Origin of the sequence: Bradyrhizobium sp. CCGB12 (assembly GCF_024199845.1) — a bacterium.
Classification (GTDB): domain Bacteria; phylum Pseudomonadota; class Alphaproteobacteria; order Rhizobiales; family Xanthobacteraceae; genus Bradyrhizobium.
The window spans coordinates 8,618,941-8,676,611 of the sequence record NZ_JANADO010000001.1 but is presented as its reverse complement, the minus strand read 5'-3'; the positions used below and the strand labels follow the sequence as shown (position 1 = coordinate 8,676,611).

Genomic DNA, 57,671 nt, shown 5'->3' with positions numbered 1-57,671 from the left:
GCCATCACGACGGCTGCCCCTCCGTCTGGGCAGCGGCGATGGATTGGAACGCTTCATGGATGTCACGAGATCGCCGCGGAAAAAAGGCTCTCATTTCTCCGTCTTCCAGCGGATATTTCTTCAAATTGAAGGTCCCGTAGAGTTCGCGCATTTCATAGAATCGAACGGGACGTCGCCTGCCATCCAACGCTGTGACGATAGCGTACTTTACAGCTTCCTTGCAGCGCATTCCGAAGATGACCTCTTCGAGCTCCAGTGGGGAACGCTGCACCCCGCGCCGCCCAATCAAACGCCATTCTTGCTCGTATCGCCAACTCGCTGCCTTCCGCAACAGAACGGCTTCGTCAACCTGACGACGAGCGTCCTTGTCGCCGTCGAGCATCGCTAGGACCTTGCTGGCATCGACGAGCCGCGTGCCGCCGTACTTAACCTGATGGAGATCGTCGAGCACATCAGACGGCACCGAGTAACCGATGCAGACACCGTGATGCTGATCGCCATAGTGGCTCCACATCAACGGGCAGGTGGCGCGCTGCCCCAAGGATACAATGCCCTTGTCGTATTGCAGCAACAGTTCCTTCTCCAGATCGCTGCCAAGCAGTAACTGAAGAGGGTCGTCTACTTCGTAGCTGGGATCGGTAGCATAGAAGCTGATTTCCGAAATGACTTTATCGGCTCGTTGTCGGCTCAGTCGATCGATGTGACCCAGGGCTTCCGGACCCTGGTACCCGATTGTCTGAGCCGCGGCTTTCATCTCCGCACTCACGCGTCGTTCGAGGAGTTGCCGTAGTGCGCGTTCCAGATCCGAAGCCGGAAGGTCAATGTTGAGCGAGGGTCGAGAGTCGAGCGGATCATTGAACGTGCTCGGATCGGCATAGAAGAGATTATCCGCGATGATCATATCGAGTGTGAGATTGTTGAACGCGCGGTATTTGAACAGCCGCCTCGGAATGTTTCGTTTTTCTGCCATGGCTCCCCCTTGAGCAGCGATTCGTGTTTGCCGGTTTTGGGCTACGAATCGGATGAGTGGCAACACGGTGCACCGCTGCAGGAGGTTTCGGCGTAGAGCAGCGAAAACGGCGGCACATCGTTCTTTGGCAGCCCAAGTCTTTGATCTTTACAGATCTTTGGCTCCTGCCCGCCGCAAGCTGATGGAAAAAGGGACACCAAACTTGACACAGGATGCCAAAAGGGGTGATTTACTTGGCGCGAGTCGGGGACGAGGAAGCCGTACCAATCATGCAAACCAAGACCTTTCAGCAACGCCTGGATACTGCTTTTCCCTACGACAGCTACGCAAACACGCTCCGGGCCCTGCGCGAAGGCATCGCCGCCGGCGACGACGTGATCAAAGGCACCCCGATGTTCTCGTCAAAGGTAGGCGACGACATGCGCGGTCTGATCCGCCGCGCCGGCATTCTGATGCGTTTCGAGGAGATGTGCAAAGCCGGCGACCTCCCATTTAAGTGCACGCTGACGCCGATGCCTCGCGGCACCTGGCACTGGCTCGACATCTACAGCGGCGACTGCCACGGGCACATCGTCCGCACCGAGGACCCGACCAAGTTTCCGGAAGACACGCCAAACCGTCAGGACGCGAGGGCGTCGAATATGCCGAATTTCTTCGAGACCGAGGAGGAGCGGATCATCCGCCTGGCACCGCCGAAGCTCTACACATGGCTGACGTACCGCGCGGCGCCGGACGGCCGGTTGTCGCACGCACTCTGGCAATCGCCGTCAGCGAATGCTGACGAGTGGCTCGCCCGTATCAACCTGATGGCCGTGGTGATTCAGAAGAAGTCGGAGGACACAAAACGGCCCGCGGCGGTCGACCCGAAATCCAAGATGAAGCTTAAGGACAACGTGGTCTCGATAATCGAAAAGAAAAAGAGCGACGACACCAAGCGTTGAAGGCGTGCCCATGTCTGCGAGGATCATTCCCGAGAGGATTCGGGAGGCGCGCGAGTCCGTCGGCATGACCGACGAGCAGTTCGCCGACGCGATCGGCGTGAGCCGCCAGTCCGTTGGCACCTATGAGACTGGCGCCTTCGCACCGCGCGGCGACGTGTTCAGCAAGATCATCGCCATCACCCGGCAGCCACCGGGTTTCTTCATAACGCCGCGCAAACACACCGCCGAGCGCTTCCTGACGCCGACGTGGCGCAGCCTGAAGCGCATGCAGCGGCCCGACCGCCTGCGGATCGGCCGTCGGCTGGAATGGGCGTTCTACATCGCGGAGTCCCTCGCGGAATACGTCGAGCTGCCGCCAGTGCACTTGCCCGCCATCGAGTTCGACTACGAACGCGATGGCAACGAGCGGATCGAGGAGATCGCCGATCAAATGCGCGAGTTCTGGAACGTCGGCTTCGGTCCGATCACCGATCTGGCTCCGCTGCTCGAATACCACGGCGTCATCGTGATCGAGGAGCCGGTGCGCTGCGAGGACATGGATGCCGTCTCCCGCTGGCAGGGTGGAAGACCATACGTGCTCTACGCCGCCGACCAAGAGAGTAACTCGCGCAAACTCTTCAACATGGCACACGAGCTCGGCCACCTCGTCCTGCACAACGCTGTCGAGGTAAACAGTCGCAACCTGGACCGGCTTGAGAACCAGGCCAACCGGTTCGCCGGTGCCTTGCTCCTGCCGCGCCGAACGTTCGCGCGGGAAATCGCGAATACCACCATCGACTACTTCCTATCCCTCAAGGGCCGATGGCGCGTGGCGGTGGCGGCTATGATCTACCGATGCAAGGATCTCGGGATACTGAACCCGGACCAGGTCAAGTACATGTGGAAGCAAATGAACGCCCGCGGCATCCGCAAGCGAGAACCGCTCGACAACGCTTTTGCGCTGTCGAAGCCGACGGTTCTCGGCTCGGCCGCGCGGATGCTGATCGAAAACAATATCAAGCTGCCCACTGAGATCGCAGAAGATGTGCTCCTCAATGCGAGCGATGTAGAGTCGCTCTGCTCGCTACCTGCCGGCAGCCTGCAGAACAAGGTGCTGTCGTTCCCAACGTTGCGGCAGGTTTAGATCCCTACCGACCGCAAATCCGCCGCTGTTGTCGGAAGCTGCCCCTCGGGCAGCTTCGTGCGGGCCACGGCCGTGCGGCCGCATTGCCGGGCGGGCCGCTCACTCATGGTGAGCAGTTGCGGGAGGATCGTTGGCAATATCGCTGCCGCGCCCTACTATGCGACTCACTATGAGTGAGCCGCGCGACCATCATTTTATTCCTGCGTTCTATTTATCCCAGTGGACCGGCGCCAACGGCAAGCTGATTGAGTACAGCCTGAAGAACGGCAAGCTCATCGCGAAGCCTGTCGGGCCGCGGGCAACCGGGTTCGAGACCGATCTCTACGAGTTTGCCGATCTGCCACCGGAGCAGCGCCAGTACCTTGAAACGGTGTTTTTCAACTACTTGGACCGCACGGCGGCCGACGCCCTCGATATTCATATCGGAAACGGCTTGCCGTGGACCAATGAACTCATAAACGCGTGGTCGCGCTTCGTCTTCGGGGTGCACTTCCGGCATCCGCACGCGATGCCTGAGCTGCGCGCCGCAGCTAAAGCAATTTGGGACGGAAGCGGCGCCGCGTTCCAGTCTGAGTGGGAAAAAATCAAGCCGCCAGAAGCGCCGGCAACCTTCGACGAATATCTTGCTACTGTCGACCCGTTCACCGCGGCGAAGATGCGCGTCAATCTCATCATCAAGAACTTCGACAATGAAACGCTCATCACGCATATGAACAAAATGCAGTGGGCAGTCATCGATGCTTCGGGGTCGCCGAGGCGTTTCGTCACGTCCGACCGACCAGTCTGCATTCACAATCTTGGTGGGCCTGACGGGGTGATATTCATTCCGATTGGCCCGACCAAGCTATTTCTTGCCGCAAACCAGCAGAACTCCATTGCGTTGGTAGGTGCCCAGAAGCCACCTGATCTGGTCGATCGCGTAAACGAGTTTGTCACCGGGCGCGCAAGGCGGTTCGTATGGGCCGGCGACCAGTCGCAAGAGGCATTTGTCCGAGCCAAGATGTCGACCGAGATGGAGCCGTTGCCGCTCTTCCCTAACATCGGCAAGTATCCAACCGTGGATTGAATACAGTCGAATCTAGTATTGTCGCGCAATCTTGGGGCCTTCCCCAAGGCGGTACGTGTATCCCCAATTTTACGCCCCCATCATTTCAATTAATCGAGGCGCCCAGGTGGCAGCAGTCAATCTCGACTTCCAGCGCATTCGCTCCTTCGGAGGGTCCCAAAATTACGCCTTCGAGGAATTGTGCTCACAGCTTGCTGCGCTGGAGCCCCGGGTATCCGGTGACGTTTTCTACCGGAAGGGCGTCGGAGCAGACGCAGGTGTCGAGTGTTTCATGCGGCACGGTGACGGCTCGGAGACAGGCTGGCAGACAAAGTATTTCTTTAAATTTGACGCAGGTCAGGTTGCGCAGCTCGACAAGTCCATCAAGCGGGCGCTGGCCAAGCATCCGCGACTTAACCGGTACATTGTCTGCATACCGTTCGATCTGTTTGACCAGCGCACCGGCAAAGCCAAAACCCAGCTTTCGCGCTGGCAGGCCTGGGTCAAGAAATGGACGACTGCCGCAACCAAAGCTAAGTGCAAGCTCGTCATCGAACTGTGGGGACATTCCGAGCTTGTGGAGCGGTTGGGCCGCGACAATCCGCTCTATTCCGGTAGGGCGGCTTTCTGGTTCGATGAGACCTTTCTAACTTCCGCATGGTTCGTGAGCCGCTTTGAGCGGGCACGCGTTAGCCTCGGCCAGCGCTATACTCCCGAAACGAACGTCGAATTGCCGATCCGCCGTACCATCCTCGGCCTATGCCGCGACCCGGCCCTCCTTAGCGAGGTTCAAGCATGGGGTGAGAAACTGGAAGAGGCGCGTCACGTTGTCATCAATCGTCTGAAGCGGCTGAACGCGGACACGGTACTGGCTGCCGAAATCACGGCGGTTGAGGCCACGACGAGCGCGCTCAGCTCGCTATTGTCGGCGACGCCTGATGATCCCGCCTATGTATTTCCCATTGATCGCCTTCAGTCGCTGGGGAGCGATGCCCTTGTTGCGGCTGGCCAAGTCATGCGGGCCGTTCGCAATCTCAATCCGCCGCCTTCGAAACGCGACGATGACGCGGGCTACCTGTATCACGCCATGCGCGGGCTCGAGGAGGCGTTGGACACCATCATCGAAGGGGTGGCCGGTGATAGCTGGCGCCTGGTGAACGGCCGACGGGCGTTGGTGACAGGGCCGGCCGGCGTCGGCAAGTCACATCTGTTCGGAGATGCCGTCGATCATCAGGTCGCGAATGGCCGCCCGTCGCTTCTTATACTCGGCGGCACGCTGATTGATGACGACCCGTGGGCGCAAATCATCAAGCAGCTTGATCTGCAAATCTCTGTAGAGAAATTTCTCGGCGCCCTCGACGCCGCAGCGCAGGCGGCAGGTACCCGGGCCGTCATTTTTGTCGACGCCATCAACGAGCGGCATGGAATCGCCATCTGGTCACACCGGCTGGCCGCATTTCTCAAGACTATCGAGGATTTCCCGCGCGTCGCCCTCGCCTTGTCGTGTCGCTCGACTTATTTGCCGTACATCCTGCCGGCGGGCCCTGGGCCCGATTTGACTCAAGTCGAGCATGTGGGATTTGCCGGCCGTGCGGCGGAGGCCGCCCGCTACTATCTTGATAAGCGCGGCATTGTGCGCATGGCGGCACCGAACCTCATCCCGGAATTTGAGAACCCGCTCTTTCTCAAGACCTGTTGTGACTATCTCGAAAAGGAACAACTTCAGGAATTTCCACGCGGCATGCGCGGGGTAACGGAGATCTTCGGCTTCTACTCGGAAGCCGTTGCAAAATCCGTCGAGCGGCAGCTCGGGCTCGACCATAAGCTTGGCAGGGTCGCCAAAGCGCTGGAGTCGCTTGCGGCCGCTTTCGATGAGGGGGAGCGCGGCTTCCTCGAATACGATAAGGCCGATGCGCTCATGGAGGCCATCGCTCCGGCGCATGGCGTGTTTGAACGAAGTCTGCTCGCCAGGCTGGTGAGCGAAGGAGTCTTGGCGGATGAACCCGTGACGGGAGATGATGGGGCTATCGTCCCCATCGTGCGCTTTTCGTTCGAGCGGTATAGCGACCATCGAATTGCGCGCCAGCTTCTTGACAAGCATCTTGATGTATCGGTGCCGAAGGATTCGTTTTTGCCGGGCACTCCGCTGGAGGCCTACCTCGAAGGCGAAAAGGCCTACGAGCATGCGGGCGTTCTGGAAGCGATGGCGGTCCAGTTGCCGGAGCGCTGCGGGCTCGAACTCCCGGACGCCATGCCCAAGCCGCGGAACAGGCTGCTCCTGCTGCGCGTGTTTGTTGGCAGTGTGCTTTGGCGCGAGCAGCGTGCATTCACGCAGCGAACCCTTGATTTGTTGAAGGACGCTTCGCGCTCCTCGGGCCGTAACGAGGCCATGCGCACGCTGCTTGCCGTCGCGAGCGAGCCGGATAATGCGTTTAATGCTGAATATTTGCACGGAAGACTTGTCAAGCGGGCGATGCCGCAGCGGGACAAGACTTGGTCTATATATGTTGCTCAGGAGGGCGACGAAGAGGACAGCCCCATCGAGACCTTGATTAGCTGGACTCTCCAGAACGGCTTTGAAGCAATCGAAGAGAAACGCGCCGAACTTGCCGCCATCGCGTTGAGCTGGCTGTTTACGACAAGCCACCGTCTTATCCGGGACCGGGCTACGAAGGCGCTGGCGGCGTTGCTTGCGACGCGGCTGACAGTGGCTGCCGGCCTTGTTCGTCGTTTTCAAGACATCGACGATCCCTATATCCTCGATCGTGTCATGGCTGCCGCCTACGGAGCCGCCTTGCAGGGAATGGCGAAGGACGGGTTGGGTGAGCTGGCGGAGGCGGCGTATCGTTGCGTGTTCGACCGCGATGAAGCGCTTGCCCATGTCCTTATCCGTGACCATGCACGTGGAATTATCGAGCTTGCCCATATGAGGGGTGTTTTGCCGGCAGGCGTCGATCTAACACGGGCGCGGCCTCCGTATCTCAGCCCATCGGGCATTGAGGATGTGGCGGATGCCGTCATTGCGACCTATGTGCAGGAATACGCCCCAGGAAAGAGCTTTCGCGATGATATTGTGAACTCCAGCGTGAACGACGGCGATTTCGCACGCTATGTCATTGACGGCCCGGTCGGAAAGTTCAGCGCGTTTCCAATCACCCTCATTGAGCAGAGCCAGGAGCAAATCTATCGCAATTGGATCAGCGATGTGGTTGGCCGGATCCCGAATGCGGAAGCGCGTCTCAGCGAACTCATCGTAGCCTGCGATGCGTGGCGGGCCAATCAGGGGCCCATAGGTCCGTTCAGGTTCAAGTTCCTGACCGTCGATGACTCAGGGCAGGAAAAGGATGAAGTCGAAGACGACGGAGATTTTGAAGAAGAGGATGTGAGCCGGTTCGAGCAAGCCGTCGATGAAGCGGAAGCGCGGTTGCGGGCCACTTTGGGTGAGGCCGAATGGCTGGAGTACAATAACCGGGCTCGCCATATTGTTCGCAACGATTTGCGCGGCGCAAAGCGTTACTACACCTGGCCACCATCCTTTGACCGGATGCGGGCGCGGCGTTGGGTTTGCAAGCGTGCCCACGATTTCGGCTGGACTCCGGAACTGTTCGGAGAATTTGACCGGAATTACGGGAACAGAGACAGGACGAATCATCGGATCGAGCGCATTGGGAAAAAGTATCAATGGATAGCCTTTCACGAGTTTCTGGCTCGTTTAGGCGATAACTTTTGCTTCGTTGGGTCGAGTCGCGACGACGGGCTGCGTATCTTTCAGGGGCCATGGCAAGTGAGCCGACGTGACATCGATCCCTCCCTTTTTGTCACAAAGACCCCTAAGGAAGCCCGGCAGAGCGACCGGACATGGTGGATGCCAGCTCAGGTGAACCTCCGCGCGATGTCGCCACAGTCGCGTCTCGCGTGGCTCGATACGCCGGAAGATATGGTGAATGACGCGTCATTACTGAGCGTGACGGATCCGAAGACGGGTCGGGCATGGCTCGTTGTCGATGAGTTCGAACGCTGGAATTGCTGGGTCATGCGAGAAGGTGAGCGAATGCTCGATCGGCAGACGGCGTTTGAGATTCGCTGTTTTCTGGTGCGCGCCGCGGATCGCAGCAAGGTTGTGCAGGAATTGTCAGGAAAACTGTTTAGAAGGCATTCCGATCTTCCTGAACTGGACAAGTCGTCGGACGGGTATATCGGCGAATACCCCTGGCATCCGCTGTATCATGATGTTTCCGTGTGGATGAGCCCTGAAGATTGGAATGGATTGGTCGTCGAGATTCAGCCTACGGTTACAGACTATCTCGCTGAGCGCAGTGGTCACGACTATTCAATCGAGGAATCCTTCAGCTTCAGCGTGCCTGCACCGGGGCTCATTGCCGGGCTTAAGATGCACCTTTCAAACGGGCGGGACCTCTCATATTCGGATGACGCGGGTAAGATACTCTTTTTCGATCCGTCAACGCATGAAGCGGGACCTGGTGCCGCTCTGGTGGACCGCGATGCGTTTCTGTCGTTCCTCGCACGCGAGGGGCTTGAAGCCGTCTGGATTATCGCCGGGGAGAAGGAAGCGCACGGCGGAAGAAAGCACCGCGAGGGTTGGGGCGGCTCAAAGAGCTATACGTCCATCTATTGGCTGGCTAATAGCAAATTCGATCGCAAGAATTTTGTGGAGCGTGAACAGCCAAGAGGCGAGCAGCTCGAAAGGTTCTATGATGAACCCGGCGTGCCGATGCCACCAGCTCGCGCGAAAAAGCCGTCATCCGCATCGGGCGGGAAGAAGAAGGGCTCGACTAGGAAGAGCGGCGCTTCACGACCAGCACGCGCGGCAACAGCCAAGAAGCCCAAGGCTAAGTCAAAGGCCAAGTCCAAGGTAGAGCCGAAGCGCGCAAAAGGAGCTGCACGGCCAGTGCCAAAGAAGGCAAAGAAAACGAAGAGGAAACCCCGCCGTTAGGCGGGGTACATTGCCGCAGGAAGTCCGCCGCCCGCTGGGCATGTGCTGCCGCGGCATGCGGCCCAGCACCGAATGAGTGCGAATCAGGTCCCGTCAGCTAAGATGGCTGATGTTTCAATTGCCGCTTCATTCTGACCGGAGGTATCCACCGGAGAACCGTTGTATCTACTGCGGTTGCGAAGATGCTCTTACGGACGAGCATATTGTTCCACTGGGGCTTGGCGGCCGCTGGCTATTGCCGAAAGCGAGTTGCCGACCTTGCGCAGCCATCACAGCCACATTTGAGGGGGTTGTGCTTCGCGCCATGCTTGGACCGCTGCGAATGTATTATTCGATGCCCTCGCGCCGAAAGAAGCAAAGGCCCGAGAAGCTGCCCCTGAAAGTTAAACTCACTCCGGATGCTGACTTTTCCTTCATTGAGGTGGCGCAGGAGATCTACCCGTTTCTTATCCTGTTTCCCAATCTAGCTATGCCGGATGAGTTGACCGGGAATGTCACGGAAGGCGAGCGTGGCGCCAAGGTGAAGACGCTTTGGATTAGAGCTGCGTCCTTTCGGGATGGCATCATGCCCCATCTGGAGAAGCTCGCTCGCCACTTAGGCGTCGCCTATATCGAGCCGCAGGCCCACTTCATCGCGCCACCGTTCTTTCGCTTGCTGGCGAGGATCGCCCACGCATTTGCTGTTGCCGAGATGGGCGTTGGAGCTTTTCAACCATTTCTTCTGCCGATCATTTTGAGAGAAGAGACAACAAATAGTGTGCAATTTATCGGAGGGGTCCAGGATACTGAGCCGGCGGGCGAAGGACTTCACGAGCTGGCGCTACTCCCTCATCAAGGTCCGTCGAAGGACGTTGTTGCAGTTCGCATTCGCTTGCTCGCTCTTTTGGAGACGCCAACCTATTTTATCGCCGTAGGACAACGAGCCAGATGAACGAGCCGCGCGATCACCATTACGTTCCGCAATTTTTCCTCCGAAACTTCGCGACAGACGCCGAGAAGCGGAAGATAACGACCGTTGCAAAGAACGGCGATTTTGCGGTTTGGGCGGAGCGGTCAATCGAGAGTCTCGGATTTGAGCGTGACCTCTACGTCTTCATGCAGGGAAAGACACCTGTATCGGTTGAGAGCAGGATCAACAGCCGCATCGAAACGCCGATATCTCGAAGCGATACATGGGCAAAGATTGCAAGCGGGCGAACCGAAGCGCTGGATCGATCCGACAAAGCGATTCTCTACGCGCTCATCCGGCACTTGGAAGCGCGAACTCCCCACTACCATGCAACCAATATGGAGCTCGCGAAACTTGCGGCGTCGCCAGCCAGCGCTATTCCCTTCTCGGACCAAGAACGCATCCAGTATTCGGAGATGCGAACCGCCCCCGAATTGGCGAAAGAGTTCTTCACCAATATGGCGTCGTCACTTGAGTGGACGGAGCAGAACTTTCGTGGATCAGGGATCATGATTATGCGGTCGAAGATTCGGCTTCGCTCATCGAGCACGCCCGTATTAGTGATCCCCGCGCCACCAGACCCGAGGCTTTGGCTGCCGTTGCCCGGAATGACGCCCTTTCAGTACATCTTGACTTTGACGCCGACGACAATGGTTAGCCTTGTCCTCGGTGATTTTGATGATGCTTTCGCGAACTTCGAGAACGAGCCAGACGTATCACGGGGGATAAATCGGTATTTCGTCGGTCAGTTCGGCCACAACAGCTACACCCGCCATTTGATTGCCGACCGGGACGGCCTGTCCGCGGAGATGGCTTGGGCCCACTTCCAAACACTAAAGGACAGTCCACGAAAAATAGTATTCCGCAGAAATAGTACCGCCTGAATGATGTCAGAACGGGGCGGTCCATTACCGCGCGATCTTTCGTGCCTAAGCCGTCCGGCCGGGCGCTTATGCACAAGCGCCGCGAGGGAGAGGTTTGTCCCTTGCAAGGGCGGGCCCGTGTAATTCGAGCCGCCCCGGCCGGTCCTCGGTCTGGCGAAGACTAGTCGTCTCCGTTGAAGCATAGGGTTGTGTCGGTGTCAGTGGTACGCGTGCGTTACACCGGGCCCGTCGAGGCTTGGAGGAGCCAGCACCGCCGCGGGGCGGCAGTGGTGTCTGCCGGGTCGGCGATGCCAGCAGGGCGACGAAGTCCTCCGGCTGGGTCAGGAGGAGTTTGCTTTGGTCGTTGTCACGGTCATGCCGGCGTAACCGCCGTTTTGCTCTCCGTCTTGGGTTTGAGAAGCTGGAGAGAAGAGCGGAGTTTCAGGCGCATCGGCAACCAATCGCTTGCTTGGAAAAAATGCTACGTCGTATCCTTCATACGATTGCACGCCCACCGGCAAGCACCAGACCTGCGAGCGAACAAGAGTTGTGCCGGTCCGTTCTCCATGTTGTCTGACGAGATAGGTGCATTATGAGCTATTATGTACGTGCAAGCGACGCGATGCCGTTGCAGGTTTGGAGAATTGATGATGTGTCGGCGACGTGCCTGGGCGTAACTAATCCCGAAACCGGCGCTGGAACATACTTCAAGGCCGAGCCGGGCGAACCGATATTGGATGCTGTCAAGCGTCAGGCCACGAGTTGGTTTGCGGCAGACGGCCAAAGCCCATTTCACAAGAGCCCCTTGAAGCCGGGAGAGTTCTTCCCTCGGATGGCGCGGCCAACGAATGAATGGTCAAGCGCTCCTATCGGCTTCAATCCCGGTGTTGAGGGCGATTTAGCCTTCATCGCAACCGCGCGCGGGCAAATGAAAGCACTTACCCGGCAGCTTGATCGGATTTGCCAAACCGTTCATCCAAGCGAGGGAACGCTGAAAACATACGGGCACGATATCAGGAATCTTCTGATTCTCGCGTGCACCGAGGTAGAGATGCATTGGCGCGGCGTTCTCTCCGCTAACGGATATCTAAGAGACCGATATGATACGCGCGACTACGTGAATCTGCGATCCGCGATGAAGCTCGACCAATACGAGGTATCATTCTCCAATTTCCCCTGGCTTTCACCTGTTGGTCCATTTGGCGGCTGGGGCTACAACGGGAGGCCCAGTCAGGATCTGGAGTGGTACGACGCGTACAACGCGGTAAAGCATGATCGAGAAAACAGCTTTGAGAGAGCAACGTTGGCGCATTGCTTTGCCGCAGTGAGCGCCTGCTTTGTCATGATGACGGCGCAGTTCGGTTCTGCGGCGGGCTCCGATGGGGGTATTGAAACAGGAGCGTTCTTTGAGATTGTGGCTGTGCCGGCATGGGCACTGTCGGAGATCTACTTGGCTGTCGGTGATGAGCACCACAAAAGCTGGTGTCCGATAAATTTCGATTTCAGCGCAGGGAAAATCACAGGAGGCTGAGCAGGAAGCACGCTTCCGCTCGTCAGCCAGTCTATATCGTCTTCTCCAAATCGGTTGGGCTGTCAGTCCGGGTAGTGTACCCGTGACGTCGGTACCACGCGATGAGGCGCTCCTCCGGGAATCCGGGCTCGAGCGGGCGTGGATAAAGTGTCACGCGCTCGTAACCTTCCGTGCGGGCAATAGCCTCAACCTTATCGAGTAGCTGCGCGCCGAGGCCAGAGCCGCGGAGTCTGCTGGGAACGAATAGTTCGTAAAGGACAAGACAGCCAAGCTCCGCAATATCGTCGAGCGCGACGAAGCCGATCTCGGAACCGTCCCGATAGGCGATATACTGAGTGGTGCGCTTTCCTCGTTTGCTTGTGGCAATGCGCTGGCGAATGTCTGCGTCATTGCAAGAAACGTCGTCACCGATTGCGACGAGCGTAATTGCTAGAATTTCCACTCATCCTCCCAAAGGCCTAATACCATGGGGGCAACAAGCCCGTTCTTGGAAGGCGGGCGCTGCAATTCCTCATGATGCATGCCCAATGAAAGATAAATGAGCGCGGCGCGCGCCAATTTTAGCACCCGAAGAGTCCTCCTGAAAAAGTCCTCCCGTTGCACGGAGAATGCGAGCCTATCGAGAAACAAATCCGATGGACCTGTGGGCGGCAGCAAGATTTCATGGACCTTGAGGTAGCTGTGTTCGAGGCAATTCCGAATAATGTAAAGCTCTTGTGCGTCGGGTTCGGCAGTCGCTTGCAGCTCCGCATCGAAGAGGTCCCTGGAAAGCCAGTAGAGCCCACGCAACGGCCAATTCCGGGAGTTCAGAAACTCCTTGCGGATGCCGCGCTTCCAATCCTGATTGTCGTACCAGATTGTCTTGAAATAGATCTGCCTTGGATTGACGCGGAGTTTTGCATAGTCGTTGAGGAAGAACGCTATTTTGTCGAATAGCGAATAAGCGATGCGGAAGGCCGCCTTCACTTTCTCAACGGCAATGGAGTAGCTCGGATAGTCAAGCGTGTTGGGAAGCGTCACGCCTCGATCCGCGAAATGCGGCGTGTCGGCCTCCATGCCGTCATAGAGCATCCACCGGGCGGATATGTATTCCTGCTTCATTTGATTGAAGAGGCCGATGAGCGTTGGCGGCTCGTCTATCTTTGTTGTGAAGCTTGGAAGGCCGAATATGTCCTCGGCGCTGATTGAATGCCGTCCAAGATCGTTGAGCGGGTTTAGGAATAGTCCGTTGTCCAGCACCCATCGGCGATAGTTCTGCTCCTCAGGGCTGTCGCCCAAAGAATAGCCATCCATGTGCAACGACTTCTGGACGGCTGCGCAATCGATAAGGCGTTCGATTTGCTTTTGTTTTTGTGCACAGACGGCCTTGGCGTCGTCGTCAGAATAGCCGGCATAATCTGCGTCTGGAGAAAGTGCAGCAATGAGGTCTTTATGTGCAAAGAGCAGGAAGACATCCGTATGGCCGTCGTCATAGAGGCGTCTTCCATATTCAGATAGGCCAAGACCGCGATTTCCAAGCGCCATTCCAAATCGGGGATTGACCGAAAGAGCGCGGCTCCACATGGGGACAGCTTCGACAAAGCGCCCCAGCGAGTTCAGGAGATTGGCGAGATTCGTGAAGATCTGGGCCCGGCGCACCGCGTCGAGATTCTCGAAGCCCGGATGGCGGGTAGCCCTGCGCAGGAACCGTATCTGCTCAAGCGCTTCGGGCTGATCCCAACTCCAGGCGATATTGGGGTCCCGATGTTTCGTACGTTGCCGTGCATGCCATGCATTTGCGCGGAAGTAATCGAGGGTTGGAATATCCGTGCCTTTCAGCGGCCGCTGTTCCAGCTCGTCGCACCACGCCAGCGCCTTATCAAGCCCATCACCCCGGCCCAAATCCGAAGACAGATCAATGAGAGAACCGAGCGCCTCCATGGCCCGGGCATCTGCGTAACGGGCGAGATTGTCCAGCTTCATGAGCCGTTGGAAGATTTTCTCGAAGTCCGTCGCCGAGGACATATCTGAAAGTCCTATCCCAACTGGCTAGGTACGAGGTCGGCTGGACCGACATACGACATCTCAATCCTCGTGCGATCTCCATTTACAGAGGCGCGCAGCAGACCCTTCCTTTCCGCATGAAGAGGGCTGGCCAGCGCCCCCAATAGTTCATGGTCTGGGGAGAGTATTTGAAATGTATCGCCGTCCTGGGCATTCACAATGCGAACAGCGCTTCCGGCTGGGGGGCGATTGTTGATATCCACCCAGTTTGCGCTATCCGAATAGGTCCACGATTTCCATTCGGTGCGGTCTTGCGGAACGTAACTCGATAGAAAGCTCATCCAAATGGCATGGCTGGTCTCGGTTGGCCATTCGACATCCGCTGAAAGAGCAGCCACTTCGTCTGACCGAAGCCACTCTCTAAGACCCTCGGACGTATCGAAATCAGCGTCAGTGGCGGAGATGGCCTTTATCGCTGCAAGGCGAGAGGTAAATCCGGCCTGCATCAGAATGGCTGCCGACCTATTCAGCGTGCCTGTCTCAATCGCTGGCACCGCAAGGCTGAGTTCATAGTCATCAAGATCCGTTCCGTCCTCAAACTGGTCGCCGCAAGCGAGGGCACGAACACGAATGGCCTCCATCCCCCACGGCAATCGGTAGATCAAGGCATCTTCGACAAAGCGGAGGACATCCTCGTCATTTTTCGCCAACGCCGCGACAGGCTCGCCCAGGAGCCATGCGCGGAGAATGTCGCGCCAATTAGCCGGCTGCACATTTGGTTTGAATGGCAAAATCTCGAAAAGCAGTTCTGCAAGTGCCGTAATCGCCGTTATGGCCTGCTCATTGTCACCCGTGAGAACCGCCCCGTTCGCTTGCAATAGTAGCTCATTGGCATTTGGAGCAATTTCGTCCAGCTTTTTGCCGGTCTCGTATCCCACGCCCGCTAAGAAATAAGCGCGACGCTGGGTCGATGTGGAGTTTTGCCAAAGGAACTTGGAGCGGCTTAAGAGAGCGCTCTTAAAAATATGCTGAATCTCTTGGGGTCGTCGAGTGAGCCGCCGTTCCCACAACGAAGAGCTTAAGATAGCGTCGAGCTGGGCAGAGACCTCGTCATCGGGCACTTCGTTTTCGCCGATGAGACTCAAGATGGCTGTATCAAGCGTCGTTAGATACTGTTGCCAGTCGCGTAGCGCTGCGTCCCTGCGCTCAGCAGACTCGCCAGTAACGGCGGGAAACTCCCAGACCTGAGCGTTGTTGAGGATGTATTCGAGCAACTGGGCAAGGTCGCCACCTAGACTTGAGTACATGCGTTGTACGAGAGATATGATTAGGCGGAGCAGGCCGCTTTCCATCTCGCGGCCCTGGTCACCCGCCTTTAGCGTTTCCCATTGTGCGGATCGTTGTGCATTCGGCTCGAAAAATGGAAAGAGGACCAGCCCGTCCACATCGACGAAAGCCCTTCCGGCTCGCCCGATGACGTTGCGGAACTCGGAGACTTCGATAGGCTGCCTGTTCCGGATGATGCCGTGCATCACAATCGTTGTGGCAGAGAGATTGAGGCCTTGCGCAAGCGTCGGTGATGATACCGTAACCCTGAGAATGCCGTCACGCAGAAGCTTTTCAACTTCTTTCCGGAACGGCGTCGGAAGTGCGCCGTGGTGGATTGCTACACCAAGTTTGAGGCATGACAGGATATCGTGGTCCTCGCCCAGCCACCGCACCGATAGCGAGAGCAACAGCAATGCTTGCCTCATTCGGACCCAGCAGCGAGGGTAACAGACCGTACCCGTGCAGCTTTACTATCGCCGATGCATAGGGCTCAACCGACCGGCGTTCCGGGCAGTAAATCAGGACGGTTTGTCCATCATCTGTAAGCCGCCACGTGGTGGCTAGAACCAGTTCTCGGTGATCGGACGGAAACAGTTTTCGCCGCTGCCCGCGTGTGGGAGCTTTCGATGAGAAAAAGCCGGGAACGAAGGGATTCTCATTGCCGACATGGATATTCATACGGGCGCGATTTGCCGACCATATAATTTCGCCAAATCGGAGCCGTGTCGGCCGCCACGCGCTCTTGATGAGGCTTTGATCGTCATCGTTGCCGAGCCAAGCGACAAAATCGTCAAGCTGGTCGCCTTCAGGTAAGATGGCGGATAGGCAAACGATACGTCGATTGCCAGCGTCGGGACGTTTCAAGAGTCGCTGGATTTGAACCTCGTAACGCACCTCGCGCTCGCCTAGTCCTATCATATGTCCTTCATCGAGAATGACGAGGCCGACATCGTCGAGTAGCGACGGCTGATTTCGCAGGGCAAAGTCAAGCTTCTCCGGTGTGGCCACCACGATGTTTCGCGAGCCCAGCGCATCCGTCTCAAAAACACTCGTGCCAATGCTTCCATAGAGGGTTGAGATGGTCTTGCCCAATGGTCCGAAGGTGCGGTGGAGGGTATTTTCGGTCTGAGCCGATAGGGCGCGAAGCGGTGTCACAAACACAACGCGCTTCTCGGCAGCCAGACAGCGGAGAATACAGAGTTCGGCGATGCGCGTTTTTCCCGCGCTCGTCGGAAGGGAGACGACCAAATCGTTGCCCTCGTTTACGGCTTTTGCCGCGGCATCAATCTGCGACGGCCAGAGGTCTATTTCGGAGCGCGGTCGCCGATATAAAAGAGAAATGAACAGCTTTCTCAGATCCGCCCAGCGCACCTCATCCGGTGTGTTCGGCAGCAACGGGAGACGTGCATGGAAACTGGATGACCACAGGTCGTCGATGATGTTTATAGCAAGGCGGTATGTCCACCATTGAGGCAGTAGATTTACCTCAGCGCACACTCGAAGGCCGACCCGAAGGCGCTCAACGGCCTGGGTGATATATTCTTGTTCCCCACGTTCCACAGCGAATAAGAAAAGACCCATCCCGGCAAGGAAATTATCGATAATAGCTGCGCCAAGGGCATCGACAACGTAAGAGCCGTTTTCTGGATCTGGCGGCTCGCCTTCTGTTGCGGCATCCCAGCCATCTTGGAGAAACTGCGCTATGCTGGCATCCGCGCCGGGGCCTTCAACGCGCCACGCAAGAATTCAGATTCCAGCGTAGCCAAGTCCCGAAGGACGAGGCTGGCCAGGCAACGCTCTATTGGAGAGAACGAAGCTTCGCGCTGTCCGTGTGACAAAAGCGAGAAGGCGCGCGCGGAGAACCGGCCCAGATGATATGCGCCGGCGGCCACGATGTAGTGAAAACTGCGCGTGTCATCGGCACGCTCGCCTTTAAGAAGAACGCTTTCGAGGGCCATGCCTGCGTATTCGAATGCCTGGCGCGCGATCACTTGATCACCGCCAGCTTCCTTCAGGCGCAAACCCATCCCAAGCAGCGAATAGGCATAGGACAGCAGGTCATACGACAGTGTTTGAGCGAATGCCGGGGAGCCGGGCGGAAGGACGCCGTCTCGCCAAATCATAGACCTGGCTTCGCCGCGGTCGATCAATCGGGCGCGGAAGCCGGGGCCGATGGCTTGGCGGATACTGTTTTGCAGCTCCTCAACCGTTGTCGCCATCGGCAATCACCTTCTCGTAAACGTCCTCAATGAACTGTGCGTGGTCGGCAATTCTCAGGCCTACGCTAAATTGCTCCATCGTACCGGCGTACTGCTGGAGATCTGTGCGAAGAAAATTCGTCGGGTCGTTGCCCGTGAATACGAACAATAGATGGCAGACTTGATCGGGAAGAATCCCATCGGCGAGCTGGGCGTCATCGATCTTATTGGAGAGTTCGACTTGCCCTAGTTCGCGCAAGCGGTCAGCAACGAACGCCAGAGCGTGTGGTGATGGCAGGCCTCCGTCGGCATTCAAGGATGTTCTGGCTGATGCGACGACATCTGTTTGAAGCTGCGCACGGCTTTTTGATTCTGCCTTGAGAAAGTCGAGAGGGTTGCCATCGTCTGGGATGCGGACTGCCAGTACATCGTCACCGCGCATTGCCATCTCGCGATGGTCCTTCCATCGCAAGCGCTTGATGGGCACCGTGAATGTCATCTTTTCGGCGACGTATTCCGTGGCCAGTATTTCGCCGAGGTCGCCGGATCGGATACGGGAGCCTTCCGGAAGTTTTTGCTTGATGAACGCAGCTGACGCCGTTTTACCGAGACGCTGAAGTAGATCCGCGATGCGTTCCTCGGATGCGTAGTGCGTCGGTACACAAAGCGCGGTCGCATCCCGGCCGACTTCGCGGCCTGCGGCTAAGCTCGTCAGGACTGTGAGGTTGTGGTCGCCAACAGCCTCTTCCTGTTGTTCACACCAATCCGCGAATGACACTCTTCCCCCCAACCCATAGCGGTTCCAGTATTCAACTCTGGATTACGCACATTGCCCGCGCGCAACTCTAGCCCACGCTGCCGGAACGACGCATATTTTTTGGGGAGAACGCGGGGCGGCCATTCGGCGTTTCCAGGCTCCCACGAGGCACCAACAAAAAACCGCTGTATTTCAATAAGTTACAGGAAGCCGATTTCGAGCCTGGCCGTTTCAGGCGATCCTCTACAACGAAAGGTCATGATCGGCTCGCCGGCCTGCTGTTTCGACGCTGTCCGGAACGAAGATCAGTTAGGCCGAACCCGGACCAGCGAAGCGGCGCGGCTGAGCGGTTCTTGCCGCTGGCCATCATCGCCGAGGACGAAGTGATTGGAGCCCCCCTTTCTCAGCCTTTCGTGGAGCGCTTTGCTCACGCGAAGCTGCGTCGACTCCATCCACGCATACATCCCCGCATCCGTGATCTCGTCGGCAAGGATATCGATGAATTGATTATGCCGACTACCAACTGTGCGCTCTTGTTTTTGGCTGAGACCCTCCGCAAGACTGTCGAACGTGATGATCTTGAAATCGTCAGTTTCGGCGGCCTTCACAAGCCGCCTACGATCTTCGTTGCCCGCGTATTCTGCTCGACGATCGAAGACGAGAACATATTTGTTGTAGGTCGGATTTCGGGCCATATGCTGTGGGACCTGGACGGCGCTGACTGTGGCCAGGAAGCCAGATTTGTTCTGGTCCGAGAGAAACCAAGCTTTCCACTGATTTATCTGCTGCTGTGCGCGCAGAAATCTTAATATTGAAATCCCAATGCACGAGATTGTCGCTGCCGTCGCTGCGAAGAAAATTCTGCAAACCGTTGGGTTCGCCAAAGCGAGCGCGAAGGTATCTTCCCGAGCGCTTTCCGAATCGACGACCAAACCAATCATTTTCAGCTAACATTGACCCCAGATGCGAGGTCCATCAATATTTTGGGATGCCGATCGGCCCCAGACCGCAGACAGCTTCAACCTCTCGGCAAAGGGAGCGACTCGTCCTATTTGCACGCCACAGCTACCCAGCAGCCATAACAGCGCTTTAGATTTCTTTCTTGCTTGAGAAGGCTAGGATCTTATTGCCTAAGACCGATCATGGTTCGGAGCTGAGGCATGGGCGGCAAAGACGGAAAGACCCGGATCAAGACACTTGGGTCGCCAGACGACATCAAGGTGCCGCCTGCCACAAAGCGGCGTCGCAAGAACCGTGGCATGCCGCCACCGGCGACGTTCGATATCGATACACTGCCGAGCAGCTCTAATTTGACGGCATTAGAGGCGGCCGCGGTCATCCGGCGCACGCCCGGAGCGCTGGAACAGTGGCGGCGCGATCCAAACCACCCGCTGAAGTGGCGCTACGTCGATGGCCGGCCTCTCTATCGTGTCGATGCGGTGCGCGACTATCTGGCCAAGTGCGATAGGACCACTAGGGCGCCTCAGCCGCATAATGCTCACGGAGACGGCCGAGGAGTTCGGCCTTGATCGGGTCAAGCGGATTCGTCCGCTGAAGGCGCACGATTTTGCCGACCCGTTTCGCGCCGACCAATTCGGCAATGTAGTCGTGGGCTGCTTCGAACGCCATCTTGCGGATGATCCACTGTTCGTCGTGATTGTAGACCTGATCAATTCCGCTTGGCTTTTGCCCAACACACAGCCGCTGGATTTCGTTGTCGTAGCCGCAACGCGACATGATGGTGCGCAAGCTGCGCCTTAAGTCATGCATGGTGAACTTGGCGACGCTCGCTTCCTTGACCAGGCGATTGACCATCTTGGTGAAGCCGGACATCTGGCCGCCGGTCTTTGGTGATGGGAAGACATAGTCGGAGGTTGCCCGCTGGAAATGTTTCGCGGCCGTGAGCACCTCGTCAACCAGGTGAGTGCGCGGCACATCGTGGTGCAGCCCCATCTTGGTCCACGTTGCGTCGAAGGTGATCCGGTCGTCCATGATGTGCTTTCGCCACTCGATCATGGTAGGCTCGCTGCGGCGTGGGCCGCCGAGCAGGCACATGCGTGCCAGGAGACCGAACGCCCCGAGCTTGCCGGATGCATCCCAGATCTTGATGATTTCCTCATCGGTCAGCGCGCGACCCTTCGTTCGGCGTCCGACCCTTTGCGCGCGCGTTTCCTTGGGAGCGCGATAGCCAGCGAGTACGTTGTGCTCGACATAGCCCTCGCCGACGCACCATTCGAGGAAGGTATGCACGTGCTTGCGCAAGTCCCTAGCTGCACCGCGCTTGCCGGTCTTGGCAATCTTGTCGACCGCAGCCATGATCTGCCGTCGCGTTAGGTCCCCCACACCGCTTTCGGCGTGATCCTTGAGCCCGCGCCGCAGCGCCGACATTGCTGGCTTCCAATTTACCACTTGACGTTCGGTCAGGGACGTCTGGTAGGGACCATCTTCAACAATGAGGGTCGCGAGCGTGGTGCGCTGCTTCTCGGCTGCCTGTTGCCGCCTCGCCTCGCGCTTCGCGTCGTTTGGGTCCAAGCCCTTGACGACCTCGCCTGCGGCGATGGTGGCGGCCTTGCGCGCGGCTTTCTCATTATATTTGGGCCACGCGCCGAGGGTCTTGCGCTGGGTACCCCTCACCCCCGGCTTGGTGAAGAGGTAGACCCAGGTCCGGCCGCCGGTGGCGCGCATGCGCAAGGCAAGGCCGGGCAGCTTGTCGTCGTGGAGATAATGCTGCGCCTTACCCGGCGGCAGCGTTGCGTTGCGGATCACCGTATCGGTGAGTGTAAGCTGGTTGGCCGGCTCCGTCATGATTCCTTCCCTCTCTCTGTGCCCAGCGTGCCCCGCAAAAAGGGCGGGCAGCTCTCGAACAGAACTGGGCCTCAGACCCTCCCCTTTTGCCGTGTGCCTGCGCGGGGAGGATCCACAGACCCAAACAGAACCGGGTCTCAGACCTCCCCTCGTTTTTGTGCCCCGAGGGAAAATCCACGGCGGGCACAACGGGGGCATACAAAATGTAGCAAGGTCACCTATGGGCTCATATGGCCGAATAGGGCTACAACCCATCTTAATTGAAGGGGTTTTTACATTTCAACTATGGCCGGATTTGGTTGGCTCGGGTCTACGGATTGTGGTTCACACGGGAGAGGTCCAAGGTTCGATCCCTTGTGCGCCCACCATCCATCTTCCTGAAACATGCCGGCTACAGTCGATGGTCGACGCCTGACAGGCTCCGGGGGCCGCCTCGATTAAACATGCGAAAACAACCCCATGCACAGTAGCTGACGCGAGCGAAAACAAGGGGTTGCGACTTTTCCGAATTCCGGTTGACGCGTCGGGCAAAACAGGGGCACAATGGCATCATTCGGGAGAGCCCGCACGCGATTGGAAGAGAGGCCGCATCCCGCACATCGGCGGCTGAAGAGCGCGTAGCTCAGCGAGAGAGAGTTCGCTCGATCCCTTATGCACCCAAGACGATAAAGCGCTTTCCGTTGCGCTAACCCGACGAATGCTTCTCCAGAGCCAGCGCGATCCTCTCCAGGGCGGCGTTCCTGTGCTGCATGTCGGCAATCTGTTGTTCGCGAACCTCGATCATTGTCCGCCCGGACCACCGTCGGCGCGCATGCACGCCTGTTCGGCTACAAAGCCAGCCAATCGCAGCTAGCAAGACAATGGTGGCGAGCCATAATAGCACCTGTTCCTGGCCAAAGTCCGCGATGGCGCGGCGGAAATCGCCCCTGGAGAGGTATGCAGTGGCGCGACTGCTATGGGCGTCGCGATCTTTCGGATCAAGCGCGATGATCTGATCGTAGTCGGTGATGGCAAGGTCGACGTCACCCTTGGCTTGATAAGCGTAGCCGCGGTAGTAATAGGCGTCCCTGTATTGCGGACAGAGCGCGATCGCCTGACTGCAGTCGGCGATGGCGCGATCAAGGTCACCCTTTTCCCTGTATACGAGGCAGCGGTTGTAGTAGGCGAGCGCATATTTCGGGTAAAGCGCGATCACCTGGTCGTAGTCGGCAATGGCGCGATCGAGATCGCCTTTGGCATGGTAGGCACTGCCGCGGGCCGTGAGGGCGACATAGTTGTTCGCATTGAGCTGGATGCTGTCGGTATAGTCCGCGATGGCACGGTCGTTGTCACCTTTGGCTTGATAGGCGTAGCCGCGCTCGCCGTATCCGACCCGCTTTCCATAGTCCGACAGGCCGCTTTCGAACGCCCGGTTCACATCCGCTATCGTCCGGTCGTAGTCATGCCGTTGGTTGTAGATATGCGAGCGGTTGAGCAGTGAGCTAACAGCTTTCGGTTCAAGCCGGATCGCGTCGGTGTAGTCCTTGAGGGCGCGGTCGACGCGATCGGAGAGACTTGTCCACGACCAGGAGTAGCCGCGGTGATGATACAGGTTGGACAGGTCACCATCGTCGTAGTCTCCCCTTTCAATCGCGCGTGTACAGGCGGCGATGGTCGCGGCAGCGGTTTCCTTCGATCCGTTCAAACACTCCTGTCGATCGTCGGCTGCTGCTGGTCGGCTCACGGCAGCGGCCGCTGCCAATACCAAGGCAACCAGCCGGACATGCGCGGAAATCCCAGAGCGCATCCTCTTCTCCCCGCGATGCACCAGTGCTTGAGCTAACCGGCGGACGGCTTTTCAAGAGCCACCGCGATCCTCTCCAACAATGCGTTCGTGCGTTGGGTTTCCACGATCTGCTGCTCGAAGAGATCGACCCAACTCGCACCGGATGACGCGCGCCCATTCCTGCGCGAAAACCATAGCCAAACGCCCACCAGCCCCAGGAAGGGCAACCAGGACACAATCAGACTCACCAACCAGTACGGCGCACCACCGCGTGGTGTGAGCGTAAACCAGGCGAGAAGAACTCCGACGAGAGCGATCCACGCAGCAACAGGCAGAAACCAAGAGCGAAGCTTGGTCATTCCAGGTACGACTGTCCCCTTGGTTGGTCTCAGAAAGAAAATGCTATCATTGGTTGATTGCTCTTTCCATGCCTCGCGTGTGCAGCCCTCGCACGTGGTTAGCTTTTCCTTTGCGAGATGCCTCAGCCACCATGAAAAGGCGTCGGGCAGAACAGGGGCAGGACGGCACTCTTCGGAGAAACCTCCATGCGGGTCTAATGAGCCATCAGGACCGGCAAATCCGCGTGTTCCATGATGTAGCTGGTCGCTCCACCGAATATCATTTGCCGCAGCCTGGTGCGGGTGAAGGCTCCTTTGATCAATAGATCGCAGCCCTGAGCTCTGGCGGCATCGAGGACCGCCTCTCCGGTGTCGCGGTTCTCCAGTTCAACCCTCATCACATCGGCTGCAATATCGTTGTAGCGCAGTTGCTGGACGATCCGGTCGGCAGATGGTCCCGGTACCCCTTGCCCCCCAACAACAGTTAGGACCGATACTCTTTCGGCCAGACGAAGCAACGGCATGGCAAATGCGTTTGCCCGCGCTTGTTCGGTACTGCCGTTCCAGTGGATGATGATGTTGGTCGCGATGCTTCTTGATGAGTTCAATGGCGCCAGCAGGACGGGCCTGCCGCTCTCGAACAACGCGGATTCGATCGCGCGACGGTGAGGGCCCGCAGCATCAGCGTCAGACCGTGCCATCACGATCAGATCGAAGGCACGTCCATAACTCCCGACGAAGTCTTCGCCCTCAGGCGCGTTTTCCAGCCAGCCGAAGCATGGTCTGCTCGATCCCGCCGTGGCTCGGGGAATATCGTGCCTCAGCATGAATGCCTCGAAAAAGTTGCGCATGTCGTTCAATTCGGCTTCGCTCTTGTCCTGGTACGCATCTACAGGAATGCCGGTGGCCAATTCTGCGGTTAGATATCGGGGGATGCCGAACCGGAGTGGAAAAGCTTCGACGTAGGCACCGGAACGTTGCGCGAGGCCCACGACGACATCGAGCGTGGATGGCATCATCGAGATATTCTGGAGCGGGACCAAGAGCGTCTTCATTCGTACCTCCCAGTGCTTTCGGTGAACATTGGACGTCGGATGCTTCATCTCACCGGGATATGGTCTCACCTTGCAAGCCGAGCCGGTTCGTCATCGACCAGGAGAACGGTTACAGTCATGCGGCCTGCTCAAGTCTTGTATCGATCTCCTGGCGCAGCGCCGCGAAGTCGATTGGTTTGGTCAACAGGTCGGCCGCGCCGTTCGCCAGCGCCTTGCGCCTGGTCTCGGCGTCACCGTAGGCCGTGATCATGATGACCGGAACATCGGGACGGGCCGAGCGCACGATAGGTAGCATCTCCAGCCCGCTCATTCCGGGCATGTTGATGTCGGACAGGATCAGGATCAGGGTGGCATCCTCAATCTCGACCGCGCGCTGCAAGGCCTCGGGTGCCGACGATGCAAACTCCATGAGAAAGCGACCGGCGCGCAGATCGCGTCGGAATTGCTGGCGGAACAGCGCCTCGACATCAGGCTCGTCGTCGACCACCATGATATAGACGCTCAATTTCTGCCTCCGGTCTGCCCTGGTGCCGCCAGCGTACGCGGCAGCGTAATGATGAACTCCGTATAATCGCCAGGCTCGGTATCGACCTCGATGCTGCCGCCGTGCTGCTTCACAATGATGTCGTGGCAGATTGAAAGGCCTAGACCGGTTCCTTCGCCCGCGGGCTTGGTTGTGAAGAATGGATTGAATATTTTCTCCCTCACGTCGACCGGGATCCCCGCGCCGTTGTCGCGAATCCGGATTTGGACGGAGCCGCCGAGATTTGTGGTCGTCGCCCACAGCCTTGGCTCGAAGCCGTCGCCGGCGGCGTCCCTTTGTTTGCTAGCCGCGTAGAAGCCATTTGAAACGAGGTTGAGGAACACCCGCGTGATTTCCTGCGGGTATAACTCGAGCGCCCCAGCAGACGGATCGAGATTCGTTTCAAGCGTGATATTGAAGCCTGCTTTTTCAGCGCGCGCCCCGTGATAAGCAAGGTTGAGACTTTCCTCGACGATGGCATTGATATCGGCCGAGCGGCGCTCGCCAGACCCCTCGCGCGAGTGCAGGAGCATGTTCTTGACAATGGAATCGGCGCGCGTTCCGTGTTGCACGATCTTTTCCAGGTTGCCTTGCAGCATGTGTATCAGCGCGTCGATGTCCTGCCTTGCTGTCTCGCCGAGTGCGACTGAGCGCAGCCCGTCACTGAGCTCGTCGATCAGTTCGGAGGAAATCGCAGCAAAATTATTGACGAAATTGAGCGGGTTCTTGATTTCATGTGCAATGCCGGCGGTGAGTTGCCCGAGCGAGGCAAGCTTCTCGGTCTGGATCAACCGATCCTGCGCATTTCGCAATTCCTCGAGCGATTGCGACAGTTCCATAGTGCGCTCGCGCAATTCATTCAGCAGGCGCGCATTCTCGATCGCGATCACGCCCTGGTGTGCGAAATTGGATACGAGCTCGATCTGCTTGTCTGTGAAGGGCTTCACTTCCTGACGAAAGATCGTGATGGTGCCAATCAGCTCATCTTCCCTAAGCATGGGCACGATGACGAGGGTCCTTGCGCCGGCAAGGTCGGCAAGCGCGCGAACATTCGCGTTGCCTTCGACGTAGGGTGGCTGAGTCCTGATATCGTCGATATGAACCGTCTGATGAGTTTTCTCGACGGTACCGAGCCCGCTTGCTGGATGTGGACGAATCCTCTGGTATAGCCGGGTGTCAACGTAGGCTTGCGGCGCGTTGTGCAGGGCGACCGTGCGAAAGCCGCCATCCTCGTAGAGATTCATGGTGCCGAAGCCAGCGCCGCAAATTCGCGTCGCATTCTCCAGCATCTTGTGGAAGACCGGGATCAATGCGCCCGATGAAGCGCTTATGATTTCCAGCACCTCCGACGTCGCCGTCTGTCGCTCCAGCGATTCGTTCAATTGCTCGAACAGACGGACGTTGCCGATGGCGATAACAGCCTGGTCTGCAAAGGTCTGAAGCAGGCTGATCTGCTTCTCGCCGAATGGGCGCACCTCCGTACGACGGAGCACGATCGCGCCCATGCTCTCGCCTTCGCGCAACAGCGGCACACTCAGAACGGTTCGAACGTTGGAACGGAGCGCGTATTCCCGTCCTGTCGGGAATTCCTTCCCTTCCGGCCCGAGCAGATCGTGCACATGAACGGTGCGACGGTCGATAATGGCCCGGCCGGAGGGTGACTTGACGCTGATCGATCGCCGGCTCCAAACCACGGGAACTTGTCCGTGGTGCGCCTGGACGACGATGTCGTCGCCATCCCTGAGGACGACCAGCGCATCATATGCCTCGCAAAGTCCGCATGCGCTTTCCACAATCGCCTTGAGCACCGGACCGACCTCGGTCGGCGAGGAAGCGATAACCCGCAGGATATTGGCGCTGCCGGTCTGGTAAGTCAGCGTCTCGGACAGATCTCGCGTCCTGGTTTGCAATTGTTCGAACAGCCGTACATTCTCGATCGCGATCACGGCCTGGTCGGCAAATGTGGCGACGAGCTCGATCTGCTTTTCCGTGAAGGGCTGCACGCGCCTGCGAGCGATCACGATCACGCCGATCGGCTCGTTCTCGCGCAGGAGGGGAACGCCGAGCGCCGTGCGCTGACCAGCCATGGTAATGGACTGGTGCAGGCCGTATTCGGGATCGGCAGCGACGTCGAGGATTTGCACCGGCCGGCGCTCGAGTACGGCCCGACCTGTGACCGTGCCCCGTCCGGGGCTAATCGGGTGGCCCCGCAAGAATTCGATGTATTCCTCGGAAAACCCGACCGCTGCGCCGGCCTGATATTCATCGCCCTCGCGGCGCATGATGAATGCCATCTCCGCTTCGCACAGCCGTGCCGCCGAATCGACCAGCGTGTTGAGCACGGACTGCAGATCGAAGGTCGAGCGGCTGATCACCTTCAGCACATCGGCAGTCGCAGTTTGCTGCTGGAGCGATTCGGCGAGATCGCGCGTTTTCGCCTGGACCTGATCGAACAGCCGGACATTCTCGATCGCGATCACGGCCTGATCGGCGAAAGTGGAGACCAGGTCGATCTGCTTGTCCGTGAACGAATTCACGGTCTTGCGGCCCAGGAACAGCACGCCGATCGTTTCTCCGGATCGAAGCAGGGGTACGCCGAGGAGGGTCCGATAGCCCCCGGCCCGCTGCTGCTCGGGATAGGCATATTCAGGATCGGCCACGACATCGAGGATCTGGACGGCTTTGCCGCACAGCAGGACGCGCCCGGCGACGCTGCCGCGTCCTGCAGTCAGTCGAATGCCCGCCGAGACCCTGGCCCACTCGGGCGAGAAATTGTACCGAGTTGCATGACAGTAGGCGCCGTCGGTGTCCTGCCGGACGATTGCCGCCATGTCGGCGCCGCTGAGCCCCGCCGCCGATTCCGTCAGCGTGTCGAGAACTGTTTGCAGATCGAACGCAGAGCGGCTGATGACCTTCAACACATCGGCGGTTGCCGTCTGCTGCTGCAGCGATTCTCGCAAGTCGTCGGTACGCGCCTGCACCTCATCGAACAGCCGCGCATTCTCGATGGCGATAACGGCCTGATCGGCAAAGGTCTGCAGAAGTTGCACATGATGTGGAGCAAAGGTCCCCGGCTCGACTCGCGTCACGCTGATCATGCCGATCACCACGTCACCGGTCGCGAGCGGAACGAACAACATGCTGCGAAAGCCGCGGGCGCGCGCGATGAATTTGATGTCGTTCGTCAGCGCTTCAGTATCGGGGGTCGGTACCACCTTACCCGCCTGTGTTCTTGCGAAACTCTCAAAATCGGCGATCGGCCGCGGAAACATTTTCTTCAAGGCCTCATCGGCGGCAGAGTTCGTCGGCGTGAATGCCGCCAAATGGGCAGTGCCGTCGATGAAGCGGAATACGGTTGTCGAAAAACCGCCGAGCAAGGCATTGGCCCGCCTCGCAATTGCATCGAATACCGGCTTCACCTCCGATGGCGAACTGGCGATGATCTTGAGAATATCCGCGGTGGCGCTCTCGCGAGCTTGTGCGGCGCGCAATTCGGCAAGCAGCCGCGCGTTCTCTTGCTGCAAATCCGCCACCACGTCCTGAGGAAGCGCGGCCATCATGAAAAATCCATGTCGCCAGCCGGTTCGGGGCCGACGTTAAAATCTGATCAAGAAAGCGTCGGGAATTATTCCACTCTCGGGTCTTTCCGACCAGACCTATCGTGAGTTGATTTTCAATCGGCTACGCGTCAACCCGCTGCTCGGAAACACCTCGCCAGGGATCGGCGCGGAGGTCGGGGCTGACGCGCACGGCGATCGTGTCCTTGGCGACGAGTTCGCCCGGACGAATACCGGCGCGCGCTGTAAAGTGCGTTTCTGAGACATCCGGAGAATCAGCGCATGGCGATCGTATTCATCACGGGCAGCGCGGACGGTCTTGGCCGGGCGGCGGCGCAATCGCTCCTTGATCAAGGGCATCGCGTGGTGCTGCACGCGCGTTCGGCCGATCGTGCCGCCGCGCTCGGCGAGCTCACCTCGCGTGCCGCGGGGTTGGTGGTCGGCGATCTCAGACGTGCCGCCGAGACGAGGAGCATCGCGGATCAGGTCAACGCGATCGGCCGCATGGATGCGATCATCCACAACGCCGGCGTCTACACGCGGCCGAGTCGTGGCTCGACACCGGAAGGCCATGCCGAGACTCTGGCCATCAACACGCTTGCGCCATTCATGCTGACGGCCCTGATCGAGCGGCCCGGCCGATTGGTGTATCTCAGCAGCGGATTGCACCGCGGCGGAGAGGGTTCGCTTACCGACCTCGATTGGACCAAGCGGGCCTGGGACTCGGCCAGGGCCTACGCCGAGAGCAAGCTGCACGTCGTCGCGCTGGCTTTCGCACTGGCGCGACGCTGGCCCAAGGTCCTGAGCAACGCCGTCGATCCCGGATGGGTACGCACGAAGATGGGTGGCGCGGGCGCCCCGGGCGATAAACACCGGAAAACGGACCCAGGCCTGGCTCGCGGTGAGCGAGGATTCCGCCGCCATGGTGGGCGGGCGCTACTGGCATCATCTGCGGCAGGAGGAGCCTGCCGGTGAGGCAACCAATCCGGAATTTCAGGACCAACTCATCGGCAAACTGAGCAAGCTGACGGGCGTTGAACTGCCGGAGGTCTAAGCTCGACGGGCGCACCGACCATTCGCTGGTCGCTTGTCGCTTCTCGCCCGTCCCTTCAAGCCTCCATTCGTCGTCATTGCGAGCGCAGCAGTCCTGAGTGCGTTCGCGGAGGCAGACTGGATTGCTTCGCAGCGCTCGCAATGACGAAGCAAGCTTCAATCCGCCGGAGCCGGCCGCCAGGCTGCGTAGAGACCGACGAGGGTCCCGATGGCGACCAGCCCGGCCGCCAGCATCACCTGCAATTGCCCATCATCGGTGGGGCCTACGGACGACACAAGTCTGGTCACGATGACGAACAGAACGCTCACGGACACCGCTGCACCCACACTGAGATGGGCGAGCTCTCGCGTCAGGTTGCGGCCGAGAAGTCCGAGTGCCGTGAAGTACATCGCGCAGGCGTTGGGATGAACGAACAAGGCAACGCGCGCATAAGGACCGTAGGCGTCGAACAAGGACTCACATCGGCTCAGCGCCGCTTTTGAGGCAACCCGCTGCAAGAACGGTCTGAAAAAACGAGCCTGTCCGTAACTTAAGACGGCGCCCGCGATGATGGCCAGCCACGCCACCATGAAAACGGAGAGATCCGCGGCCTTCGGATTGAGCGCCACCGACATCAAGATGAGGGCTGTTCCGGGAAAATAGCCAAAATACGGAAAGACCGACTCCAGCAGCACGCAGACGAACATGAAGGCCGGAAACCACGATGAACCGGTCGCATCCTGGACGATGGCGTTCAGGTCGAACAGGTTCGTCCTGTACAGGACGAGATACATGCACATCGCCAATCCGGCCAGCGCGTAAAACGGCCCCGCTCCCGACAGAAACCGTCTCATCCGACCATCGAGCTCGGTTTGGCGGACGCGGCGGAGACCATCGAGCTCTGCTTCCTTCGTGCTTCAGATACCATGGTCTCCGTTCCCGACAGCTGCAGCGCGATGGACATAGACTGAACCGGCTTTGCGCTTCAGCTGCCGTTGGCCCATGATCTTTCCGGATCATGCTTTAGGCGAATGAGGTTGCTTCTGTCGATAGCACCCTTTGCCGCGCAATCCTCGCCTCGCACTGGCCGCCTTTACGCGATCGACAGAATCTCGATCTCCTGCGCGCCCGACCCCACGACATCGCCGACCGCCTTCCCCATCAGCGACCTCGCGACCGGCGACACGAACGAGATCGATCCCGCCTTCGGATCGGCTTCGTCCTCGCCGACGATGCGATAGGTCTGCACGCGGCCGTCAGCGCGGCTGAAGGTGACGGTGCTGCCGAAGGCGACGGTATCGGTCGAGGTCGGATCGGGAACGACCTGCGCGGTGCGCAGGCGTTCGGTCAGATAACGGGCGTCGCGCAGCGGCACAGCCGATTGCCGGCGCTTCTCGTTGACGTCATCGATGGCTTGTGCGGTCTCATAGGCCTCGCGCGCTTCGGCAAGCTGCGTCTGCAACGCCTGCAAGCCCGTTTCGGTCACGAGGTTGGCATGAGGCGAGATCGGGCGATCCGGCAACAGCGTTTCAGACGCGGTTTCGGCACTCTCTTCCTTGGTGAAGGCGACGCTCAATTCGGTATCCTGTCCAACTCGGTTGGCGAAGGGCGATGCGTTCGCGCCGCGATTTCCGGGATCGCGCGCTGGACCACCGCCGGCGGTTGCCTCGAATTATATCTCAAGTTCGACGAAACGACGGAGCTTGAACACGAGGTCCGGCATGGCCTGGCGGAACCGGGTCGCATTCTGGAACGTGGTCGAGAACGGCGCGAAGGTGATCATGGCGTTCCAGTGCCTGTAACCGTAGACCGTGACCGAGGCGCCGGTCGCCGGAAAATTCTCCAGCTTGCGCAACTCGCCAAGCACGAGATCGGCAATCGCTTCCGCAGGCAGCAATTGCTTGCCATCTCGTGTGGTGGCTATTTTCGCAGGTGCCTCGGCCGGTTTTGTCTCGGCCGGCGGGGCATCGGGCTCGGACTCGGACTTGGCCTCTGACTCGGGCTCAGCCTTGGCTGACGCAGCCTCGAGGGCGGACGGCTCGACCGCCTCAACCCCATCTGTCGGCGCGGTCGGTGGAACCTCGCTGAGCGGCGGTGTAACGATTTCGGCGCGCTTGCTGCCTCCCAGAATGCTGGTGATCATGGCCACCAGGCCAGCATCCTTCCCGTCGTCAACCATCACTCCCCCCGGACTTTGGCCTAGTCTAGAGCATGATCGGTTCTGATTGAATCAGAACGGAGGCTCCAGATTCTTGTTTTGATGCGTTGTCTTGACGCGCACCAGCCGTGCCTGGATTGCACCGGCGACGCGACCGCTGATCGCGTCGCGCCGCCGCGCCATCCGCTACCGCTTATCGAACGGAATATATTGCTGGTACTGCTTGGGCACCGAGCTGCGGTAGCGCGCCGGGACGGTGCCGCTGTCGATCGAATGATCGATCTCCTGCTGCCGCGTCATCTTCTTCTTCGCCGGCTTCTTCGATGCGCTCTTCTTGGACGCGGTGGGCTGGCTGGAGGTGTCGGTGGTCGCAGCCGGTGCCGTTGTCGCAGCCGGCGCCGTTGTCGCGGCCGGTGCCGGCGTCGCGGCCGGCGCAGGGCTTGTCGCGGCAGGCGGAGCGGTTCCGTCGGCGGCGGGAGCGCTCTGCGCCAGAGCCAGCGGCGTTTGCATCACGAGCACCAACGCCGCCGCCGCAGCCAGCAAATATGACTTCTGCATCAGAACCTCCAAAATACCTGATCCGAATGAGGCAAGCCTAGTCCCACGGGATCGAGGCGTGCAAGTGCGGACAGAATAGGTTGGAACCCGCGCGCGAACTGTGGCCGGGATCACATTACCCGCTACCGGACATCGCTCGAGCTGGGGCGACGCAATACGTTCTACGCTCCGGCTCCAAGGCCAGTCTCCGTAAGGCGCGTTGCGAACCAGCGCGACTGCGGCTCATCGACGAGCCCGCTGACATAGATCTCCGACATCGTCACGTGATGCCTGTCCAGCACCAGCAGCGCGCCGATCCAGTAGGGAAACCAGACATGCACGTCGGTCAGCGCGCGCAGCTTGTGCTGGTCGTGCTCCAGCGGCGTGTGATTGCTCGCCTTGCGGATCTCGATAGTAAGCAGATTGTTCGGGATCTCACGCTGGTGCACGGCGACATCGGGATAGATCGACTTGCCGAGATGGTCGTCGGTCGAGATGATGGTGCCGTGCGGCAGATGCAGCGTGCGCTCGCCGAGCCGATCGTAATTGCAATCGACTGACCAGCCCGAGAACTGCTTCTCCAGATGCACGGCGAAGCGGTGCGTGATCGCGCGCTCGCCGACGTCCTTCTCGAACAGGAATGCTTCGTGCGCGTATAAGTCCCCGAGCGCCGCGATCACCTTGTTCAGCTCGGTCTGCATTTTGCCCCCGGCCTTCGGCGCCCGTTCCGATGTTCCTCTACATCTGGACTTCGATCAGGCGCGGCCCGGGCTCGGCGACGGCTTCGGCCAGCGCCTTGTTGAACTCGTCGGCATTGGTGACGGCGCGGCCGGGCACGCCCATGCCCTTCGCCAGCGCGACGAAATCCAGCGTCGGGCGGTCGAGCCGCAGCATGTCGTTGGCGCGCTGGCCGGGCTCGCCGGCGCCGACATTGTCGAACTCGCCGCGCAGGATCTGATAGATGCGGTTGGCGAACACGATGGTGACGATGTCGAGGTTCTCGCGGGCTTGCGTCCACAGCGACTGGATCGTGTACATCGCGCTGCCGTCGCCGACCATGGTGATCACCTTGCGATCCGGGCAGGCGATCGCAGCGCCGATCGACAGCGGCGTCGAGAAGCCGATCGAGCCGCCCATGTTCTGGAGCCAGTCGTGCGGGGCGGCCGCCGCCGTCGGCGGGAAGAAGCCGCGGCCGGTGGTCAGGGATTCGTCGACCATGATCGCGTTCTCAGGGATCGCACAGGCAATCGCCTGCGCGATCGAGGCGAAGGTGAGCGCGCCGGTCGGCTTGACCAGTTCAGCCAACGCCTGCGGCTTGACATCCTTGGCGCTGGCCTTCACCGCGCCGGCAAGGGCTTCGAGCGCCGCAACCGAGTTCTCGCCCCAGGAGGTCATGCGATGGACGTCGCACCCTTCGGGCTTGAGCATGCTCGGCTTGTTCGGATAGGCGAAGAACGCTACGGGATCGTCGGACTCGACCAGCACGATGTGACGGAATTTTGCCAGCATAGGCAGCGCGTTCTCGATGACGTAGTGGATGCGGTCGATCGAGAAACGGCCGCGGCCGCGCGCCATCTTGGGACGGAAGGTCGGGCCCATCACGGTGCAGCCGGTCTTGCCGGCGATGCGCTCGGTCAGCGCCAGGCCCTTCTCGCTGAGGGCGCTGCCGGTCATCAGCAGCAGCGTGCCCTCGCCGTCGCCGTGCAGGATCCTGGCGGCCTGCTCGACCGCCTTGGGGGAATAGCTCGCACGCTGCTGCTCGGCCGGAACCTCGGCGATGCCGTCGGCCTCGTTCCAGGCGGTGTCGGCGGGCAGGATCAGAGTCGCGATCTGCGGCGGGGCGCTTTTGGCAGCGGCGATCGCCGCGGCGCCGTCGGCGGCGACCGATTTGGAATCCGGCGAGGTGCGGACCCAGGACGACATCGGCCGGGCCAGGCCCTCGATGTCAGAGGTCAGCGGCGCGTTGTAGCCGATGTGGTAGACGGCGTGCTGGCCGACGATGTTGACGATGCCGGAATTGGCCTTCTTGGCGTTGTGCAGGTTGGCAAGGCCGTTGGCGAGGCCGGGGCCGAGATGCAGCAGCGTCGAGGCCGGCGTTCCCTTCATGCGGAAATAGCCGTCGGCAGCGCCGGTCACCACGCCTTCGAACAGGCCGAGCACGCAGCGCATGCCGGGCACGCGGTCGAGCGCTGCGACAAAATGCATCTCGGAGGTGCCGGGGTTGGTGAAGCAGACGTCCACCCCGCCCTTGACCATCGTCCGCACCAGGCTTTCCGCACCGTTCATCCCAAGGCTCCCGCGATCGGCATTGTCCAGATATCCGTTCGATCAATCATTGTTCGCGCGATCCGTCAAAGCAATAGCCGCCATCGCTGCCCTGCCCCGCGCGACGATGCGCCGGTTTGGCTAATTCTTTTCGGCAAATTGGCGGGGTTGCCGAATTGGTAACGCCGATCGCTGAGCATGGCCTCCCTCACGGGGCCGTGGCTTGCGAAATGCCCGCAAATATGGCCTGTGGCTTTCATTGAATCGATTTCTTGCTGGGGGAAACAATGATCCGGATTTTTGCCGCGCCGATGACCGCAATGGCGCTCTTGCTGGCTGGCGCGGCCGACGCATCCGCGGCGGGGATGATAGATTTCACGGGCACCAGCTCAACCGGCTTTCTCGGCGGCGGCGGCGCGAGCCCGATTCCCCGCTCCACCGTGATGTATCCGACCAATTACGCGCCCGGCACGATCGTGGTGAACACAGGCGAGCGCCGGCTCTATTTGGTGCTCCAGAACGGCCAGGCGCTGCGCTACGGCATCGGTGTCGGCCGCGACGGCTTCCGCTGGGGCGGGGTGCACAGGATCACCGCCAAGAAGGAATGGCCGGACTGGACGCCGCCGTCGCAGATGCTGGCCCGCCGGCCCGACCTGCCGCGCCACATGAAAGGCGGCATCGACAATCCGCTCGGCGCGCGCGCGATGTATCTGGGCTCGACGCTGTACCGCATCCACGGCTCCAACGAGCCTGAGACGATCGGCCAGGCCGTGTCCTCGGGCTGCTTCCGCATGACCAATGACGACGTCACCGACCTCTATGGCCGCGTCGGGGTCGGTACCACGGTCGTGGTGCTGAGGAACTAGCCGGCTGGCGACTGCGGCGGGAACCCGCAGGGCGCGTGAATTTGCGGACTTGTGCGCAGGCGGCGAATGCGGCAGCGTCGCACGACGATGAGCGCAATGAATCCGCCCTCGCTTGGCCTTCGCATTACCCTATTGGCGCTCGCTGCACTCACATCGGTGCCCGACACCGTGATCGCGGCTGCCGCGGGTGAATTGCCGGCGATCACGTCGCGTCAGCGCTCCGAGAGGAAGAGTTTTTCTGACGGCGAGATCGTCGAAGGCTTCCTGAAGACGGCGTTCGGCGCCGAATACCACCTCGCCGGCCGCGTCGACCGTATCCGCAAGTTCGACGGGCCGGTGCGCGTGTACGCCGAGAGCGATCGCGCCGATCGCAGGACGCAGCTTGCGAGGGTCGTGAGCGACATCGCCACGCGCGTGCAGCACCTCGACATCGCCATGACCGACACCAGCGAGGCCGCAAATGTGCGGGTCAAGCTCGTGCGCGACCGCGACCTCTACCGCACCCTCACCAGCTTCTACGGCGCCGAGAAAGCGCGCGAGATCCGCACCTCGCTCGATCCGCAATGCCTGTCCGGCTTCCGCAAGAACGACAATTTCGAGATCGAGCACTCCGACGTCATCCTCACCGTCGACAACGGCGATTTCGTCTTCCTCGACTGCGCCTATGAGGAGCTCTTGCAATCGCTCGGGCCGATCAACGACACCGCGAGCGTGCCCTGGACCATGTTCAACGACAACGTCTCGATGGGCTATTTCGACGTCTACGACCAGTACATCCTCAATTTGCTCTACGATCCCCGCATCAAGCCCGGCATGACGGTGGCGGAGGCCAAGGCGGTGCTTCCCGCCGTGCTCGCCGACGTGCGAGCGTGGGTGAAGCGCGTGAATCATCTGAAGGAGTGATCTCTTCCCTCTCCCCTTTGTAAGGGGAGAAGGAATTGGACCGAGATCTCGTCCTCACACCTTCCTTGCCTTTGTCATTAGAAACTGCTGGCGCATCACGTTGCTGCTGCCGTCGAAATATTCGGAGATCAACGCCTCGAACTCGCTGCGAAAGCCGCGCAGCTTGTCCGGCTCGTCCTTGTACTGGGCAACGAGCCTGATCAAGGGTCCGATCGTCGCTTCCATGGTGCGGCGGAAATGCTGCGGACTGAGCGCGGAGGGCGTCATGATGTCGACCTCGAAGGAGAGGTCCCTCGCCTTGCCCGCGAGGCGCTCGGCCACGATCTTCGGATCGCCCCACAACACCGGTGATGCCACGCCCTCGGGCGGCGGCAGGTGGCGGCCGACCAGGGCGAACATGCGTCCGACATAGAGATGCGGCGGCCAGGTGGAGAAGGCGATGGTGCCGCCGGGCTTCAGCACGCGCAGCATCTCGCCAATGGCCACATCCGGACGCGGCGCGAACATGTGGCCGAACTGGCTGAGTACCACGTCGAACTCGTTGTCCCCGTAGGGCAGGCTTTCGGCATCGCCCTGGGTGAAGCCGACATCGAGATTCATCAGCTCTGCGTGCTCGCGGGCCCGCTCGATCAGGACGGGCGACAGGTCGAGACCCCTCACCTTCGCACCGCGGCGCGCCGCCGTGATCGCGACGACGCCGGTGCCGCATCCAACGTCGAGAAGCCTCTGGCCAGCGGCAGCGCCGGCAAAGCTGACGAGCTTGGCGGCGGCCGGTGTGGTGAAGACCTCCATCGGTGTGAACAGCGACCAGGCTTCCTTCTGGATGGCCTTGAAACCTGCAAACGGATCCTGTGCGATCATGGAACTCTCCTTTGCTCAAGGTCGGTCTTCATGAGGCTGGCGGCGGACATCGAAGGTTCAACGCATTCCGGCAGGATCTCTTCTCGACCGCACGCGCCGCGCTCTCGCGGCGCGCGCGAACCCATCGCCCTATTGCACGAGATCGGCCACCGTCGTTGCGGCCTTCAGGCCGGTGCCGGTGAGCACCGCCACCGTGGTCTCGTTCGCCTTGATGGTGCCTGCGCCGGACAGTTTTTCCAGCGCCGCAGCCGCGCTGGCGCTGGTCGGCTCGGCGAACAATCCTTGCCGCGCGAGGCGCCGCAGGGCGGCGACGATCTCGTCCTCGGTGAGCGCGATGGTGCCGCCGCCACTCTCGCGCAAGGCGCCGATGATCTCGCGCAGACGCAGCGGGTTCTTGATGGCGGTGCCTTCGGCGATGGTCTTGTTCACGTCCCGCGTGACCGGCGTATCGACGCCGGCCCGAAAGCTCGCATCGATCGGCGAGCAATTCAGCGGCTGCGCCGCGAACAGCCGCGGCAGCTTCGATATCTGCCCGGCTTTCAGCAGCTCGCGGAAGCCGAAGGCGCAACCGAGCAGGCTGCTGCCGGCACCGACGGGAACGATGACGTTGTCGGGCGCGCGAAAGCCAAGGTCCTCCCAGATTTCATAGGCGAGCGACTTGGTGCCTTCGAGAAAGAACGGTTGCCAATTGTGGCTGGCATAAAACGTCCGGCTCGACTGGCGGATCGCCTCGGCCTCCGACTCCTCGCGCGGGCCTTCGACCAGCTGCACCGTCGCGCCGTAAGCACGCACCTGCGCGATCTTGGCCGGCGATGTCGAGGCCGGCGCAAGGATCTTCACGCGCATGCCGCCGGCGGCACCGAGGCCCGCCATGGACGAGCCGCCGTTGCCGGAAGAGTCTTCCAGGATGGCATCGACGCCGATCTGGCGCAGGAAGGACAGCATCACCGCCGAGCCGCGGTCCTTGAAGCTGCCGGTCGGGTTAAACCATTCGAGCTTGAAGAACGGGCGCAGCTCACCCCAGCTCTGCTGAACCAGCGGCGTGCAGCCTTCGCCCAGCGTGATCGGATTCTTGATCTCGACCGGCAGCGCCGCCCGATAGCGCCATAGCGAGCGCGTGCCGCGGTCGATATCGTCACGCGAGATCCCCGTTCCCGGTGTCACCAGCAGCGGCGTGCGCTCGTCCGAGCACCAGCGCGGCTGGTCGAGCGGATAGAGCTTGCCGTTACGGGGATCGATGTAGCTGGCGGTGGGCATGGCGTTCTCCGGGACAGAGCCGATCCGCCCGATATGTCCGAATATGCAGGTTTTATCCAGCCGCCTGTTTGGATGGCGCGGAGCCGCCCCTTCAAAAATTCAAACAATTACATAGATATAGGTTGCGTTTTGGCGTCGTTTACCGATCCGGACGGGCGCCGCAACGACCGCTGGCAGCCCCGCACGATTAACTTGTCTGTCGCCGAGGGCCGCTACAATATGTTGGATTGAGCTTGCGTCGCCGGGATCCTCGACTGGCAACGCGACCGAGCCAGGCCCGTCCCAGCGGCGGGCCATTGGCTTTTTGGGAGCCTGGACATGAGCCGCGCGAACCGTACCGACCACATCCGCCTGACCTCCCATCCGGAGCCGGGCCGGAAGGCCGCCTTCCCGATCCACTGGGGCGCCGCGGACGCCCGTGCCAGGGGGCCGATCATCGGCACGGTGTCACGCGCCGGGGATCGCAACGTGATCGGCAGCCATGGTGGCTCCTACGCGATGTACCGGGCGCTCGCGGTGTCCGCCGGCGCGCTCGATCCGATCAGGCGCCCCGATCTCACCAACACCTTTCCGGCCGCGACCATCGGCCCGTTCCCGCAGTGGAGTGATCCCGCAAAAATCGTCGCGCTGGATCCCTGGGGGCATCTCGTCGCGGAGAACTTTCGCCAGGAGATCGCCGAAGGCGCCGACATCCGCCCGAGCATCGCGGTGACGCGGGCGCGGCTCGACCTGCCGGAGATCCGCGAGGCGCTCGCCGCAAAGCGGCTGCGCGCCGACGGCGAGGTCGTGCATGCCAATGGCAGCGTGTCGGTCGTCAAGATCGCGATCGATCCGGTCTGGTACCTGCCCGGCCTCGCAGAGCGCTTCGGCACCAGCGAGACCGAGCTGCGACGCACACTGTTCGAGCAGACCGCCGGTATGTTCCCCGAGCTGGTGACGCGGCCGGACATGAAAGTGTTCTTGCCGCCGATCGGCGGCACCACCGTCTACATGTTCGGCGATGTGACAAAACTGCCGGACCATCGCACAAAAATCACTTGCCGCGTGCATGACGAGTGCAACGGCTCCGACGTGTTCGGGTCCGACATCTGCACCTGCCGGCCCTACCTGATCCACGGCATCGAGGAATCCGCGCGCGGCGCACAGGAGGGCGGGCTCGGGCTCGTCGTCTACAACCGCAAGGAAGGCCGCGCGCTCGGCGAGGTCACGAAATTCCTGGTCTACAACGCCCGCAAACGACAGGAGGACGGCGACGCGGCCGCGGCCTATTTCGAGCGCACCGAATGCGTCGCCGGTGTCCAGGACGCGCGCTTCCAGCAATTGATGCCCGACACCATCCACTGGCTCGGATTGACCCGCATCGACCGCTTCCTGTCGATGAGCGACATGAAATACGACGCGCTGACCTCTCAGGGCATCGACATCGTCGAGCGCGTGCCGATCCCGCCGGAGCTGATCCCCGCCGACGCCTATGTCGAGATCGCCGCGAAGAAGGCGGCCGGCTATTACTCGACCGACATCGCGCCGGAGAAGGATGTGGGCGGCGTGGTCGGACGTTCGCTGGAAAAATACTGATCACGCGATGGCGGAAGCTTTGGAACGAGAGGCGCGCGCGCTGCTCACCGCAGCGGCGGTTCGCGCGCGGGCCGGGCAGATGCTCGAGCTCGGCCTTGACGGCGGGCTGAACCATTTCACTGTTGATCTTGATCGCATGGACGGCGTCGCGGAGGCCGTGCTCGCGGTGACGCGAAAGGCCTATCCAACGCTGGACATTCCCTTCCACGCGCGCTGGCGGCACTTTGTGCTTGGCGGCGTCGATCGCTGGGCACGGCTTGCCGACGCGGCATCGTGGCCTGATCGCGCGGCCCGTGCGCGCGCGGAGTTCGACCTTGCCATCGTCAGCGTGCTGCTCGATGCCGGCGCGGGCGCGGCGTGGCGATACCACGACGCAACGACGGGACAGAGCATCGGCCGCTCCGAGGGGCTCGCAATCGCGAGCCTCGACATGTTTTCAGGTGGCCTCTTTTCTCGCGATGCCCGGGCACCATTCAGAGCGGACGCGCTCGCGCAACTGCCGCTCGCCGCACTTACATCCGCTTTTCAAGTGACCGACGCCAATCCGTTGCTCGGCCTCGAGGGACGCATCGATCTGCTGCGACGACTGGGCAAGCTGGTGGCCGGGCGCTCGGACGTGTTCGGACTGCGCGATACGCCGCGGCCGGGCGGGCTGTTCGATCACATCGCCGCGCAGGCGAATAGCGGCGCCATTGCCGCGCCCGCGATCCTGTCCGCGGTGCTGAACCAGCTTGGGCCGATCTGGCCGTCGCGGCTGGAGCTCGCGGGCGTCCCGCTCGGCGATTGCTGGCGCCATCCGGCGATCAAGGCGAATGACGAAACGACAGGGCTGGTGCCACTGCACAAGTTGTCGCAATGGCTGAGCTACTCGCTGATCGAGCCGCTGCAGCGCGCGGGCTTCGATGTGACCGACATCGACGGCCTGACCGGGCTTGCCGAATATCGCAATGGCGGCCTGTTCGTCGATCACGAGGTGCTGCGCCTGCGCGATCCCGCCGATGCCGGGCGCGCGCATGCGGTCGATTCGCTGCTCGTCGTCGAATGGCGCGCGCTGACCGTCGCGCTGCTCGACCGGATGGCCGAACTCGTTCGCGCCAAGCTCGGCCGCACGGCCGAGACTTTACCGCTCGCGAGCATTCTCGAAGGCGGCACCTGGGCCGCGGGCCGCGCCATTGCGTTTGCGCGCCGGCCCGACGGTGCGCCGCCGCTCAAGGTGATCAGCGACGGCACGGTGTTTTAGAGCATGGACAAAGATTTGCGACCACGCGCGTCATTGCGAGCGCAGCGAAGCAATCCAGCATCTTTCCGCGGTGGGACTCTGGATTGCTTCGCTGCGCTCGCAATGACGACGCGATGAATTTCAGGAGCAGCCCGTCATGGAAGGCGTCACCATCGTCGATCATCCCCTCGTCCAGCACAAGCTGACGCTGGTGCGGGACAAATCCATCTCGACCAAGTCCTTCCGCGAGCTGATCAAGGAGATCGGCATGCTCCTGTGCTACGAGGTGACGCGCGATTTGCCGCTCGCCGATACCGTGATCGAGACACCGCTGGCGACGATGCACTCGGCCAAGATCGCCGGCAAGAAGCTGGTGTTCGTGCCGATGCTGCGCGCCGGCACGACCTTCGTCGACGGCATGATGGATCTGGTGCCGACCGCCCGCATCGCCCATATCGGCCTCTATCGCGAGCCGCAGAGCTTTGCCGCGGTCGAGTACTTCTTCAAATCGCCGTCCGATCTCGGCGAGCGGCTTGCGATCGTGGTAACGCCCGTGGTCGCCACCGCCAACACGGCCGTCGCGGCCATCGACCGGCTGAAGGAACGCGGCGCCAGGGACATCCGCCTCGCCTGCCTGATCGCCGCGCCGGAAGGACTGGAGCGGCTGCGCGGCTTACATCCTGACGTCCCGATCTGGACGGCGGCGGTGGACGAGGGCCTCGACGAGAACGGTTTCATCCTGCCCGGCCTCGGCGATGCCGGCGACCGCGCCTACGGGACGCGATAAAGCGGAATGGGCTTAGGTTGAATCAGGCGGCCGCGGGCTCGGTGCACCTCTCCCGCCTGCGGGAGAGGTCGGCGCGTCCGGGCGATGCGAAGCATCGTCCCCGCGCCGGGTGAGGGCTCTTTCCTCTTAGGGGTTCTCGATTGCGGAGATACCCTCTCCCCAACCCTCCCCCGCAAGCGGGGGAGGGAGCACACCTCCCTCGTTGCGGCATTCGAACCTGATCTCATCAATCTCTAACTTTCAGATCTTCCCGCTGCCGCAAATCAACTTCAGCGCCTGCCATTCCTTGTCCGTCAGCAAGGGCGGGCCGCTGGCGGGACGGTCTTCCTTCGTCATGCGCGCGAGCCGGTCTTCGGTGAGCGGATGGCTCGCCAGGATCGACGTGAGGCCGCCGCCTTCCTTGCCGGTGATGCGGAACATCAGCTCGGCCGCGGGTTTTGGCGAGCGGCCCAGCGCGTGCATGACGTCGATGGCGAATGTGTCCGCGCCCGTCTCGGCCTCGCGCGAGTAGGAAGCTTCGACCAGGCTGCGCGAGGCGAAGATCACGGCGGATGAGCCGGTGACGTCGCCGAACAACAGGCCGATCAGGAACGAGGTGCCGCCGTTGTAGATCAGCCCGCGCATGTTGTCGTGATGCTTGAGATGGCCGAGCTCGTGGGCGAGAATCCCGGCGAGCTCGTCGGGGTTCTCTGCCTTGTCGAGCAGGCCCTTGAGCACGAACACCTTGCCGCCCGGCAGCGCGAACGCGTTCGGGACCGCTGTCGGCAGCACGCCCGCCGTCATGGAATCGTCGTCGAGGCCGGCGGCATCGCGCAGGCGGTTGACGAGCTTCGTGAACGCGGCCTTGCCGGCGGGGTCTTCGCACACGCTGCGGCCGAAGATGGTCTTCATCTGCACCTCGGCGGCATCGCCGATCCGCCGCTCGACCGGCTTCGGCACCAGCGGCGCCAGACGATCCGCGGCGAGCGGGACGCCGAACAGCACGACGCAGACGATGGAGACCGCGGCAGCCACCGACCAGCCGACGATTTTTGCGACACCGCGGCGCGAGGTCTGGTGCTCGTCGAGACGCATGCAGCGGGCGGTCACGTCGGCGGCCAGCGCGGCGTCGCGGATCTCGAGCCGCGCCAGCGGTGGCGCGGTTATGCAGGCAAGACGCAGAACGCCGGCGGGACTGTCGGCGCGGCGGATATCGGCATAGGCCCAGCTAACCGGCGTCCCGCCCTCCTCGGCGATCCCAAGCGCGTCACCAAGCATCAGCGTCACCTGCCGCCTGCGGCTCGACACACCATCGAAGAAGATCGTCGGCTTTACGGACTGCGCCGGGGCCTCGGTCGACAACTCACTCACGGCTCAAAATCCTGCAACGTCCAGTCCATCGGCAAAACCTTCGCCGAGCGCGCCGGCGAGCTGACCGCTGCCACGCACATCCGCCGTGGCCGCGATGTTGTGCACCTCGACGGTCTCCAGCACCTTGGCCCAGAGATCGCGCTGGAGATAGACGCGCATGACGATGTTGATGGCAAGAGCGGCCGCGAAATAGCCGATCACCATCATCACCACCATCGGGATGCTCTTGGTGGCGTTGTCACCCCCGAACATCTCCTCGGCCGGAACGCCGCTCAGCGTGACGACCAGCAACATACCGCCGACCATATAGGCACCGAAAACGGCCGAGAGCAGCGTCCACCAGCCGATCACCTTCCAGTACAAGCCGTAGAACGCATCGTGCGGCAATTGCGAGGACAGGCTGACGCCGCCGATACGGATGCCATCGAGCCACCAGCGCCATTCGCGTGCCTTGAACTCGGCGTAGAAAAACGGTGCGAGCGGGAAGATGACGATCGCAATCGGGCTGAGCAGCCACAGCCACCAGCCGCGCTTGAAGAACGTCCAGCCGTCGCCTTCGAAATCGCCGGCGAGATCGCCGTAATGGGTGTGCTGCATCTTGTAGCGTTCGAGCGCGGCCTCGCGCCAGGGCAGCGCCAGGCCGAGCGTGAGGAACACCAGCAGGCCCCACGCCATGGCCCGGAACGAATAGGCCCAGCCCGAGCCGTCCATCCAGAACCGCACGCCGCGCCAGACCGTACGGGTCAGGCGGTAGCGCCGCGCGCGAAAGATCGCGAATTGGCCGAAAGCGTAAAAGCTGATGAACAGCGGCGTCGAGGCAAAGCCCTGCCAGCGCTCGAACTCGATGCCGATGAGGAAATAAGCCAGGTAGATCGGCACCAGGATCGCGAGTGCGAACAGGAAGCCGACCAGCAGCTCCTTGGCCCGTCCGGTATATTCGGCGGCATCGCCGTCGACCGCTGTGTGCGTCCACAAATGACGGCGGATGTCGGTGACCAGCCAGAACCGGTAGAACCCGAAGGTGACGAGCTCCAGCATGGCACCCTTGATGACCAATTTGCGGAACTCGGAGCGGTTGCCGGTGAAATCGACCCGCGTGGGGGGCAGTGGCGGGGGTAAGGGTTCGGAGCCAATGGGGACCCACTGCATGTCGTTCACGGCGGCAACCTCGGGATGAGTATCTGTTACGGTCAAACTATAGATCAGAGGTTAGTCGATCCCCAAGATGGGCGGGTTCGATTTACCTCGATTCCAGTGGGTTTCTTGCACGATTTGCCACCGAACGGCGTGCGGGAGATCACGCTGACACATCTCCGTGACGGCCGTTCAAACCCTCTCGCAAAGGTTGGATGTGGCAAAACTCTCCCTTGCTCCGGCGCAGACAACCGGCTGTAATTGCAAATCAAATACCGCAGCGCAGAATTCAACGAGAACGCGCGGTTGGTGCCAGGGAGAGCGGTCATGCATGGGACCATCGAGAGCGATGCCAAGCTCGATGCACTTCGCGCACGTGCGTCGTCACTGCCGCTGGAGCAATTCGATCCGGGCGATCCTGAGCTGTTCAGGACCGATACGTTCTGGCCCTATTTCGATCGGTTGCGCCGGGAAGATCCCGTGCACTACTGCAAGGACTCGATGTTCGGGCCGTACTGGTCGGTGACGCGCTACAACGACATCATGGAGATCGAGACCAACCACTCGGTTTTCTCCTCGGCCTCCGCGCTCGGCGGCATCACCATTCGTGACGTCGATCCGGACCTGCGCCGCGAGAGTTTCATCTCGATGGATCCGCCGCGCCACGCCGCACAGCGCAAGACCGTAGCGCCGATGTTCACGCCGACGCATCTGGACAATCTCGCGCTCAACATCCGCAAGCGTTCGGCCGAATGTCTCGACAATCTCCCGCGCGGCGAGGTGTTCGACTGGGTCGATCAGGTCTCGATCGAGCTGACCACGCAGATGCTGGCCGTGCTGTTCGACTTCCCCTGGGAAGATCGCCGCAAGCTGACGCGCTGGTCCGATATCGCCACCACCATTCCCGGCCCCGACGGTCTTGTCGCGACCGACGACGAACGGATGGCCGAACTCGCGGAATGTGCGGCCTACTTCTCTCGCCTCTGGAAGGAACGTGCCGAGCAGCCGCCGAAGAGCGACTTGCTCTCGATGATGGTGCATGGCGCAGCGACACGCGACATGGATGCGAAAAATTTCCTCGGCAATCTCATCCTTTTGATCGTCGGCGGCAACGACACCACCCGCAACACCATGTCGGGCTCGATCTACGCGCTGAGCCAGCATCCGGAGCAGTATCGCAAGCTGCGCGAGAACCCTGCTCTGCTCGACAGCTTCGTGCCCGAGGTAATCCGCTGGCAGACGCCGCTCGCGCATATGCGGCGCACGGCGCTTTCCGACTTCGAGTTCCGCGGCAAGCGGATCAAGAAGGGTGACAAGGTCGTGATGTGGTACGTCTCGGGCAACCGCGACGACGCGGCGATCGAAAAGCCCTACGATTTCATCATCGACCGCGCCCGCCCGCGCACGCACCTCTCCTTCGGCTTCGGCATCCACCGCTGCGTGGGCTTGCGGCTCGCTGAACTCCAGCTCAAGATTATTTGGGAGGAAATTCTCAAGCGTTTCGACCATATTGATGTGGTCGGCGAACCCAAGCGCGTCTATTCGAGTTTCGTAAAGGGTCTTGAAACCCTTCCGGTGAAGATTGCGGCATGAGTGAAAGAACTCTCCCTCTCCCCGCTTGCGGGGAGAGGGTTGGGGTGAGGGGGAGTCTCCACGGGGACGGAGAGAATTGGACTCGCGGAGAGTCCCCCTCACCCGGAATTCAAGCTTCGCTCGAATTCCGGCCTCTCCCCGCAAGCGGGGAGAGGCGAAGAAAGACCAACTGGAGCCACGACCATGAACATCCAAGCGTCGGTTAACGTGGACAAGGCCGAACGCATACGCCGGGCCCGCGAGGAAGCCTATGCGACGCCGCTTTCGCAATTCCACCCCGGCGCGCCCAGGCTGTTCCAGGACGACACGCTGTGGCCGTGGTTCGAGCGACTGCGCCAGGAAGAGCCGGTGCATTACTGCACCAACGCGCCGATCGAGCCCTACTGGTCGGTGGTGAAGTACAACGACATCATGCATGTCGACACCAATCACGGCACCTTCTCCTCGGACTCGACGCTCGGTGGCATCTCGATCCGAGACGTGCCCGAGGGCTACGACTGGCCAAGCTTCATCGCCATGGATCAGCCCCGGCATTCGGCGCAGCGCAAGACGGTGTCGCCGATGTTCACGCCAACGCATCTCGACGAGCTGGCCAAGCTGATCCGGCAGCGCGCGCAGACCGTGCTCGACAATTTGCCGCGCAACGAGACCTTCAACTTCGTCGAACGCGTCTCGATCGAGCTGACGACGCAGATGCTGGCGACCCTGTTCGATTTCCCCTGGGAGGAGCGGCGCAAGCTGACGCGCTGGTCCGACGTCTCGACCGCGCTGCCCAAGAGCGGCATCGTCGCCTCGGCCGAAGAGCGCCGCCGCGAGATGGACGAGTGCTACGCCTACATGTCGAAGCTGTGGAACGAGCGCGTCAACTCCGCACCGCGCAACGATTTGTTGTCGTTGATGGCCCATAACGAGGCCACGCGCCACATGGACCCCGACAACCTCATGGGCAACATCATCCTGCTCATTGTCGGCGGCAACGACACCACGCGCAACACCATGACCGGCTCGGTGCTGGCGCTGAACGAGAATCCGGACCAGTACGAGATGCTGCGGAAGAATCCGGCGCTGATCGATTCCATGGTACCGGAGGTGATCCGCTGGCAGACGCCGCTCGCGCACATGCGGCGCACCGCACTTGCCGACACCGAGATCGGCGGCAAGCCGATCCGCAAGGGCGACCGCGTCGTGATGTGGTACGTCTCGGGCAACCGCGACGAGGCGATGTTCGAGAAGCCGAACGACCTCATCATCGACCGCCCGCGGCCGCGCACCCACCTCTCCTTCGGCTTCGGCATCCACCGCTGCGTCGGCATGCGCCTCGCCGAGCTCCAGCTCCGCATCGTCTGGGAGGAGATGCTGAAGCGGTTCGACCGGATCGAGGTGGTCGGCGAGCCCAAGCGGATCTATTCGAGCTTCATCAAGGGATATGAGTCGCTGCCGGTGCGAATTCCGGGGTAGGTTCCATCCTCCGTCATTGCGAGCGCAGCGAAGCAATCCAGAATCCCTCCGCGGAGACAGTCTGGATCGCTTCGCTGCGCTCGCAATGACGAGGTTTTGGATGCATATGCGCGTCACGGCCGCAGCGGCAAGCGCGGCGACTCCCAGCTATAAAATTCCGGCATGACAGCTCGCGCCAGATGCGAAGGCAAGGCGGCGCCTAACTGTTCTACGACACCCCTGCATCTTAACTCAACTTGATATCCCACAGGCCTTCCTTGCGGCAGGCGGCGACCTCCTCGCGCAAAAGTGCGGTGATGGCCAGCGAGGCCGTCGAGGCCGGGCGGTCGATCGGAGAGGCGAAAATGAGCTCGCGCGTCATCGGCTTTGAGACAACGGCGGTCTCCAGCCGTCCGTCGGCGACCTCGCCATGGACCGACGAGGGTGGCAGCAGCGCAAAGCCGAGTCCCTCCTCGACCAGGCTCGTCAGCACGCGAAAGGAATCCGCTTCCAACTGGACGTTCAGCTTGATCTTGCGCTGGGCGGCCGCGTGCTCGATCAGCGCGCGGAGGCCATGGGAATGACTGGGCAGCACCAGCCGCTGCCGCAGCAGCCAGCCGATGTCGACGCTCTTCTTGCGCGCGAGGCCACAGCCGCGCGGGCCGACGGCGACGATGTTGTCGCGCCCCAAGCTTTCGACGTTGAGATGCAGGTCGGCGGAGCGGCCGTAGAGGATGGCAAGGTCCATCTCGCCGCGATGCAGCCATTCGACGAGATGGCCGCTGTAGCTCTCGACGATGCGCAGCGAGATGCCGGGAAACTTTTCGACGCTGCGCCGCGCAAAGCGCGCCGACAGCACGCAGCTGACGGTTGGAACCAGACCGAGCACGACCTGGCCGGACGGCGGCCCCTTGGTCGACTGGATGTCATCGCGGATCTGGTCGATCTGCCGCACGATGCCGGAGGTGCGCGCCAGCAACAGACGGCCGGCCTCGGTCAGCACCATGCCACGGCCATTGCGGGTGAACAGCTCGGTACGCAGCTCGTGTTCCAACAGCTTGATCTGCCGGCTGAGCGCCGGCTGCGCCACGCGCAACGTATCGGACGCCTTGGAAAGGCTGCCGAGCTCCGCGACGCAACTGAAGGTCCTGAGCTGTCGGAAATCCATGCTTGCCAATCCTGGAAGGCTACTCCATACGCTATAGCAAATGAGCATAGGGGGCTGGCGATGTTTTCACAACGCCAGAGGATCGGCTGGCGTTATCTTAACTGCCGCTATCGATTGGAAACGCCATGAGTCAAGAACACCACAGCGAAGATCACGCCGACATCCGCGAAGCCGTCGCCAAGCTCTGCGCGCAGTTTCCCGGCGAATACTGGCGCAAGCTCGATCGCGAGATGGCCTACCCGAAAGCCTTCGTCGATGCGCTGACGCAGGCCGGCTATCTCTCGGTGCTGATCCCCGAGGAATATGGCGGCGCGGGCCTCAAGCTCTCGGCGGCCGCGGCGATCCTGGAAGAGATCCAGCGCGCGGGCTGCAATGGCGGCGGCTGCCACGCCCAGATGTACACGATGGGCACCGTGCTGCGGCACGGCAATGACGAGCAGAAGGCAAAATATCTGCCGAAGATCGCGAGCGGCGAATTGCGCCTTCAGGCGTTCGGCGTCACCGAGCCGACCAGCGGCACCGACACCTCATCGCTGAAGACCTTTGCGCGCAAGGATGGCAACGACAGCTACGTCGTCAACGGCCAGAAGATCTGGACCAGCCGTGCCGAGCATTCCGATTTGATGATCCTGCTCGCGCGCACGACGCCGAAAGAGCAGGCCAAGAAGCGCACGGACGGACTTTCCGTGTTCATCGTCGACATGCGCGAAGCCAAGAACAACGGGCTGGAGATCCGCCCGATCCGCACCATGATGAATCACGCCACCACCGAAGTGTTCTTCACCGACATGAGGGTGCCGGCGGAAAATCTGATCGGCGAGGAAGGCAAGGGCTTTCGCTACATCCTCTCCGGCATGAATGCCGAGCGTATCCTGATCGCCGCCGAATGCGTCGGCGATGCAAAGTGGTTCATTGCGAAGGCCACCAACTACGCCAAGGAGCGGGCGGTGTTCGGCCGGCCGATCGGCCAGAATCAAGGCATCCAGTTCCCGATCGCCAAGGCCTACGCCTCGATGCGCGCGGCCGAGCTGATGGTGAAGGAGGCCACGCGAAAATACGAGGCCGGGCTCGACTGCGGCGCCGAGGCCAATATGGCCAAGATGCTCGCGGCGGACGCGTCCTGGGAAGCGGCCAATGCCTGCATCCAGACCCATGGCGGTTTTGGCTTTGCCGAGGAATACGACGTCGAGCGCAAGTTCCGCGAGACGCGACTGTATCAGGTGGCGCCGATCTCGACCAACCTCGTGCTCTCCTTCGTCGCCGAGCACGTGCTCGGCATGCCCCGCTCGTACTGAGGCAGCCATCATGGGTGCATTGGACGGGATCAGGGTGATTGCGGTCGAGCAAGCGGTGGCGGCGCCGTTTTGCTCCTCGCGCCTGGCGGATGCCGGCGCGGAGGTCATCAAGATCGAGCGGCCGGAAGGCGATTTCGCGCGCGGCTATGACGCCGCGGCCAAGGGCCAGAGCAGCTATTTCGTCTGGCTCAACCGCGGCAAGCAATCGGCCGTGGTCGATCTCGCCACCAAAGAAGGCTGCGCCGAGCTCGAGAAGCTGATCGCCAGCGCCGATGTGCTGATCCAGAACCTCAAGCCCGGCTCGATGGACAAGCTCGGCTTTTCGCGTGAGCGCCTGCTGAAGGACTATCCGAAACTGATCTCCTGCACGATCACCGGCTATGGTGACGAAGGCCCGTACGCGCACCGCAAGGCCTATGATCTCCTGATCCAGGCCGAGAGCGGATTGGCCTCGATCACCGGGAACCCTGATGGCGCCTCGCGCGTCGGCATGTCGATCGTGGACGTCGCGACCGGCGCGACCGCGCATGCGGCAATTCTGGAAGCGCTGATCGCGCGGGGACGCACGGGCGTGGGTGCCGACATCCGTATCTCCATGTTCGACGTGATGGCGGACTGGTGCACCGTGCCGCTGCTGAATTCCGAAGCCGGCAATCCGCCCAAGCGCATGGGCCTGCGCCATCCATCGATCGCGCCTTACGGCGTGTTCACCTCGAAGGATGGCAAGGACATCCTGATCTCGATCCAGAGCGAGCGCGAGTGGAAGACGCTGTGCGTGAAGGTTCTGGACCAGCCGGACCTGCCGGCCGATCCCCGCGTCGCCAACATGGTCGAGCGCGTGCGCAACCGCGATTTCACCGACAAGACGGTGGCGGATGCCTTCGGCAAGATGACGCGCGATGAGCTGCTGAAGCGGCTGTCCGACGCCGACATCGCCTTCGCGGAGGTCAACACCATGGCCGACCTCACCAACCATCCGCATCTGCGCCGCATCGAGGTGGACACGCCGAACGGCCGCGTCAGCTATCCCGCGCCGGCGCCGATCATCGTCGGCGAGACGCGCGCCTACGGCGCTGTGCCCGCGATCGGCGAAAAGCCAAAGTCCAAAAAGTAAGAGCGAGGCGTCATGACCGAAAAGCTCGACATCGATCATCTCAGGCAATGGATCGGTCGCAGCACGGAAGCCACCGACATCGTCACTGCGCAACTGGTGAAGGGCCTGCGCGCAACGCTGTTCCAGGACGTCGGCGAGCCCAAGGTCGGCGATGCGGCGCCGTTCACGGTGCACTGGTGCCTGGCGCAGCCGGTGTTTCCGATGTCGATGCTGGGGCCCGACGGCCATCCGGCTCGCGGCGGCTTCCTGCCGCCGGTGCCGCTGCCGCGCCGGATGTGGGCCGGCGGCGAGATCGAGTTCCTGCAGCCCTTGCGCGTCGGCGATGAATCGACCCGGACCTCGCGCATCGCTGATGTGCAGGTGAAATCGGGTTCGACCGGTACGCTGTGCTTCGTCTCGGTCGAGCACAGCATCTCCTCGCCGCGCGGCGTTGCGATCCGCGAGCGGCAGGATATCGTCTATCGCGAGATGACGAACACGCAGGCGGCTCCCGCGAAGGCCCCGCCTCCGCCTCCGCCGCCGAAAGCGCAGCACCGCGAGATCCATGTGTCCGATCCCGTGCTGCTGTTCCGCTACTCCGCGCTGACCTTCAACGGCCACCGCATCCATTACGACCGCGACTACGTGACCAAGGTCGAGGGTTATCCGGGGCTGATCTTCCACGGGCCGCTGCAGGCCGCGCTCATCATCGAGATGGCGGCCAAGCTTCGCAGCGGCAAGGCGCCGAAGAAGTTCACCTATCGCGGGCTCCAGCCGCTGTTCGAAGGCACGGAGTTCTCCATCAACGCCAATGACGACGGCGAGAGCATGGAGCTGTGGACCGCGAACGCGGAGGGACAGCCGACGATGAAGGGCACGGCGGTGTGGTGAGCCCTCTCCTCGTCATTGCGAGCGTAGCGAAGCAATCCAGAATCTTTCCGCGGATACAGTCTGGATTGCTTCGTCGCAAGGGCTCCTCGCAATGACAGGTGGGGCCGATAACGTCGACAAACAACAAGGGACGGAAACCAATGTCCAAGAACGGCAAGTCCGGCAGCAAATCCGTCACCCTGAAGCAGGCGACGCTCGACCTGCTGCGCGCCTTCGGCATCGACAGGGTGTTCGGCAATCCTGGTTCGACCGAGCTGCCGTTCCTCAGCGACTGGCCCGATGACATCGACTACGTGCTGGCGCTGCAGGAAGCCTCCGCCGTCGGCATGGCCGACGGCTACGCACAGGCGACGCGCAATGCCGCCTTCGTCAACCTGCATTCGGCGGCGGGCGTCGGCAACGCGCTCGGCAACATCTACACCGCACACCGCAACCAGACGCCGCTCGTGATCACCGCGGGCCAGCAGGCCCGCTCGATCCTGCCGCTGCAGGCGTTCCTCTATGCCGAGCGCGCCTCGGAATTTCCGCGGCCTTACGTCAAATACAGCGTCGAGCCGGCGCGGCCCGAGGACGTGCCGGCCGCGATCGCGCGCGCCTATTACACCGCAATGCAGCCGCCGTGCGGGCCGACCTTCGTGTCGATCCCGATCGACGATTGGGCGCATGCGGCAGCACCCATCGAGGCGCGCAAGGTCAGCCGCGAGATCGGCCCCGAGCCTGACGCGATGCAGGCGCTGGTGAAGGCGCTGGCGTCGAGCAAGCAGCCTGCCCTCGTCGTCGGCCCTGGCGTCGACCGTGCCGGCGCGGTGGAACTGATGGTGCGTGTCGCCGAGAAAGCAAAGGCCAGCGTCTGGGTCAGCCCGTTCTCGGCGCGCTGCTCGTTCCCCGAACGCCATCCGCAGTTCGCGGGCTTCCTGCACGCCTCGCCTGCGCAGCTGTCCGATGCACTGCGCGAGCACGACCTCGTCGTCGTCATCGGCGCGCCGGTATTCACCTTCCACGTCGAAGGCCATGCCGCGATCTTCGATGGCGGCGCGACGATCTTCCAGATCACCGACGATCCGGATGCGGCGGCCGTGACCCCGGTCGGTACCAGCATCATCGCGACGATGAAGCCGGCGCTGAGCCTGCTGCTCGACCTGCTGCCGGAGAGCAAACGCGCGGCACCAAAAGGCCGCACGCTGCCGCCGGCACCGCAAGCGGCCGATCCGCTGCCGGTCGAATTCCTGCTGCACTCGCTGTCGCAGGCGATGCCGGAGGGTGCCTCGCTGGTCGAGGAAGTGCCCTCGCACCGACCGGCGATGCAAAAGTTCCTACCGATGCGCGGCCAGGACAGTTTTTACACCATGGCGAGCGGCGGCCTCGGCTACTCCCTGCCCGCCGCCGTCGGCATCGCGCTCGGCAAGCCGAGGCAGCGCACGGTCTGTTTGATCGGCGACGGCTCGGCGATGTATTCGATCCAGGCACTGTGGACCGCCGCGCAGCGCAAGCTGCCACTCACAATCGTCGTCATCAACAATTCCGGCTACGGCGCGATGCGTTCGTTCAGCCAAGTGATGCAGGTGAGGAACGTGCCCGGGCTGGAGCTGCCGGGGATCGATTTCGTGCGGCTCGCCGAAGGCATGGGCTGCCATGCGGTGCGGGTGGCGAGGGCGGCAGAGCTCAGCGAGGCGCTCAAGCGCGGGATGTCGTTCGCGGGCACAAGCCTTGTGGAGATCGTCGTGGATTCGGCGGTGCCGGTGCTGTACGGGCAGAAGCATTAGGGGGGCTCGTTATCTCCTCAATGTCGTCCCGGCGAAGGCCGGGACCCATACTCCCAAGCAGTCGTTGTGACGCGAACCTGCCCACTCCGAGTCTTCGCCAAACCCCATCTTGTGGGTATGGGTCCCGGCCTTCGCCAGGACGACACCGGTTGCTGAGCGCGACCGGACCAACACATCACGACGCCAAAAATCCCCCGTCCGCCGCCAGCACATGCCCGACCACATAGGATGACGCGTCGGACGACAGCCACACCACCGCCTCTGCCACCTCCTCCGGGCTCCCCATCCGCCGCAGCGGCAGCCCGGCACTCACGGTTGCGACATCGCCGACGCCGGCGCGCAGCATCATGTCGGTGACGACGCGGCCCGGCGCGATCGCGTTGATGCGGATGCCGCGCGGGGCGTTCTCCATCGCCGCCGAGCGCGTCAGCGAGATCGCGGCGGCCTTGGAGGCCGAATAGAGCGAGAAGCCGGGATTGGGATTGCGCACGCCGCTGACGGAGGCGTTGACGACGATGTTGCCGCGTCCCTGCGCGAGCATCGCCGGCAGTTGATGGCGCAGGCACAGGAACAGCGCGCGGACATTGGTGTCGAACACGCTGTCGTAGATGTCAGTGCCCTGCTCCTCCAGCGGCGCGCGGCGTTCCTGGAAGCCAGCATTGTTGAAGGCGACGTCGAGCCGGCCGCAACGTTCAATCGCCGTACGGACCAGACGCTGGACGTCGTCTTCGCGCGTGATGTCCGTCTTGAGCGCGATCGCATCCGCGCCTCCATTGCGGCACGCGGCGGCGGTGGCGGCGATCTCGGCTTCGCGCCGTCCCGCCACGATGACCGCCTCCGCGCCATCGGACGCCATCCGCAGGGCGGTGGCGCGGCCGATGCCGCTGCCGCCGCCCGTGACGAGGCAGACCTTGCCCCTCATCCGCTGACCAGCCGGCAAAGTTCCGCTCATGACTCACTCCAAAACGCTTGCGCGCGCCGCTGCACGCATATAGTTGTATGGTACAACTATATGCCGGGAGTCAAGCCATGGCCGAGCTTGCGCTGATCGACGACATTCGCGCCGCCTCGCGCCTGATGGTGCGCGAGCTCGGCTTCATGGACGCGACGGTGGCGGCATCGGACTATCCGCCGTCGGCGGTCCATACCATCCTCGAGATCGGCATCCGCGGACCAATGACCTCGGGAGAGCTCGGCGATTTCCTGCGGCTGGAAAAATCCAGCGTCAGCCGCCTGGTCCGCAAGCTGATCGATTGCGGCGAGCTCAGAGAGACGCCGGATGAGAATGATGCGCGCAGCAAGCTCTTGTCGCTGACGGCGAAGGGCCGGCGCACGCTGGAGGCGCTGCACGCGTTCGGCCGGCAGCAGGTGAGCGGCGCGCTGGCCGCGTTGACGGAAGCCGAGCGGCGCACGGTGCGCGAAGGGATGATGCTCTATGCGCGGGCGCTAAGGCAGAGCCGGGTGGGGGATGAGGTGGCGGCGTAGTCACCAGCGTCGTCCCGGCGAAGGCCGGGACCCACCGCGTGATCTATCGGTCAAGCGCAGGTGTCAGTACCGAACAACTAACAGTCTTCGCCAAACTTCTTCCTGGGGTTATGGGTCCCGGCTTTCGCCGGGACGACGGCGGAATGTTTGGCGCAAGCACGCCTCTAGCGCACCGACCTAACGGTCACTTCCCGAATTCCTCCCGCATCTTGGCCTGGATCTTGGCCATGCCGCCGATCCAGCGGTCGTAGTTCTCGGTCTTCTTGCGCATATAGCCGAGCACCTGCGGGTGCGGCAGGATCAGGAACGTCTCCTGCTCGAGGCCGGCGAGCACGTCCTTTGCCACCTGCTCGGGCGTGAGGTCGCCATCGCCGGACTGCGGGCCCTTCGGGATCGAGCGCAGCATATTGGTGTCGACGCCTTGCGGGCAGAGGATCGAGACCTTGATGTTGTCAGCCTTGTGCGAGATGGCGAGATTTTCGGCAAAGCCGACCGCGGCATGCTTGGTCGTCGAATAAGCCGGGCTGCCGACCTGCGACAACAGGCCCGCCGCCGAGATCGTGTTGAGGAAATAGCCGCCGCCACGCGCCTTCATGCGCGGCACCAGATGCCGCGCCGCATAGACATGGGCCATGACGTGGATCGCCCAGCTGCGCTGCCACGGCTCGTCCGAGGCGCCGCCGGCATTGACCGACATCGGATCGAAGCCGCCGCCGATGCCGGCGTTCGAGCAGAACAGCTCGATCGGGCCGAACTGCCGCTCGGTCTCCTCGATGACGTGCGAAACGTCTTTCTCCTGCGCGACGTCGCATTTGAAGGCGGCGCCATCCACCTTGGCCGCGACCGCCCTCGCGTTGGCGGCGTCCATGTCCGCGACGACGACTTTGGCCGCGCCCGCTTTGTGAAAGGCTTCGCACAGCGCCTTGCCGATGCCGTTTGCGCCGCCCGTGACGACCACGACCTTGCCGGTCACCTGCATGCGACGTCTCCTCTTGTCTTGGACCGCTTTGGATCGCGTCTCTTATACCGCGTCGCGGCTCGCTCAGCTCAACACAAGGTCGAGCACCGCGGTATAATGGCACGCCGCACCGGCCAAGACAAAGCCGTGCCAGATCGCATTCTGGAAGCGCAGCCGCCGCCAGGCATGGAAGATCACGCCGAAGCTGTAGAGCAGGCCGCCGGCCAGGATGAAGCCGAGCACCAGCGCAGGCAACGCCCTGACCACCGGGCCATAGAGCATCACGCCGCTCCAGCCCATTGCGAGGTAGATGCCGACCGAGACGCGATCGAACCGGCCCGGATAGAGAAGCTTCAGCACGATGCCTGATATCGCCACGCACCAGACGCCGGCAAGCAACACCAGGGCGAACACGCTGTCCTTCACTTCCAGGATGAACGGCGTGTAGGTCGCCGCGATTAGCAGATAGATCGCCGAATGGTCGAACCGCCGCAGCAGCCATTTGGCCGGCGACACCGGCCAGAGATTATAGGTCGCCGACAGCACCAGCATCGAGAGCAGGCCGGCGACGTAGACCGAGACGCCGACGATGTCGGTGGCGTCGGCATAGATCGCCGTCAGCACAACCAGCACCGTCGCGGCGATGATGCCGGAGAGGACGCCGATCGCATGGACGATGCCATCGGCGATCAGCTCGGCGCGATCGTAGTTCCAGCCGATCACGTCGGCCGCGGCGTGGACGGAGTTGGATGCGAACTGTTTCAGTTGGAAGACGGTCATGGCATTCCGCAAGGTGAGGCAATGCTCTCTTCTATGGGTCTCTTGGGACCGGCGCGTCGTTCAAACGGCTGATTTGCCGACAAAGGCGGTGGAAGTATGAAGCTTGATTTTCCTCAGGCAGTTGCCACTTTTGTGACTAATCCATTCTGCCTATCCCCGCCCGAGGTCCCCCGCGTTCATATGGCATTCAGTTTCCAGGATATGGTCGAGGAAGCGCGGCTGTCGGCCCGTGCGCTGATCGACTATGGCGAGCATTTCTTCAATCCGACGGTGCGGCTCGGGGTCACCGGTCTGTCGCGGGCCGGTAAGACGGTATTCATCACCGCGCTGATCCACGGCCTCACCCGCGGCGGCCGCTTTCCGGTGTTCGAGGCCTATGCCTCGGGCCGGATCGCGCGGGCGCATCTGGCGCCGCAGCCGGACGATGCCGTGCCGCGCTTTGCCTATGAGAACCATCTGCGTGCGCTGATCGAGGAACGGCGCTGGCCGAGCTCGACCGTCGACATCAGCGAGCTCAGGCTCGTGATCGACTATCAGCGCCACAACGGCGCCGACCGCACGCTGACGCTCGACATCG

The 57,671-nt window shown here is 61.5% G+C and carries 48 protein-coding genes and 1 pseudogene (1 of these 49 running past the window's edge); 22 read left to right on the top strand and 27 right to left on the bottom strand.

Features of this window, described 5'->3' with window-relative positions; genetic code table 11:
* Positions 1–4: 4 nt before the first annotated feature.
* Complete coding sequence (locus NLM27_RS39895; protein WP_254148475.1) at positions 5–970, bottom strand: DUF2971 domain-containing protein; 966 nt, start codon at positions 968–970, stop codon at positions 5–7.
* Positions 971–1,239: 269 nt separating this feature from the next.
* Here NLM27_RS39895 and NLM27_RS39890 point away from each other — a divergent pair, with 269 nt between their 5' ends.
* The 7 genes from NLM27_RS39890 to NLM27_RS39860 all read left to right on the top strand — a co-directional run bounded on the left by NLM27_RS39890 (position 1,240) and on the right by NLM27_RS39860 (position 12,376).
* Positions 1,240–1,911, top strand: a complete 672-nt coding sequence (locus tag NLM27_RS39890) for a hypothetical protein (protein ID WP_254148474.1) — start codon at positions 1,240–1,242, stop codon at positions 1,909–1,911.
* A 10-nt stretch (positions 1,912–1,921) separates the two neighbouring features.
* Positions 1,922–3,034 carry an XRE family transcriptional regulator gene (locus NLM27_RS39885; RefSeq protein WP_256570069.1) on the top strand — a complete coding sequence of 371 codons (1,113 nt, stop codon included), beginning with the start codon at positions 1,922–1,924 and terminating at the stop codon, positions 3,032–3,034.
* A 169-nt stretch (positions 3,035–3,203) separates the two neighbouring features.
* A complete protein-coding gene (locus NLM27_RS39880) occupies positions 3,204–4,100 on the top strand; it encodes a DUF4238 domain-containing protein (RefSeq protein ID WP_254148472.1) in 897 nt (298 codons plus the stop codon).
* 55 nt (positions 4,101–4,155) lie between these two features.
* Positions 4,156–9,033, top strand: coding sequence for a hypothetical protein (locus NLM27_RS39875; RefSeq protein ID WP_254148471.1), 4,878 nt, complete (start codon positions 4,156–4,158; stop codon positions 9,031–9,033).
* Between the two features lie 322 nt (positions 9,034–9,355).
* On the top strand, positions 9,356–9,964 hold the full coding sequence (locus NLM27_RS39870; RefSeq protein ID WP_254148470.1) for a hypothetical protein: 609 nt from the start codon (positions 9,356–9,358) through the stop codon (positions 9,962–9,964).
* Positions 9,961–10,866, top strand: a complete 906-nt coding sequence (locus tag NLM27_RS39865) for a DUF4238 domain-containing protein (RefSeq protein ID WP_254148469.1) — start codon at positions 9,961–9,963, stop codon at positions 10,864–10,866. The genes NLM27_RS39870 and NLM27_RS39865 overlap by 4 nt, the downstream gene beginning before the upstream one ends.
* Before the next feature lie 571 nt (positions 10,867–11,437).
* Positions 11,438–12,376 carry a hypothetical protein gene (locus NLM27_RS39860; protein ID WP_254148468.1) on the top strand — a complete coding sequence of 313 codons (939 nt, stop codon included), beginning with the start codon at positions 11,438–11,440 and terminating at the stop codon, positions 12,374–12,376.
* 31 nt (positions 12,377–12,407) lie between these two features.
* Here the strand turns inward: NLM27_RS39860 and NLM27_RS39855 are convergent, their stop codons facing one another.
* The 6 genes from NLM27_RS39855 to NLM27_RS39835 all read right to left on the bottom strand — a co-directional run bounded on the left by NLM27_RS39855 (position 12,408) and on the right by NLM27_RS39835 (position 18,664).
* Complete coding sequence (locus NLM27_RS39855) at positions 12,408–12,818, bottom strand: GNAT family N-acetyltransferase (RefSeq protein ID WP_254148467.1); 411 nt, start codon at positions 12,816–12,818, stop codon at positions 12,408–12,410.
* Positions 12,806–14,380 carry an LA2681 family HEPN domain-containing protein gene (locus NLM27_RS39850; RefSeq protein WP_254148466.1) on the bottom strand — a complete coding sequence of 525 codons (1,575 nt, stop codon included), beginning with the start codon at positions 14,378–14,380 and terminating at the stop codon, positions 12,806–12,808. Before NLM27_RS39850 ends, NLM27_RS39855 begins: the two co-directional genes overlap by 13 nt.
* Before the next feature lie 11 nt (positions 14,381–14,391).
* Positions 14,392–16,098, bottom strand: a complete 1,707-nt coding sequence (locus tag NLM27_RS44215) for a helicase-related protein (RefSeq protein ID WP_375142333.1) — start codon at positions 16,096–16,098, stop codon at positions 14,392–14,394.
* Entirely contained in the window at positions 15,980–17,269 is a 1,290-nt protein-coding gene (locus NLM27_RS39845) for a DEAD/DEAH box helicase (RefSeq protein WP_254148465.1), read from the bottom strand. Before NLM27_RS39845 ends, NLM27_RS44215 begins: the two co-directional genes overlap by 119 nt.
* 119 nt (positions 17,270–17,388) lie before the next feature.
* Positions 17,389–17,907, bottom strand: coding sequence for a hypothetical protein (locus tag NLM27_RS39840; RefSeq protein ID WP_254148464.1), 519 nt, complete (start codon positions 17,905–17,907; stop codon positions 17,389–17,391).
* Positions 17,891–18,664: a Hachiman antiphage defense system protein HamA gene (locus NLM27_RS39835; RefSeq protein ID WP_254148463.1), complete on the bottom strand. Its 774-nt coding sequence runs from the start codon at positions 18,662–18,664 to the stop codon at positions 17,891–17,893. The genes NLM27_RS39840 and NLM27_RS39835 overlap by 17 nt, the downstream gene beginning before the upstream one ends.
* A 332-nt stretch (positions 18,665–18,996) precedes the next feature.
* On the opposite strand from NLM27_RS39835, the gene NLM27_RS39830 reads away from it, so the two are divergent.
* A complete protein-coding gene (locus NLM27_RS39830; protein WP_254148462.1) occupies positions 18,997–19,452 on the top strand; it encodes a hypothetical protein in 456 nt (151 codons plus the stop codon).
* Positions 19,453–20,116: 664 nt separating this feature from the next.
* Here the strand turns inward: NLM27_RS39830 and NLM27_RS39825 are convergent.
* From NLM27_RS39825 to NLM27_RS39800, 6 genes are all read right to left on the bottom strand, one after another.
* Entirely contained in the window at positions 20,117–21,448 is a 1,332-nt protein-coding gene (locus tag NLM27_RS39825; RefSeq protein WP_254148461.1) for an integrase arm-type DNA-binding domain-containing protein, read from the bottom strand.
* A gap of 685 nt (positions 21,449–22,133) precedes the next feature.
* Complete coding sequence (locus NLM27_RS39820; RefSeq protein ID WP_254148460.1) at positions 22,134–23,234, bottom strand: tetratricopeptide repeat protein; 1,101 nt, start codon at positions 23,232–23,234, stop codon at positions 22,134–22,136.
* A gap of 32 nt (positions 23,235–23,266) precedes the next feature.
* Positions 23,267–23,572 (bottom strand): hypothetical protein, encoded by a 306-nt coding sequence (locus NLM27_RS39815; protein WP_254148459.1) that lies wholly within the window; start codon positions 23,570–23,572, stop codon positions 23,267–23,269.
* 194 nt (positions 23,573–23,766) lie between these two features.
* Positions 23,767–24,606 (bottom strand): universal stress protein, encoded by an 840-nt coding sequence (locus NLM27_RS39810; protein WP_254148458.1) that lies wholly within the window; start codon positions 24,604–24,606, stop codon positions 23,767–23,769.
* A 115-nt stretch (positions 24,607–24,721) separates the two neighbouring features.
* Complete coding sequence (locus NLM27_RS39805) at positions 24,722–25,111, bottom strand: response regulator (RefSeq protein WP_254148457.1); 390 nt, start codon at positions 25,109–25,111, stop codon at positions 24,722–24,724.
* Positions 25,108–28,686, bottom strand: coding sequence for a GAF domain-containing protein (locus NLM27_RS39800; RefSeq protein ID WP_375142332.1), 3,579 nt, complete (start codon positions 28,684–28,686; stop codon positions 25,108–25,110). The genes NLM27_RS39805 and NLM27_RS39800 overlap by 4 nt, the downstream gene beginning before the upstream one ends.
* A 282-nt stretch (positions 28,687–28,968) precedes the next feature.
* On the opposite strand from NLM27_RS39800, the pseudogene NLM27_RS39790 reads away from it, so the two are divergent.
* Positions 28,969–29,740, top strand: a pseudogene (locus NLM27_RS39790) (SDR family NAD(P)-dependent oxidoreductase).
* 155 nt (positions 29,741–29,895) lie between these two features.
* On the opposite strand, the gene NLM27_RS39785 reads toward NLM27_RS39790, so the two are convergent.
* The 6 genes from NLM27_RS39785 to NLM27_RS39760 form a co-directional block, all read right to left on the bottom strand.
* Entirely contained in the window at positions 29,896–30,573 is a 678-nt protein-coding gene (locus NLM27_RS39785) for a hypothetical protein (protein WP_254148456.1), read from the bottom strand.
* A 239-nt stretch (positions 30,574–30,812) separates the two neighbouring features.
* Positions 30,813–31,295, bottom strand: a complete 483-nt coding sequence (greA, locus tag NLM27_RS39780) for a transcription elongation factor GreA (protein WP_254148455.1) — start codon at positions 31,293–31,295, stop codon at positions 30,813–30,815.
* 96 nt (positions 31,296–31,391) lie between these two features.
* Positions 31,392–31,898 (bottom strand): hypothetical protein, encoded by a 507-nt coding sequence (locus NLM27_RS39775; protein WP_254148454.1) that lies wholly within the window; start codon positions 31,896–31,898, stop codon positions 31,392–31,394.
* 165 nt (positions 31,899–32,063) lie between these two features.
* Complete coding sequence (locus NLM27_RS39770) at positions 32,064–32,435, bottom strand: hypothetical protein (RefSeq protein ID WP_254148453.1); 372 nt, start codon at positions 32,433–32,435, stop codon at positions 32,064–32,066.
* A gap of 161 nt (positions 32,436–32,596) precedes the next feature.
* Positions 32,597–33,115, bottom strand: coding sequence for a hypothetical protein (locus NLM27_RS39765; RefSeq protein ID WP_254148452.1), 519 nt, complete (start codon positions 33,113–33,115; stop codon positions 32,597–32,599).
* 37 nt (positions 33,116–33,152) lie between these two features.
* Positions 33,153–34,700, bottom strand: a complete 1,548-nt coding sequence (locus NLM27_RS39760; protein ID WP_254148451.1) for an acetolactate synthase large subunit — start codon at positions 34,698–34,700, stop codon at positions 33,153–33,155.
* A 266-nt stretch (positions 34,701–34,966) separates the two neighbouring features.
* On the opposite strand from NLM27_RS39760, the gene NLM27_RS39755 reads away from it, so the two are divergent.
* The gene (locus tag NLM27_RS39755) at positions 34,967–35,545 is read left to right on the top strand and encodes a L,D-transpeptidase (protein ID WP_254148450.1); all 579 of its coding nucleotides are present in this window, start codon (positions 34,967–34,969) and stop codon (positions 35,543–35,545) included.
* Between the two features lie 87 nt (positions 35,546–35,632).
* Positions 35,633–36,448, top strand: a complete 816-nt coding sequence (locus NLM27_RS39750) for a DUF2927 domain-containing protein (RefSeq protein ID WP_254149040.1) — start codon at positions 35,633–35,635, stop codon at positions 36,446–36,448.
* 54 nt (positions 36,449–36,502) lie between these two features.
* Here NLM27_RS39750 and NLM27_RS39745 read toward each other — a convergent pair whose 3' ends face one another.
* Complete coding sequence (locus NLM27_RS39745; RefSeq protein ID WP_254148449.1) at positions 36,503–37,309, bottom strand: class I SAM-dependent methyltransferase; 807 nt, start codon at positions 37,307–37,309, stop codon at positions 36,503–36,505.
* Between the two features lie 129 nt (positions 37,310–37,438).
* A complete protein-coding gene (locus NLM27_RS39740; protein WP_254148448.1) occupies positions 37,439–38,566 on the bottom strand; it encodes a threonine synthase in 1,128 nt (375 codons plus the stop codon).
* A 318-nt stretch (positions 38,567–38,884) separates the two neighbouring features.
* Between NLM27_RS39740 and NLM27_RS39735 the strand changes: the two genes are divergently transcribed.
* The 3 genes from NLM27_RS39735 to upp all read left to right on the top strand — a co-directional run bounded on the left by NLM27_RS39735 (position 38,885) and on the right by upp (position 42,147).
* Positions 38,885–40,141 carry a GTP cyclohydrolase II gene (locus NLM27_RS39735; protein ID WP_254148447.1) on the top strand — a complete coding sequence of 419 codons (1,257 nt, stop codon included), beginning with the start codon at positions 38,885–38,887 and terminating at the stop codon, positions 40,139–40,141.
* Positions 40,142–40,148: 7 nt separating this feature from the next.
* Entirely contained in the window at positions 40,149–41,381 is a 1,233-nt protein-coding gene (locus NLM27_RS39730) for a URC4/urg3 family protein (RefSeq protein ID WP_254148446.1), read from the top strand.
* Positions 41,382–41,517: 136 nt separating this feature from the next.
* Positions 41,518–42,147 carry a uracil phosphoribosyltransferase gene (gene upp / locus NLM27_RS39725; protein ID WP_254148445.1) on the top strand — a complete coding sequence of 210 codons (630 nt, stop codon included), beginning with the start codon at positions 41,518–41,520 and terminating at the stop codon, positions 42,145–42,147.
* Between the two features lie 240 nt (positions 42,148–42,387).
* On the opposite strand, the gene NLM27_RS39720 is transcribed toward upp, so the two are convergent.
* On the bottom strand, positions 42,388–43,497 hold the full coding sequence (locus NLM27_RS39720; protein ID WP_254148444.1) for a M48 family metallopeptidase: 1,110 nt from the start codon (positions 43,495–43,497) through the stop codon (positions 42,388–42,390).
* 3 nt (positions 43,498–43,500) lie between these two features.
* Entirely contained in the window at positions 43,501–44,646 is a 1,146-nt protein-coding gene (locus NLM27_RS39715; protein WP_254149039.1) for a YjgN family protein, read from the bottom strand.
* 312 nt (positions 44,647–44,958) lie between these two features.
* On the opposite strand from NLM27_RS39715, the gene NLM27_RS39710 reads away from it, so the two are divergent.
* Both NLM27_RS39710 and NLM27_RS39705 read left to right on the top strand, forming a co-directional pair.
* Positions 44,959–46,224: a cytochrome P450 gene (locus tag NLM27_RS39710; protein WP_254148443.1), complete on the top strand. Its 1,266-nt coding sequence runs from the start codon at positions 44,959–44,961 to the stop codon at positions 46,222–46,224.
* 183 nt (positions 46,225–46,407) lie between these two features.
* Positions 46,408–47,682, top strand: a complete 1,275-nt coding sequence (locus tag NLM27_RS39705) for a cytochrome P450 (RefSeq protein WP_254148442.1) — start codon at positions 46,408–46,410, stop codon at positions 47,680–47,682.
* A gap of 226 nt (positions 47,683–47,908) precedes the next feature.
* On the opposite strand, the gene NLM27_RS39700 is transcribed toward NLM27_RS39705, so the two are convergent.
* Positions 47,909–48,829, bottom strand: a complete 921-nt coding sequence (locus NLM27_RS39700) for a LysR substrate-binding domain-containing protein (protein ID WP_254148441.1) — start codon at positions 48,827–48,829, stop codon at positions 47,909–47,911.
* A 125-nt stretch (positions 48,830–48,954) separates the two neighbouring features.
* Here NLM27_RS39700 and NLM27_RS39695 point away from each other — a divergent pair, with 125 nt between their 5' ends.
* From NLM27_RS39695 to mdlC, 4 genes are all read left to right on the top strand, one after another.
* Positions 48,955–50,124, top strand: a complete 1,170-nt coding sequence (locus tag NLM27_RS39695) for an acyl-CoA dehydrogenase family protein (protein WP_254148440.1) — start codon at positions 48,955–48,957, stop codon at positions 50,122–50,124.
* A 10-nt stretch (positions 50,125–50,134) separates the two neighbouring features.
* Positions 50,135–51,238 (top strand): CaiB/BaiF CoA-transferase family protein, encoded by a 1,104-nt coding sequence (locus tag NLM27_RS39690; RefSeq protein WP_254148439.1) that lies wholly within the window; start codon positions 50,135–50,137, stop codon positions 51,236–51,238.
* A 12-nt stretch (positions 51,239–51,250) separates the two neighbouring features.
* Positions 51,251–52,108 carry a MaoC family dehydratase N-terminal domain-containing protein gene (locus NLM27_RS39685; RefSeq protein WP_254148438.1) on the top strand — a complete coding sequence of 286 codons (858 nt, stop codon included), beginning with the start codon at positions 51,251–51,253 and terminating at the stop codon, positions 52,106–52,108.
* Between the two features lie 140 nt (positions 52,109–52,248).
* Complete coding sequence (mdlC, locus tag NLM27_RS39680) at positions 52,249–53,871, top strand: benzoylformate decarboxylase (protein ID WP_254148437.1); 1,623 nt, start codon at positions 52,249–52,251, stop codon at positions 53,869–53,871.
* Between the two features lie 175 nt (positions 53,872–54,046).
* Here mdlC and NLM27_RS39675 read toward each other — a convergent pair whose 3' ends face one another.
* On the bottom strand, positions 54,047–54,823 hold the full coding sequence (locus tag NLM27_RS39675) for an SDR family NAD(P)-dependent oxidoreductase (protein WP_254148436.1): 777 nt from the start codon (positions 54,821–54,823) through the stop codon (positions 54,047–54,049).
* Between the two features lie 77 nt (positions 54,824–54,900).
* Between NLM27_RS39675 and NLM27_RS39670 the strand changes: the two genes are divergently transcribed.
* Positions 54,901–55,356 carry a MarR family winged helix-turn-helix transcriptional regulator gene (locus NLM27_RS39670; RefSeq protein WP_254148435.1) on the top strand — a complete coding sequence of 152 codons (456 nt, stop codon included), beginning with the start codon at positions 54,901–54,903 and terminating at the stop codon, positions 55,354–55,356.
* Positions 55,357–55,540: 184 nt separating this feature from the next.
* On the opposite strand, the gene NLM27_RS39665 is transcribed toward NLM27_RS39670, so the two are convergent.
* Positions 55,541–56,335: an SDR family oxidoreductase gene (locus tag NLM27_RS39665; RefSeq protein ID WP_254148434.1), complete on the bottom strand. Its 795-nt coding sequence runs from the start codon at positions 56,333–56,335 to the stop codon at positions 55,541–55,543.
* Between the two features lie 63 nt (positions 56,336–56,398).
* Positions 56,399–57,094, bottom strand: coding sequence for a hemolysin III family protein (locus tag NLM27_RS39660; RefSeq protein WP_254148433.1), 696 nt, complete (start codon positions 57,092–57,094; stop codon positions 56,399–56,401).
* A gap of 180 nt (positions 57,095–57,274) precedes the next feature.
* Between NLM27_RS39660 and NLM27_RS39655 the strand changes: the two genes are divergently transcribed.
* Positions 57,275–57,671, top strand: the 5' end (the start) of a protein-coding gene (locus NLM27_RS39655; protein WP_254148432.1) for a YcjX family protein. 1,073 nt of this gene lie beyond the right edge of the window; the window shows 397 of its 1,470 coding nt (coding positions 1–397); its start codon is at positions 57,275–57,277; the stop codon falls past the right edge of the window.

Bases quoted from the DNA above. Each gene is read 5' to 3' on its own strand.
- NLM27_RS39895 (WP_254148475.1), bottom strand. From the start codon at position 970: ATGGCAGAAAAACGAAACATTCCGAGGCGGCTGTTCAAATACCGCGCG.
- NLM27_RS39890 (WP_254148474.1), top strand. From the start codon at position 1,240: ATGCAAACCAAGACCTTTCAGCAACGCCTGGATACTGCTTTTCCCTAC.
- NLM27_RS39885 (WP_256570069.1), top strand. From the start codon at position 1,922: ATGTCTGCGAGGATCATTCCCGAGAGGATTCGGGAGGCGCGCGAGTCC.
- NLM27_RS39880 (WP_254148472.1), top strand. From the start codon at position 3,204: ATGAGTGAGCCGCGCGACCATCATTTTATTCCTGCGTTCTATTTATCC.
- NLM27_RS39870 (WP_254148470.1), top strand. From the start codon at position 9,356: ATGTATTATTCGATGCCCTCGCGCCGAAAGAAGCAAAGGCCCGAGAAG.
- NLM27_RS39865 (WP_254148469.1), top strand. From the start codon at position 9,961: ATGAACGAGCCGCGCGATCACCATTACGTTCCGCAATTTTTCCTCCGA.
- NLM27_RS39860 (WP_254148468.1), top strand. From the start codon at position 11,438: ATGAGCTATTATGTACGTGCAAGCGACGCGATGCCGTTGCAGGTTTGG.
- NLM27_RS39850 (WP_254148466.1), bottom strand. From the start codon at position 14,380: ATGTCCTCGGCGACGGACTTCGAGAAAATCTTCCAACGGCTCATGAAG.
- NLM27_RS39845 (WP_254148465.1), bottom strand. From the start codon at position 17,269: ATGGGTCTTTTCTTATTCGCTGTGGAACGTGGGGAACAAGAATATATC.
- NLM27_RS39840 (WP_254148464.1), bottom strand. From the start codon at position 17,907: ATGGCGACAACGGTTGAGGAGCTGCAAAACAGTATCCGCCAAGCCATC.
- NLM27_RS39825 (WP_254148461.1), bottom strand. From the start codon at position 21,448: ATGACGGAGCCGGCCAACCAGCTTACACTCACCGATACGGTGATCCGC.
- NLM27_RS39820 (WP_254148460.1), bottom strand. From the start codon at position 23,234: ATGCGCTCTGGGATTTCCGCGCATGTCCGGCTGGTTGCCTTGGTATTG.
- NLM27_RS39815 (WP_254148459.1), bottom strand. From the start codon at position 23,572: ATGACCAAGCTTCGCTCTTGGTTTCTGCCTGTTGCTGCGTGGATCGCT.
- NLM27_RS39810 (WP_254148458.1), bottom strand. From the start codon at position 24,606: ATGAAGACGCTCTTGGTCCCGCTCCAGAATATCTCGATGATGCCATCC.
- NLM27_RS39800 (WP_375142332.1), bottom strand. From the start codon at position 28,686: ATGGCCGCGCTTCCTCAGGACGTGGTGGCGGATTTGCAGCAAGAGAAC.
- NLM27_RS39785 (WP_254148456.1), bottom strand. From the start codon at position 30,573: ATGAGACGGTTTCTGTCGGGAGCGGGGCCGTTTTACGCGCTGGCCGGA.
- NLM27_RS39775 (WP_254148454.1), bottom strand. From the start codon at position 31,898: ATGGTTGACGACGGGAAGGATGCTGGCCTGGTGGCCATGATCACCAGC.
- NLM27_RS39770 (WP_254148453.1), bottom strand. From the start codon at position 32,435: ATGCAGAAGTCATATTTGCTGGCTGCGGCGGCGGCGTTGGTGCTCGTG.
- NLM27_RS39765 (WP_254148452.1), bottom strand. From the start codon at position 33,115: ATGCAGACCGAGCTGAACAAGGTGATCGCGGCGCTCGGGGACTTATAC.
- NLM27_RS39760 (WP_254148451.1), bottom strand. From the start codon at position 34,700: ATGAACGGTGCGGAAAGCCTGGTGCGGACGATGGTCAAGGGCGGGGTG.
- NLM27_RS39755 (WP_254148450.1), top strand. From the start codon at position 34,967: ATGATCCGGATTTTTGCCGCGCCGATGACCGCAATGGCGCTCTTGCTG.
- NLM27_RS39750 (WP_254149040.1), top strand. From the start codon at position 35,633: ATGAGCGCAATGAATCCGCCCTCGCTTGGCCTTCGCATTACCCTATTG.
- NLM27_RS39745 (WP_254148449.1), bottom strand. From the start codon at position 37,309: ATGATCGCACAGGATCCGTTTGCAGGTTTCAAGGCCATCCAGAAGGAA.
- NLM27_RS39740 (WP_254148448.1), bottom strand. From the start codon at position 38,566: ATGCCCACCGCCAGCTACATCGATCCCCGTAACGGCAAGCTCTATCCG.
- NLM27_RS39735 (WP_254148447.1), top strand. From the start codon at position 38,885: ATGAGCCGCGCGAACCGTACCGACCACATCCGCCTGACCTCCCATCCG.
- NLM27_RS39730 (WP_254148446.1), top strand. From the start codon at position 40,149: ATGGCGGAAGCTTTGGAACGAGAGGCGCGCGCGCTGCTCACCGCAGCG.
- upp (WP_254148445.1), top strand. From the start codon at position 41,518: ATGGAAGGCGTCACCATCGTCGATCATCCCCTCGTCCAGCACAAGCTG.
- NLM27_RS39715 (WP_254149039.1), bottom strand. From the start codon at position 44,646: ATGCAGTGGGTCCCCATTGGCTCCGAACCCTTACCCCCGCCACTGCCC.
- NLM27_RS39710 (WP_254148443.1), top strand. From the start codon at position 44,959: ATGCATGGGACCATCGAGAGCGATGCCAAGCTCGATGCACTTCGCGCA.
- NLM27_RS39705 (WP_254148442.1), top strand. From the start codon at position 46,408: ATGAACATCCAAGCGTCGGTTAACGTGGACAAGGCCGAACGCATACGC.
- NLM27_RS39700 (WP_254148441.1), bottom strand. From the start codon at position 48,829: ATGGATTTCCGACAGCTCAGGACCTTCAGTTGCGTCGCGGAGCTCGGC.
- NLM27_RS39695 (WP_254148440.1), top strand. From the start codon at position 48,955: ATGAGTCAAGAACACCACAGCGAAGATCACGCCGACATCCGCGAAGCC.
- NLM27_RS39690 (WP_254148439.1), top strand. From the start codon at position 50,135: ATGGGTGCATTGGACGGGATCAGGGTGATTGCGGTCGAGCAAGCGGTG.
- NLM27_RS39685 (WP_254148438.1), top strand. From the start codon at position 51,251: ATGACCGAAAAGCTCGACATCGATCATCTCAGGCAATGGATCGGTCGC.
- mdlC (WP_254148437.1), top strand. From the start codon at position 52,249: ATGTCCAAGAACGGCAAGTCCGGCAGCAAATCCGTCACCCTGAAGCAG.
- NLM27_RS39675 (WP_254148436.1), bottom strand. From the start codon at position 54,823: ATGAGCGGAACTTTGCCGGCTGGTCAGCGGATGAGGGGCAAGGTCTGC.
- NLM27_RS39670 (WP_254148435.1), top strand. From the start codon at position 54,901: ATGGCCGAGCTTGCGCTGATCGACGACATTCGCGCCGCCTCGCGCCTG.
- NLM27_RS39665 (WP_254148434.1), bottom strand. From the start codon at position 56,335: ATGCAGGTGACCGGCAAGGTCGTGGTCGTCACGGGCGGCGCAAACGGC.
- NLM27_RS39660 (WP_254148433.1), bottom strand. From the start codon at position 57,094: ATGACCGTCTTCCAACTGAAACAGTTCGCATCCAACTCCGTCCACGCC.